Raw genomic sequence first — 57,671 nt, forward strand, 5'->3', positions numbered from 1 at the left:
TGCGCGACGAACATCGCCTGCACGTGATGGAGCTCCACGTGCAGGCTGCGGCGGAACGCAATCGTCTGGTCGACGAGTTGCGCATAGAACGGGAACGTGCCGCCGGCGAGCGGGAACACCTGATGCGGCAGACAGATCAGCTGCGTCAGGATCACGCGGCCGCAGTACAGGAGTTGAGGCAACGCGCGACTGTGCTGGAGAGCAGTCTTGTCGTCCAACGGAAAAAAACCGAGGAGTCAGAAGTCCGTGGGGATGGCCTGGCCGCCCAAGTGCGTGAACTCGAGAGCGGTGTTCTGACGCGAGACCGGAGCATCGCCGATCTCCGGACAGAAATCGCGACGCAGCACAGCAGGTTGCTGGAGCTGACAGGCACGAGCGGCGGGCAGGCTGCCCGCATCGAAATCCTCGAGCAGCATCTCCAACGGGAGACTGCAAGGTCGACAAGTGCTGAAGCCCGCATCCAGGAGCTTCTGGTGCAACGCATCGCTACGCCGACCAATGTCCCGACCGCGTCTGACAAGCAGGCGTAATGCGTTACTGCAGGCGGGGCGGTGGTCCGGTCAGGGATTGGTTGTGGATTAACAGATCCTCGAAATCGACTGCCGGTACAGGCCTGGAGAACAAATAGCCCTGCATTTCGTCGCATTTGCAGGCCTTCAGGTAATCGCGCTGCACAACGGTTTCGATGCCTTCTGCCACCACCTTGAGTTTCATGCGGTGGGCCAGTTCGACGATGGAGACTGCGATCAGCCCTGACTCCGGGTCCGCCGTGATGTCCCGAACGAAGGATTGATCGATCTTCAAGGCGTCAATGGGAAAACGGCTCAGATAACCGAAGCTCGAATAGCCGGTGCCGAAGTCATCCAGCGATAGATTGACACCCAGTCCCTTCAGTCCATGCAGGACCTCGATGGTGTGCAGCGGATCGTCCATCAACATGCTTTCCGTCAGCTCGAGCTCAAGACTCCCCGCCGGGACGCCGTGGCGGGCCAGTGCATCGCTGACGACGTCCAGCAGCTTGCCGGAATGGAACTGGCGGGCCGACACGTTAACGGCCACCCTGCCCCAGGCGCCGAAGCGCGCCTGCCAAGCATGCAATTGCCGGCAGGCATCATCGATTACCCAGGTACCGATGGCAACGATGAGCCCCGTCGCCTCGGCCATCGGAATGAAGCTGCCCGGCCCATCCACCCGATCGCCCCGCGGCCAGCGGATCAGCGCTTCGGCGCCGGTGATGCGGCCATTCTGAAGATCCAGCTTGGGTTGGTAATACAGCGCGAATTCCTTGCGCCCGATCGCTCTGCGCAATGCCGCATCCAGTTCCAGCCGGGCAATGGCGTCCGCATTCATAGCGGCGGTGTAGAAACAGAAACGATTGCGTCCCTGAGCCTTGGCCTGATGCAGCGCGGTGTCGGCGTCCCGAAGCAGCTCGTTGGCGGTTTGTCCATTGTCGGGGAAGATGCTGATCCCAATGCTGGCGGTGATGTACAGTTCCGTTTCCTCCCCGAACCGGAACGGTGCCTCCAGCGCTGACAGAATGAACTGCGCCGCCTCCGCTGCGGTATCCGGGCTCGTCACCGACTCGAGGATCAGCAGGAACTCATCGCCTCCCAGGCGGCCGAGCGTGTCTTCACTGCGCACTCTGCCGCGCAAGCGTCGGGAAGTCTCCAGCAACAGCAGATCACCGGCCCGATGGCCAAGGCTGTCATTGATGATCTGAAAATGGTCCAGATTGATGAACAGCAGCGCCACCCGGTTGCTGCCCCGCCGCGCATGATCCAGGGCATGCTCCAGGCGGGACTGCAGCAGCAGGCGATTGGGCAGTTCGGTGAGCGGGTCATAGTGTGCCAGGTGCGCGAGCTGTTCCTCGCTGCGACGAACCTGGCTGATGTCGGTCAGCAGCCCCACGTAATTGGCAGTCTGCTGATGTTCATCAAGGACCCGCGATATGGTCATCCAGCACGGATACAGCTCGCCGTTCTTGCGTCGGTTCCACAGCTCCCCTTGCCATTGCCCGCTCTGGATCAGGCTAGTCCACATGGCCTGGAAGAACTCCGGACCGTGGCGGCCCGAGCGGAGCATGTTGGGATTACGGCCGAGCACGTCAGCTTCGCTATAACCGGTGATGTCCACGAAAGCGCGATTCACGGCAAGCAGGACTCCGCCCGCATCGGTGATCATCACGCCTTCCCGTGCGCTTTCGAATACGCTCGCGGCCTGGCGTAGTCGCGCCTCCCGTTCGAGCAGGGCCGCCTCTGCCGTCTTGCGTACGGTGATGTCTTCGACAACGGCTATGAAGTACTCGGGGGCACGTAACGCGTCGCGGACCAACGTCACGGTCAGATGGGTCCAGATCTCGCTGCCGTCCTTGCGGATGTAGCGCTTGTCGAGATCGTAACTGTCGATCTCGCCAGCAAGTACGCGTCGAACCAGAGCTTCGTCCATGCCCAAGTCGTCTGGATGGGTGATGCGCTGGAAGTTCAGTCGCAGCAATTCGTCCCTCGGATAGGCGACGATGTCGCAGAGCTTCCCATTGACCCGCAGCCATTGGCCATCCGGCGCCACGTGTGCGATGCCGACAGCTGCTTGTTCGAAGGTCGCCCTGAAGCGTTCCTCCAGATTCTGCAGCCGTGAGCCCACCCGCTGCCGTTCGCGCAGCAGGCCGGCCACGCGGGCCTGGACTTCGTTTGTCGAGAAAGGCTTATGAATGTAGTCCTGGACCCCGTGCTGCAACAGTTTGCTGCGCAGTGCGTCATCTGCCTTGGCGGTCAACATCACGATGGGCGTGTCGTCGAGCTGCGGGTAGCGTCTGATCTCTTCAACCAGTTGGTCGCCGCTCATGCGCGGCATCATCACGTCGGACAGGATAAGGGCGGGAAGCAGATCCAGCGCCATGTCCAGCCCGATCTGGCCGTCGAAGGCACTCGCAGTCTTGTAATGCTCCTTCAGCGAACCGACGATGAAAGCGTGCATGTCAGGATTGTCCTCGACGACGAGGATCAAAGGTGCCGTCGACGGTGCAGCGGTCATGCCAGGAGGGGGCGACCTCTGCACGGCATCCTCGACGTAGGCTGCCATCAGCTCGGACGTGTCCGTATCGTCCCCTGCGGTCGACAGCCCACCTGGCGCGATCATGGGAAGGAGCACGGAGAACAAGGCTCCGCCCTGGGACGCCGGGGAGACCGCAATGCTGCCCTTGTGCAACAGCACGAACTCCTTCGAGATCGCAAGGCCGAGACCGGAGCCGCCATGGCGACGCCCCGAACCATCGTCGAGCTGACGAAAGCGCTCGAAAACCTGCTGCCGCATCGGCTCCGGCACGCCCGGGCCGCTGTCGGCCACCTGGATCAAGGCCCGATCTTCCTGCACTTGCAGGCTGACCATGATCACACCACCGTCGGGGACAAACTTGAATGCATTCGACAGCAGGTTCAGCAGCACCCGTTCGCACTTTTCCGCATCGGCCTCAACTCCGAGTGTCGGCGGCGTATCGACCCGATACTCAATGCAGCGATCAGCCGCTACCGTATCGAAATGGGATGCCACCACACGTACCAGGCGCACAAGGTCGAAGCGTACGTAACGAAGCCCCATGCGGCCGGCATCGAGCCGCGCAATATCGAGCAGATTGTCTACCTGACGATGCAGCAGACGGGCATTGCGCAACACGACACTGAGCTTGTGCCGCTCGTCTTCATTCAGATGTGGGGAGTCGAGAAGGCCGGTCAACGGCCCGAGAATGAGCGTCAGCGGCGTACGTAGTTCGTGGCTGACATTGGAAAAGAATTGCGTCTTCAACTCGTCGAGCTCCAGCGTCTTCTGGTAAAGCTGGTCGAGTTCTTCGTTCGCGCTCTTCAACTGCGCACTGGCTTCGGCTACCTCGCGGGAACGGGCGAAAACCTCGGTCTCCATGCGCAGGGCCCGCTGGCGCAGGCTGTCATTGAGTCGTCCATCTTCAATGCCCTGCTGCTTGAGGCGCACGAATTCGGTTACGTCCTCAACCCGATGGATGATGTAGGCGAGCAGCCCGTCCTCGCCTGTCACCGGCGTGTTAAGCGGACTCCAGTAGCGTGACTCGAAACCGCCGCCCTCCTCTGCCGGACGTCGGATATCGTACTTCTGAACGGGCATGGCATCCGGCTGGCCGGTCTGCAAGACCCGTTTCAGTGAGGCCCTCAGATTACGAACGCCTTCAGCTGCGGGATCGCCGGGGTTGTCCGGAAAGACGTCGAAGATGTGCCTGCCCACAATGTCGTCCCGGCGCGTCATCGTTGCCCGCGAATAGGCTTCATTGACGGCAATGATCCGCAAGTGCTGGTCGAGAACCAGATAGAGACCCGGTGCGGCGTGAAACAAGCGCCGGTAATCAGGCTCGGGTTTCGCGACGTTTTCGCTAGCGTCCATGGCATACCCCTGCTCGCGTCGCATCTAGGCAAAGCGGTCGCACAGACATGTGGCCGCCGATCAGGCTCTAGCAGGCTACACTGTGGGTACTGACAAGCAGAGTGAAATACTCAACGCAATAGGGATTGGGTATTTCACACTTCCAGCGTGAAATACCCATTTTGGGTTATTGGGGTGCAACAGACGGCTTGCGGGCAATCAGGCCTATCAACGCAGAACGCCCCTTGTGGCCGCTCCCTTCCGTAATGTCCTCCTCGTATTCGACGAGTTCCTCGATTTCCCAACCGACGAAGGCTTCCCGCAGGATCTCTTCCGAGTAGAGGTTTTCTACAGCAGAGGGCCCGCCCGTTCCGTACTCGAGCTGCTTCGGCGTATAGCCCTGCAGCAGGATCCGCCCGCCGGGCCGGGTTAGTTGCTTCAAGACCTCAAACTGCCGCTCACGCCATTCAGGGCCAACGAACTGGATGAAAATCCCGATGACCCAGTCAAAATGCGCCTTCAACTCGGCCGGTGGCCAACCCGGCGCCAGCATGTCGGCCTGCAGGAAACGTACATCCACCTTCTTGCCGATCGCCAGACGCCGGGCCTTTTCCACGGCCACCGCAGAGATCTCGATGGCAGTCACCTCCAGCCCCTGCTCAGCCAGCCACACCGAGTTCCGCCCCTCCCCGTCCGCCACCGACAGCGCCCGGCTGCCGTCCTGCAGGCGCCCTGCCCGACGGGCCAGAAAGCGGTTGGGTTCGGTGCCGAACAGGTAGTCGTCACCGGCATCCTGGTAACGCTTGCTCCAAATGCTCTCTTGATTCATCGGACTGTCCTCCAAGGAAATGAGTGACTCGATCTTCCAGGGCATCGATCTGCCCATCCGAAGGGAGTGCGTGGCACCGCATAAAGTTCACGCGACACAGATTCTCGCCAAATTTGGCCTAACTTTACGAACATCTCTCTATTTCTGCTGTCGACTGAGCTTCTGGAAGCATGTAGCTTGTGTCCTTCCGCAACACCCCGCATTCCCTGGAGTAATACAGTGAAGAACAGCTTGATCCGGTCCTTGCTGGCCCTTGCCTTTGCCACGCCAGTCCTGTGCTCGGCACCGGCGATAGCCCTGGAGGCATCGGCAACGCAGCGTCTCGCCCCAACTACCGAACAGGCCCAGACCGCCTATCTGAGTGCACAACTGCTCGGACGATATCACTACAAGACCCAGCCCCTCGACGACGCCCTGTCCGAAAAGATCTTCAACCGCTATCTGAAGGCCCTGGACCCCGAGCGCCTGTATTTCACCCAGACTGACATCGACTCCTTTGCCGATGCGCGGACGCTGCTGGATGACGCGATCCAGCGTGGCAATCTGACGATTCCCTTTGCGATCTTCCAGCGCTACGAGCAACGCTCCGCGGAGCGTCTCAAGAAGGCTCGGGACCTGCTCAATCAGAATTTCGACTTCAGCTTAAACGAAAGCTACCCTTACATGCGCGACAAGGCGCCGTGGCCGAAGGACGAAGCCGAAGTCCAGGACCTGTGGCGCAAGCGGGTCAAGAACGACTGGCTGCGCCTAAAGCTCGCCGGCAAGGACGACAAGTCCATCCGCGAGACCCTGATCAAGCGTTACGACAACTATCTGGCCCGCGCATCGAAGAACAAGAGCGACGACGTGTTCCAGATATTCATGAACGCCTTCGCGATGTCCATCGAACCCCATACCAATTACCTGGGGCGCAGCGCTTCGGACGACTTCGATATTTCCATGCGCCTGTCGCTGGTAGGCATCGGTGCCGTGCTGCAGGAACGCGACGACTACATCACGATCCGTGAGCTGGTGCCAGGCGGTCCGGCAGCCCGTTCCGGAAAGCTCGCCGTCGGCGACCGCATCGTCGGCGTAGCCCAGACGGAAGGCCCGGTGGCGGACGTGGTGGGATCGCGGGTCGACGAGGTCGTCAAACTGATCCGCGGCGCCAAGGACACCAAGGTGACCTTGGACATCCTGCCAGCCGAAGCCGGGCCGGATGGCAAGCACAAGCTGGTCTCCCTGCTTCGGGACAAGATCAAGCTGGAGGAACAGGCGGCCAAGAAGTCGGTGATCAAATCGGGCGACGGGGCGTCTGCCCGTCGCATCGGTGTCATTACGCTGCCGACCTTTTACGAAGACTTCGAAGGCCGCCGCAAGGGCGACAAGGACTATCGCAGCGCCAGTCGCGATGTCGCGCGCCTGATCGATGAACTCAAGAAGGACAAAGTGGACGGCCTGCTCTTCGATCTGCGCAACAACGGCGGTGGCTCCCTGCGCGAGGCGGTGGAGCTTACCGGCCTGTTCATCGACAAGGGGCCGGTTGTTCAACAACGCCGGACGGACGGCAAGATCGGTATCGAGAGTGACGAGAACCCCGGCGCGGCCTGGGATGGCCCGATGGCCGTGCTGATCAACCGGGGCTCTGCATCGGCCTCCGAGATCTTCGCCGCGGCGCTGCAGGATTACGGCCGTGCGCCGATCATCGGCGAGCCGAGCTTCGGCAAGGGCACGGTCCAGACTCTGATCAATCTCGACGAAATCGCCAAGAACAGCAAGCCCAAGTTCGGTGAGCTGAAGATGACCGTCGCCCAGTTCTTCCGCGTCAATGGTGGGACGACCCAACTCAAGGGCGTGACCCCGGACATCCGCTTCCCGTCTGCGTCCGATACGGACGCCTACGGCGAGTCGAGCTATGACAACGCCCTGCCCTGGGTGCAGATCGATGCGGCAAGCTTCAAGCCGGCCGGCAACCTGAAGGAAGTGATCCCGACGCTGCAGACCCGTTATCAGGCGCGCATTGCCGCAGACAAGGATTTCCAGAGCCTGCTGGACGATATTGCCGATGTGCGGCGGCAGCGGGAAAGCAAGTCGATTTCTCTTAACGAAGCGGAGCGTCGCAAGGAAAAGGAGACGCGGGAAAACCGTCTCAAGCAGCGCGAGAAGGGCGACTTGAAGGGCAAGCTGGCAGCCTTGCGGGATGATGGCCTGCAGGCCGGCGAACGCAGCCTCGCGGCCGACCTGGCAGCAGAAAAGGCACGCAAGGATGTGAAGGATGTGCTGTTGGACGAGGCTGCACGGATCGTTGCCGATGAGGCCGATCTACTGTCGGGCAACGCTCAGATTGCAATGCGCAACCGTGGAGGACCGTCTCCCGTCGTGACCCGCTGATCGGGGCCTGATCCGTTCTCGCACCACCTGTACGTGTGGTGCTTTTTTTTGCCCCCCGGAAGCGCAAAGTGGCGGCTCCCATGGGAGTCGCCACTTGGGTACTGCCTTGCGTGCCCGGGCACGCGACGGACGGCTTACTTGTTGACCGCGTCCTTGAGCTTGGAGCCGGCGGAGAACTTCGGCTGCTTGGAAGCAGCAATCTGGATCTCTGCGCCGGTCTGGGGGTTGCGGCCCACGCGGGCGGCGCGCTCGCCAACGGCGAAGGTGCCGAAACCGACGAGGGTCACGCTTTCACCCTTGGCCAGGGTTTCGGTGATGATTTCGGTGAGGCTGTCCACCGCGCGGCCAGCGTCAGCCTTGGTGAGACCACTCTTGCCAGCCAGTGCATCGATCAGTTCAGTCTTGTTCATAGCTCGTCTTTTGTAGTGAAAGAAATGGGTGGATACAGGAGCTGCGACAGGTGACGCATTGCGCCCGCAGCGCTCTACACACCCGCGGGCGGTAGCTTACCCTGCTCTTTTCCGCCTGTGGCACGAATCTCAAGGTTTTACGCGCTTTTCAACAGATTTTGAGTCTTCCGGGCGGCATCTCAGGCGTCCGCAAGCTCTTTCAGGCGTTCAAGAGCTTCATCGATACGGTCCACGGCGAAGACCTGCATCCCCGCAATATCCTGTTTGGGGGCATTCGCCTTTGGTACCAGCGCCATCGTGAAACCGAGTTTGGCCGACTCCTTCAGGCGCTCCTGGCCCCGCGGAGCAGGCCGGATTTCGCCGGCCAAGCCCACTTCGCCAAACACCACCAGCTGTCGCGGCAGGGGCCGGTTGGTCAGCGAGGAAACAATTGCCAGCAGCACTGCAAGGTCGGCCGCCGGCTCGGTGATCTTCACCCCACCGACCGCATTCACGAACACGTCCTGGTCGAAGCACACCACGCCGGCGTGACGATGGAGCACGGCCAGCAGCATGGCCAGCCGGTTCTGCTCCAGACCAACGGACAGACGCCGGGGACTTGGGCTATGGGCGCTGTCCACCAGCGCCTGAATCTCCACCAGCAGGGGCCGCGTTCCCTCCTGTGTCACCAGCACGCAGGAGCCCGGCACCTGCTGGCCATGCTGGGACAGGAAGATCGCCGATGGGTTGGAAACACCGCGCAGCCCCTTTTCGGTCATCGCGAAAACACCCAGCTCATTCACCGCGCCGAAGCGGTTCTTGAAGGCCCGCACCAAGCGGAAGCTGGAGTGGGTGTCGCCTTCGAAATACAGCACGGTATCGACGATGTGCTCGAGTACCCTCGGCCCCGCCAGCGTGCCGTCCTTGGTCACATGGCCGACCATGATCAGTGTGCTGCCCCCTTGCTTGGCAAAACGGGTCAGCTGGGCGGCGCATTCGCGTACCTGGGCGACGGAGCCTGGAGCGGAGCCCAGGGTTTCCGAGTAGATGGTCTGGATGGAATCGATGACCGCCACATCGGGCTTGACGTCGCGCAGGCTGCCCAGAATGCGTTCGAGATTGATTTCCGGCAGCAACTGCAAACCGCGGGCGTCGAGCTGCAACCGTGCCGCGCGCAGCGCCACCTGCTCGGCGGATTCCTCACCGCTTACGTACAGCGCGCGCAGATGCTCGGAAAGCAAGGCCAGGGCCTGCAGCAGCAGCGTGGACTTGCCGATTCCGGGGTCTCCACCGATCAGCACGACGCCGCCGGGTACCAGGCCACCGCCCAGCACGCGGTCGAACTCCTCAATCCCGGTCGGCACCCGTGCAGATTCCCGCGGTTGAATGTCGGCCAGGGTTTGAAGGCGCCCGGAGTCGCCGGCCAGTGCAGAAAAGCGCCGCGCAACGGGTGCTTCCGGTTCAACGACCGATTCGACCAGGGTATTCCATGCGCTGCAATGCGGGCACTGGCCCTGCCAGCGCGGCGATTTGCCACCACATTCGGTGCACACATGCACCGTCTTGACCTTGGCCATCAACGACTCAAGCCCTTGACCTGCACCGGCACACGCGGCGCCAATGCGCAGAACAATTCGTAACTGATGGTTCCGGCCGCCGTAGCAACCTCGTCAGCAGCCAACCCGTCGCCCCACAGGGTGACCGGCGTGCCCACGCCAGCCTCCTCCAGATGGGTCAGATCACAGGCCAGCATGTCCATCGATACCCGGCCGAGCACGCGGGTCCGCCGCCCGCCGACCAGAATCGGCGTTCCGGTCGGTGCATGGCGCGGATAGCCGTCGGCATAACCGCAGGCGACGGTGCCGATACGCATCGGCCCGTCGGCCGTGAATGTTCCGCCATAGCCGACCTTGTCCCCGGCACGGATGCTCTGCGTCCCGATGATTTCGCTGCTCAGCGTCATTACCGGGCGCAGGCCAATGGCCTCGGCGGTCTGCTGTGCCGGCATTGGCGAGCCGCCATACAGGATGATGCCCGGGCGGGTAATCTGCCCTGCGGCCTCGGGAAACCTCAGGAGCGCAGCAGAATTGGCCAGGCTCACCGGCATGCCCAGGCCGCCAGTCAGGCTGCGGAACACGCTGAGCTGGCCCGCGATGCCCACCTCGTCGTCGGCGCGGGCGAAGTGGGTCATGGGGGTGATGAAACGGACGCACGGCAAGGACTGCAGCCTGGCCAGCGCGGCGCCGAAATTGTCGGCGGTGAACCCGAGCCGGTTCATGCCCGAATTGATCTTGAGCAGCACGTCGAGGGGCGCCTGCGGACGCGCCCGTTCCAGCATCTTGAGTTGAGCCTCACCGTGAATCGCCGGAGTCAGCCCAAGCTCCAGCACCTCCGCCAGGTCGGCCGGTTCGAAGAAACCCTCCAGCAGCGCAATCGGCTGCTGCAGCCCCGCCTCCCGCAGCCTGCGCGCCTCTGCGATGTCCAGCAACGCGAAGCCATCAGCAATATCGCCGAACGCTGCGATGGCGTTCTCCAGACCGTGACCGTAGGCATTGGCCTTGACGACGGCGAAGGCCTTCGCGTTACCGGATCGATTTTTTGCGAACAGATAGTTATGGCGCAGAGCCTCGAGGTTGATCGAGGCACGTATGGGACGGGGCATGATGTTTTTTCAGTTTCGGGAAGACGCGAGGCGGCCGATCTCCTCAGTGACGAAATCGGCGAAGGTGTTGACAAGACGGGAACGGAATTTGTCTTTCAGAAGAATCACTTCCAGCGGTGTGTGCAGGCGGGGCTCGAGTGGAATGCCGACCAGACGCCCGGCCTTGACCGCACTCTGGATGGCCGCCTTCGAGGCGATGGCGACGCCGAAGCCCTGGGCAACCAGATGCTTGACCGATGACAGGCTGCCAAGTTCTGCCGTCACGTTGAGATCCTCGTACGGAATCCCTGCCGCTGCGAAAAACTGGTCCACCAGATCGCGGATCGCATTGCCTGGCTCCCGGTGAATCAGGGGATGGGGGGCGATCTGCTCAGCGCGCACGCTGAGTTCACGCGCCAGCATGTGATCGGGGGCGACGATCAGTTGCAGCTCGTCCTGTCCGGCGCCGCGCCGGTCGAGGGTCGGTTGCTCCGTGATGATCTCGATGAGGCCTACGTCGAGGTTGCGATCCATCACGCGAGATTCGATCAGCTGGGAGTTGCCCACCGAAACCCGCGGAATGACTCGCGGGTAGAGCCGCTTGAAGCCTTCCAGCAGATAGGGCAGCCAGTAGCCGGCGATGGTGGTGCTGGTGCCGAGGTGCAGTATCCCCGACAGCTCGTCGGTCAGTTCGGAGACGCGCGATTCCAGTTCCTCGGTGAGGCCGAGGATCCGTTCGGCGTAGGCCATTACCAGTTCTCCAGCCGCGGTCAGGACGACCCGACCGTGTCCGCGGTCGAACAAGCGCGTATTGAACTGCTCTTCCAACTGCTTGATCTGGAAGGTGACAGCCGGTTGTGTCATGAACAGCGCTTCTGCAGCGCGCGTGAAGGATCCGTGGCGGGCAACCGCGTGGAACACCTGAAGTCGACGATCAGCCATGACTCATAAATCCGATTTATGTACACCCTATTGGATCACAACATTGATTTAGTCGCCAGAAGAGGTCACGACCTTCGTGGTATAAAGCGCGGTCCTCAAAAAATTCACCGCGCTCCCGTCTCCCAGCGATGCCTTTCGGTTTCTACATGATCATGGCGGCGCAGTTCTTCTCTGCGCTGGCCGACAACGCCTTGTTGATCGCCTCAATCTACGTACTTCGGGAGATGCAAGCCCCGCAGGAGTATGAGCCGCTCCTCAAACTCTTTTTCACGTTGTCCTATGTGCTGCTGGCCGCCTTCGTCGGCGCCTTTGCCGACTCCATGCCCAAGTGGAGGGTGATGCTGATCAGCAACACCATCAAGATACTCGGGTGTGCATCCATGTTCTTTGGGATGCATCCACTGGCGGCCTACGCCCTCGTCGGCCTGGGGGCGGCAGCATACTCCCCGGCCAAATATGGAATTCTCACCGAATACCTGCCCCACCGCTTGCTGGTGGTGGCCAATGGCTGGATCGAAGGGCTCACGGTCGGGGCGATCATTCTGGGGACGCTGGTGGGTGGCATGCTGATCAAGCCGACCATTGCCCAGACTTTGCTGGGCTTTGATCTTCCCTTCATCGACACCGGTGTCGACACGGTCCCGGAAATGGCCTTGTGCATCGTCGGCCTGCTCTACCTGACGGCCGCACTGTTCAACCTCAAGGTGCCGGACACCGGAGTGGATCACAAGGCCCTGCGCAAGAACCCGATCTATCTGCTGCATGATTTCAACCACTGCCTGAAGCTGTTGTGGCGCGACAAGCTGGGCCAGATCTCCCTCGCGACGACGACGCTTTTCTGGGGGGCTGGTGCCACGCTGCAGTTCATCGTGATCAAGTGGGCCGAGCAGGCCCTGCACCTCGACTTGTCCCGGGCCTCGATGCTGCAGGGTGTCGTGGCCGTGGGGGTGGCGATCGGTGCAGTGATGGCCGCCAGGATGATCACCATGAAGGCGTCGGTACGCGTGATTCCCCTGGGCATCATCATGGGGATCATCGTCAACGTGATGATCTTCGTGACCGACATGAACCTGGCCATGGCCTTGATGGTGCTGATCGGCGCACTGTCCGGTTTCTTCGTGGTCCCGATGAATGCCTTGTTGCAGCACCGTGGCCACATCCTGATGGGAGCCGGCCACTCCATCGCCGTGCAGAACTTCAATGAGAACCTGTCCATCCTGATCATGACCGGGCTGTATGCCTTCCTGATCCGCTCCGGTTTCTCGATCAACATCGTCGTCGTAGCGTTCGGCCTGTTCGTGGCAGGCACCATGTACCTGGTGAAGCTCCGCCACGAGGCCAATCAGCGTGAGTTTGACTCCGTCGCCAGCCTGGAAGACATCCACCACTGAAATGGAGATGGGACGGCGCTACTGAGTCGTCCCGTTCGCGCCTTGCTTGCGCATCACTCAGTATCGCCGAGCAGCCGGTGTGCCTCGGCGTGCCGATACATGTCGAGCGCCGTGTTCAAGCCTGTTTTCTGCCGAATGGCGGTCTGGTAATTCGCCACCGTCTTGACACTCAGAAAGAGCCGGGCGGCAATCTCTTCCACCGTACGTCCGGCAGCCAGAAGCCTGAAAATCTCGAATTCCCGCGGGGACAGGACCTGATGCATGGCGCGGTCGCCATCCGACGATAACGCGTCGGCAATTTCCGGTGACAGGGCTTGCTCGCCATGAGCCACCCGCCGTACCGCGTCGATCAGGGCATCCGGCTCGCTGCTCTTGGTGAGATAGCCATCTGCGCCGGCGCGCAGGGCCTGCCCGACCATCGACGCGCTGTCGTGCATGGAGAAGATCAGAACCTTCAGCCCGGGCTGGCGCGCCTTGACCCGTGCCAGTGTTTCCAGGCCGCCCCGCCCCGGCATCGACAGATCCAGCACCAGTACGTCGGCCGAGTGCGCAGCGAACCACTGGCAGACGGAATCCGCATCGCCGAAATCGGCCACGACCTCCATGTCGGCCTCCAGCTCCAGCAGGCGCCGGTAGCCTGTCCGTACGACGGAATGATCGTCCGCAAGTGCAACGCGCAGCCGCGCGCTCATGCTTGGATGTGCCCGACGAGACGGGCGATGTTGGCAAAGACTTCCTGGGGCATTCGATGAAAGATGGGCCGGGTTCGCGAAGCTGCGTGAGTCGGGCGAATCCTGCCAGCTTTTGGGGCGTTCGTGGAAGGGGTGAATCCCGCCCTTCCCTGTTCCCACCCCTTACGAGATACATCTGGGGCCGTTGCGCGGCAGATCGGGCCCTATCGGACCCGTCTGCCGCGCAACGGCCCCGGGCTTACAGGCTGTAACGGATGCCGACCCACAGGGTACGGGGGGCGCCAGGAGCCAGGAAGGTGGAGTTTACGAGGGGATATTCCCCGCCCACGGCTGGAAAGGGCCGTGCGACGAAGCCACCGCTGCTCGAGAAAGCCGTGGAGCCGAGTTGGGCGGCCGTGGTGTATTCCCGATCGAACAAATTGTTGATCTGTCCGAAGAGCTGGATCTGGCGGTTCAGCTTGTAGTTGGCGGTCAGGTTGGCCACCGTGTAGCCGCTGGACTTGCCGCTGCCCAGGTAATAGACGCCATCGGCCTGGTGGCGATTGTTCTCATTGCCCCGCGCATAGGAGCCCGCCACGCCGATCAGATCCACACCCAGCGAGAGTGCGTCGCCGAACTGGTAGTCGGCCGAGGCCTTGATCATATGCTTCGGAATCAGCGGAATGCGGTCGCCCGATTTGATGTCCACCGTACCCTCGAGACCCGCACCGGCGCTGTTGGTGCTGTTTCCAGCGGCGCCTACGGTTTCTGCTGTCCGGTAGGTCGCGTCCAGATAGGTGTAGTTGAGGGCCACGCTGAGCGGCCCGATCCGGGTGCTGCCGCCCGCCTCTACGCCTTGCCGGCGGGTCTGGCCGAAGTTCTTGAAGTAACCGTAGCCGGCCTGCTGATCGGCGACGAACAGGATGTCGTCGTGGTTGTCCGACCGGAAAACACCCAGGTTCCAGCGGCTGGTAGCTCCGATCTGGCCACGCATGCCGAGATCCCAGGTCTTGGTCACGACCTGCTTGAGGGGCGGATCGCCAGCCATCGCATTGGGCAGCTTGCAGGGATTTTCCGGGTTGGCGCAGCCCAGCTCGATGGCAGTAGGGGTTCGGCTGCCCTCGCTGTAGCCGGCATAGGCGTTCCACGCGCGGGACGGCGTGAAGCTCAGCCCTAGCGCGGGATTGAAGCGGTCGAAGACGTGGTTGCCATCAAGGGAGTCTGCACCGCCGCCGGGATTGAGATTGTCCCGGTTCTTCACCACCGTCCGGTTGTAGCGGCCGGACAGCGTTGCGTGCCAGTAGTCGTTGATGGACACCGTATCGGTGGCGAACAGGCTCCACGTGCGGGTGTGGCCATTCAGGCTGACGCGGGAATCGAAGGCATCCTCGGAGTTCTGCGTGCCGTCGGCAAAGGCATTGACCGGCGTGATGCTGCGGTCGGCATTCACGTAGCCGAACTGGGCGCCCTGTTGAAAGCTCACATTGCTCTGATCGTAGCCCGCGCCTGCGATAAACAGGTTGCGCCGCCCGAACAGATTGGAGGAGAAGGAGGCCTGGCCGGAGAAGCCGAGGTTTTCCTGATCGCTGCGGGTTCGATTGATCAGCCCCGTGCACTTCTCGTTGGGTTCTTCGTTGGTCAGCGCATTGGCGATACAGCGCCAGTGCGGAAAAGGCGTATTCGCAGCGTTGGCACCGCTGGTGGGGAAGCCGGAGTAACCGGCCGCCGTCAGCGTGGCGCGTTCAGCGGCGCTGGGTTGATAGATGGACTGATCCAGCGCACCTTCGTTGATGTCCCCGTTGTAGGTGGACGTGTTTATCTTGCGGTAATACACGTTGCCCGACAGCAGCGTAGTGTCATCCAGGCTGTGCTTGCCGGTGAGATTGAGGAACAGGGAGCGGTTCTTGGTGATGTCCGGCTGCGTGTAAACGCTGTTGTAGTCCTGTTCGAGGAAACGGGTTTCCTGCAGGCCGTTGCCGGTAAGACGGTTGTCGGCATATGACACGGTCAGGTCGAGGTCGCTGGTTGCGTTCTGCCAGCCGAACTTTCCGAAGACCTGCCGCACGTCGGACGGTGAATTGGTGCGCCAGCCATTCTCGTGGAACTGGTTGGCGGTGACGAACCACTCCAGTCCGTTTTCGTTGGATCCCCCGTGTTCGAACTCGATCGAGCGACGGCCGTAGGAACCGCCGGTCAGTTGCACAGAGGTCCCGGGATGGGAGCGCCCTTCCTTGGTCTGGATGGCCAGTGCTCCGCCGAGGGTATTGAGCCCGAACAGGGGGTTGGAGCCGGGCATCATGTTCATCGAGGCGATCGCAGCCTTGGGGATCAGATCCCAGCTGACCACGTCACCGAAGGGCTGGTTGATGCGCACTCCATCCAGATAGACCGACAGGCCTTGCGGGGTTCCGAGCAGCGGTGAGGCGGTATAGCCCCGGTAATTGATGTCGATCTGGAAGGGGTTACCCTGCACCTCATTGACATGCACGCCACTGAGCTGGCGGTTCATGAACTGGGCCACATCGAGGGCGCGCCGCTTTTCGATGTCCTTGTCGGTGGCGGTTTGCACCGGCGCCGCAATCTTCTCCAGAGGTAGCTCCAGGCCAGGCAACGGCGTTTGGCCAACCACTACGACAGTCGGTGCGACAGCATCGTCGGCGTGCGCACCTGCTGCGAATGTCGCCATGACCGCGAGCGCAAGCGGATGAAGGCGCGGCCGGCGAATGGCGAGGGTGAATGGGGCGGGCTGGCGACGGACGGATTGCATGATGAAACGTGTCTCCTTTTTATGATTGTCTGCAGGTTACGCAACGGCAGGCGCCGGCACCATGGGAGAAATTCCCGACATCGATGAAGGCGCGCCGAAGGCTGCATACGCAAGTCGTTGACGCTCGAAAAACACATCCATATAATGCAAATCGTTCGCATTTGCATTTTCGACTGCTTGATCGTGCGTGGTTTGCAGCGCCCCGATTGCACCAATGCGCCACATCTCAGCCAGCCAGCCACCTGCCTTTGGGCATGTCGCAAGCCAGCCAGGAAGCAAGCCCGACTGGAGATTGACATGAATGCAGCCATGCCCTTGGCGGCTCACCCGAAACATGCCTTGCCCGCCCCCGTCCTGATGCTCTCGCGTCAGGACAATCCCCTGCCCGTGCGTCGCAACATGGTTGGCACGGGCGTTGCGATCGTTCTGCATCTGGCACTCCTGGGCCTTTTCGCGTACCAGTTCGAGAGCGCGGCCCCGCCGGTTACGCCGCCTCAGCCGTACATGACGGTCAGCCTCGTGTCCCCCGATACGCCGAAGCCTACACCGCCCCAGCCGCGCCCGACGCCGCAACCGGCTGTCAGCAAACAACAGCCCGTCGCCAGGCAACGCCCTGCTCAGCCCCGCGCGGAGGCCAGCCAGCAGACTCTCACCTCCGCTGCAACCGCCGCCAATGCGGTCGAAGCCACAGCGCCAGCAGCCCAATCCGCACCTCCTGCACCTCCCGTTCAGGCTCAAGCCAAGGAAGCGCCGGCGGCGATCGTTCCGCCCCGCTTCGATGCGGCCTATCTCTCCAATCCCGCTCCGGAATACCCGCGCCTCTCCCGCCGCATGGGCGAAGAGGGACGGGTGCTCCTGAAGGTGCAGGTCGGCGCCGACGGGCGTCCCACCGATGTCAGCATTTTCAAGAGCAGCGGCTTTCCGCGCCTGGACGAAAGCGCCCGCGACACCGTGCTGCGTAGCTGGCGCTTCGTGCCGGCCCGCCAGGCCGATCAAGCTGTTGCCGGCACCGTCAAGGTGCCCATCGATTTCACACTCAACCCCGCGTCCTAGGAAGGAATCCCCATGAACGAATCCACTTTCAGTTTCGGCCAGATCTGGGCCCAGGGTGACAGTGTCTCCCACGGCGTGGCCATCATCCTGGTGCTGATGTCCCTGGCGTCCTGGTCGGTCATCCTCGTCAAGGCCTGGAGCCTCGTGCGGCTGCGCCGCATGAGCACCGCCGCCAAGCAGTTCTGGCACGCCACCAGCATGGACGCCGGGATGGCCGCGTTGGCCCCGAATTCTGCCGAAAACCCCTTCCACGACCTGGCCAGCCGTAGCACCGAAGCCGTTGCCCATCATGTCACCCACCAGAACGAACTGCACGGCGTGCTCAATCTGAACGACTGGCTGACCAGCACCATGCGCCAGTCCATCGACGATTCCACCGGTCGCATGCAGGGCGGACTGTCGATCCTGGCCTCGGTCGGCGCGACGGCCCCGTTCATCGGCCTGTTCGGTACCGTGTGGGGTATCTATCATGCGCTGATGGGTATCGGTGCCGCGGGTCAGGCCACCCTCGACAAGGTGGCCGGACCGGTGGGCGAATCCCTGGTGATGACGGCCGGTGGTCTGGCAGTCGCGATTCCCGCCGTGCTGGGCTACAACGCCCTGGTACGCGGCAACAAGGAAATTCTGGCCCGCCTCAAGCACTTCGCCCATGATCTGCATGCCTTTCTGGTGACTGGTGGCAAGGTGCGCAAGAACCCGGCCAGCATCCATCCCCTGCCGACCCGGAAGGAAGCGCAATGAGCTTCAGCAGCCAGTTCGATGACGAAGGCGAGGTGATGTCGGAAATCAACATGACGCCCCTGGTGGACGTGATGCTGGTCCTGCTGATCATCTTCATCATCACCGTGCCGGTGATCAATCATGCGGTCAAACTCGACCTGCCCAAGGCCAGCAGCCAGCAGGAAGACGTGAGGCCGGACAAGATCAATCTGTCCATCAAGGCGGATGGCAGCCTGTCATGGAATGGCGAGAGCGTCGCTGCAGACGATCTGCAAAGCCGTCTGGAAAGCGCTGCCACCCGCCAACCCCAGCCAGAACTCCATCTCCAGGTGGACAAGCGAGCCGAGTACGATCATGTCGCCCAGTTGCTGTCTTCGGCCAGTCGGCTGGGCCTGGGCAAGATCGCCTTCGTGACGGAACCCGGCGCGCGTTGAAGAAACTGAAAGGTGTAGCAATCCTAAAAACGGGGGCGAGAAGATCGCTCCCGTTTATAAGAGCATCGCGGTATCAAACCCAGGAGCGTTACAGCGAGTAGATTGCGTACAGCAAGACCTCGCTCGCCGATCACCATCTTTGTAACGTTCCCCAAAAAACAAGAACGCGCAACTCATGGGTTGCGCGTTCCTGGCAAGGCCTGATGCCTTGTACGCGGCCCCGCCCCCTTGGCAGCTAGTCATGGAGGCCGACGCATCGACAACGCTGGAAACGTGGCGTTCTTCTGCCCATGCCAGAAAGTAACGGAAGTGGTTTATTTCCGTTCGATTTCATTCCACCAATAGAGGAAAACCATGGCGCCTTGCCGACCACGCTACCAGCAGGGTGGCCAGCAGCAGCACTAGCAGCGCAGGAGAAAAGGCCTCCACACCGAGGCGATCCAGCAGCACGCCACCCACGATGCCGCCGCCGGCGATTGCCGCGTTCCAGGCCGTGACCAGCATGGATTGCGCGACATCTGCAGCGTTGCCGGCGGTCCTGGCGAGGGCGGTCTGGAACAAGGTCGCGGCGCCACCAAAAGCCAGTCCCCAGCCCCCTACCGCTGCATAGACGGTGATCGCCTCGGCACCTGCCATGCCCAACGCCAAGGCCGCAAGTCCGAACAAGCCCGTGCTCGCAAGGGTCAGCGCGCGCAGATGCCGGTCGATCAGCACACCGATGATCCAGATGCCCAGCACCGACGTGACACCGAAAACCAGCAGCACCCGATCCGTGTGCTCCACCATGCCGGCCCTCGCCAGAAACGGCGCAATGTAGGTGTAGAGGATGTTGTGCGCGAGGACGAAAGCCAGCACCACGAACAACACCGGGCGAATTCCCGGCAGGGTGAAGACCTGCCGCAACGACAGGCGTTGGTCCGCAGCCTGCCCCGCGAAGTCCGGCACTTTCAGGTAGATCCAGACCATCAGGACCAGCGCCAGCAGGCTCATGGCGCCGAAGCACATACGCCACCCCATCGCGGTGCCGAGGAAGGTGCCGGCCGGCACCCCCAGGGACAGGGCCAGCGGCGTGCCCGCCATGGCGATGGCGATGGCGCGGCCCTTCTGGTGCTCAGGCACCATCCGCGCCGCGTAGCCTGCCAGTAGCGCCCACAGCAATCCCGCCGAGACGCCTGCCAGAAAGCGCGCCAGCATCGTCAGCGCGAAGTCGGCGGACAGGGTCGTCACCGTGTTGGCGATGGCGAAGCCGGCCATGGCGGCCAGCAGTAATGGCCGGCGACGCATCCCCTGTGTGGCGGCCGTCAACGGAATGGCGGCGACCAGGGAGCCGATGGCGTAGAGGGTGACGGTCTGGCCGACCCATGCCTCGGAGACGGCCAGGCCTTGCGCCATCTGGGGCAGCAGGCCGGCCGGCAGCGCTTCGGTCAGGATGGTGATGAAGGCCGCCATGGCGAGTGCCAGCAGCGATCCGAAAGGCATGCGCGCGTGCTCCGCCGCGCTCATCGCCCGGCCTCCAGGGCGCCGTAGACCGCATCGCGCAGATCGGTGACGAAGCGTCCCGACATGCCTTCGTACAAGGTGTTGGTGAAGGCGACGACGCTGAGTCCCCGCGCCCGATCCACGAACCAGGCATGGCCGTAGGCACCACCCCACCGCCAGGTGCCTTCCGACTCGGGGGAAGCGGCCAGGGCCGGGTCGCGCAAGACCGAGAATCCCAGTCCGAAGCCAAAGCCCGGCGCATTGGGTAGTTCCTGTCCGCCGGTCTGATCGCGCGCCATCTCGGCGATCAGTGGGTCGGGCAGGAGCGCATCGCCACCCTGGCGCAAGGCTTCCAGCAGGCGCAGGAAGTCCTCGGCGGTTCCCGCCATGCCCGCACCGCCGGAAGGGAAGGCCTGGGGGTCGAAGATGCGCGCAGGGCTGTAGGAGATGCCGATGGCCCCTTCGAAGGGTGAAACGGTTTCGCCTTCCGCCAGGGGGTGTGGGGGGGCGTCATTCACATAGGCGGTCGCCACGCGTTGCGCGTCCAGCGCCACAAAGCCGGTATCGGCCATGCCCAGCGGAGCGGTCACAAGCTGGCGGACGGCGGCCTCCAGGGGCTCGCCGTGCACCTGTTCGATCACGGCGCCCAGCACGTCAGTGGCCAGCGAGTAGCCCCAGGCCGTGCCCGGCGCGTACAGCAGCGGCACGCCGGCGATGCGGCGCAGGTTCTCTGCCAGGCTGATAGCGGACGCGTCCATGCCGTCGGAGACGCCGGCCCGCGCATAAGGACCGTCCGCATCCGCTTCGAAGAAGCGGTAGCCCAGCCCCGCCGTGTGGCTGAGCAGTTGCCGCACGGTGATCTGCGCCGGCCGTCCATCGGCCAATTGCGGCCGGAAACCGGGTAGCCAGCGATCGATGCCATCGTCCAGGCCGAGCCGGCCTTGTGCCACCAGCACCAGCGCCGCCGTCGAGACGATGGGCTTGCTGACCGATGCCAGGCGGAAGATTGCGTCGACGGTCATTTTTCGCTGGCGCTCGCGGTCGGCCCAGCCGGCCGCCTGGCGGTCGATCAATACGCCGTCGCGGGCCACCAGGACCACGGCGCCGACCAGACGCTGTTCGTCCAGTGCCCGCTGAATCGCCGCCTGGATGCGGGCGGACAGATCGGTGGGCGGCAGGCCTGAAGGCAGCGGGAATACGGGCGTCGTCACGGGGGAATTCCTTTCGTCAATGAACATGCCCGTCACGATAGAAAATCGGCGATTAGAGAAAAATCCGGGTACAGTTCCGTTTTGAGCGGAACTATTTGTCCGCAATGGAGATGCAGTGGATAGCGTGAACGGCTTCATGGTGTTTGTGCAGGTCGCCGAGACGCGCAGCTTCGTCGCGGCCGGTCGCTTGCTGGGCGTATCGGCATCCGCCGTCGGCAAGAGCGTCTCGCGGCTGGAAGAAAAGCTCGGCGTGCGCCTGTTCCACCGCAGCACGCGCAGCGTCTCGCTGACGGCCGAAGGCACGTTGTTCCTGGAGCGCAGCCGCCGCATCCTGGCCGAGATCGAGGCGGCGGAACTGGAGTTGTCGCAGGCGACGTCGGCACCGCGCGGCCGGCTGCGGGTCAGCCTTCCCCTGGTCAGTTCGCTGGTGCTGCCGGTGCTCGGCGAGTTCATGCGCGACTACCCGGCCATCGAGCTGGACCTGGACTTCACCGACCGGCTGGTTGATGTAATCGACGAAGGTTTTGACGCCGTCGTCCGGACCGGCGACCCGGCAGACTCGCGCCTGTCAGCGCGCCGGCTGGGGGCTTTCCGCTCGTTGGTGGTCGCCTCGCCCGACTACCTGGCGCGGCGGGGCACGCCGAAGGTGCCTGCCGACTTGCTGCAACACGCCTGCCTGCACTACCGCTTTCCCAACAGCGGCAAGCTGGAACCCTGGGCGCTGCGACAGGCGCCCGGCGAGCCGGAGCTGCCGTTGCCCACCTCGATGATCTGCAACAACATCGAGACGCGGGTGTGCTTTGCACTGCAGGGATTGGGGATCACCTATCTGCCGGACTTCGCGATCAGGGAGCAGCTGGCGGATGGACGCTTGCGTGCCGTTCTGACGGAGCACGTGGAGCGCACCGGGGTCTTCCACGTGCTCTGGCCAGCCAGCAAACATCCCTCGCCCAAGGTCCGCGCCTTCGTCGATTTCCTGTGCGCCCGGGTGTTCCCGTCCTCGGAAACCAAGCAGCCAACCCGAAGCAGACGGTGAGCTTTCGGGTTGCACTGCTGTCGCAGTTCACTTGATGATGTAGCGGGTGAACTCAGTCCGCCTGGCTCGCTGGTAAAGGAAAACCGCTTTCCAGCAGCGACACCAACCCATCCACGGTGGTTTCCGCCTGCCTGATTGAATCGGCCAGCCGCCGATCGGCGAACTCGTCGTACTCAATGGACGTGCCGTGGACGTCGGTTACGCCGATGTAGGCGAATGCCGTGCGAACCGATGCCTCCACATGGTTGCGGTCGGCCATGCGTCCACCCGGCTGGTATCCATAGTCACCTCGCGAGGAGAGGATGACCAGGCGCTTGCCGGCATTCGCCAGCAGCGGCCAGTAAGGCTCGCCGTCCCGGTTCCGATCGAACCCGAAGGTACGCCCCACGCGCACGATATTGTCGATGTAGGCCTTGAATTGTGCCGGCGGCCCGAAGTTATACATCGGGACACCCGCGACGATGAGGTCGGCCTGTAGCAGCTCGTCGATCAGCGTATCGCTGATACGCAGTTCCTCGTGCATCCAGGGCTCACGCACTTGTTCGGACGTGAACGCGGCATGTATCCACTGGCCGGTAACAGGCGGCGGTGGTTCCTGGCCGACGTCGCGGTAGATCACTTTCGTCTCGGGATGAAGTGCCGTCCATTGCCGGACAAAACGCGCCGTAAGCCGGCGCGTGTGCGACCCATGGGGCGTCGTGTCGGAACCGCCGGGACGGGCGCTGGCGTCGATGTGCAAAAGCGTGGTCATGTCTGAAGGCTCCATACAGATGAATAAAAATTAGTGGTACGGAGTTTCAATGGAACGCTAATCGGAGACAAACGATTATTTTTGAATCAATGGATGATATGAGATCATCCATTGATGGTGATGCGACTCCCCTCCCTCAGTGCTTTGCGTGCCTTCGAAGCGGCGGCACGTCTGCGTAGTTTCAAGAAGGCCGCAGAAGAACTGGCCGTCACGGGAACGGCGATCAGCCACCGCATTCGCGTGCTGGAGGAATACCTCGAACGCCCCTTGTTCTTGCGTAAGGTACGCGCAGTCGAGCTGACCCCGAACGGGCAGGTCTTGCTCGCGGCGGTCAGTAGTGGCTTCCAGACCATCGCCGCGGCGATCGAACAGGTACGCCAACCTCGCCGTGCATCGGTGACGCTATCGGCGACGCCTGCCTTCGCCACCAAATGGCTGGTACCTAAGCTGGCTGCATTCCAGGCTGCACATCCCGGTATCGATCTGCACGTCCATGCCTCCAACGAGCCCGTTGATCTGAATGCCGGCACGGCGGACCTGGCGATCCGATACGGGCATGGCCGTTACCAGGGCGTCACGACCACCTTGCTGCTGGAGGATCGCTTCGCACCTGTAGCCAGTCCTGCCTGCTTGGCGATGATGGACAAGGATGCGTCGCAATGGCCTCTGATCCACTTCGACTGGCATCGCCCACCAGCCGTCGATCTGACCTGGAGTGCATGGGCGCACCAGACGGAACGCAAGCCATCCGACCTATCCGGCGGCATTCGCTACTCCGAGGAAAGCCACGCTATCCAGGCGGCAGTCGCGGGTCAGGGTGTCGCGCTCCTGAGCTTGCTGCTGGTCGAAGATGAACTGCGCCTGGGGCTCCTGAAGATCGTCGCAGAGCCCGTGCTCAAAGGCATGTCGTATCACCTCGTTAAATCCACTCAGCGCCCTGTTTCAGACGCGGTTTCGATGGTGGAGGACTGGCTGATTCGAGTCGCGACTACGAGCTCCATCGGCATCGGTGCAGAGGTAAACGCCACGCCAGCCGGCCATCAGGTAGCGGCGATTTACCCTGTCGCCTAATGGGGCCAGCAACAACAAGGCTGGCGCGCAACCCATTTGAGTGGTTGTAACCACTCTACCAACCGCATGTGACGATTCCGTGCTGCTTCCACGCACCACCGAAGTGCAAAAAGTGAGATAGAGAGCCAAGCGACGGGAAGCCGGGTCAAGTTTCAGAAAGCACCGGCATATGATGAACGAACCTAAGACGAACCTAAGCTTTTGATAAAACTTCCGTATTTAGTCTCTGTGAAGTCCGGCGAAATACCGGGATGAAGTCATGGTGAAATAAAAAAACCTCCGCCCGCTCTTCGCGGGTTGGAGGTTCTTTTCATGCACCGCAGCTGAGTGCGATGCGGATGGAGCATTACGGCTTAGTGGTCCGCGGTGAGCTGGGCGATGAACGCTGCTTCCTTCTCGGCCGGGAACGCATGTGCAGCCATGATGCGCTGAACAGCCGTCGGGGCGCTGCTGTTGCCATCCACCGAGAACTCAATACCGATCGTGCGGCCATTGGCGGCCAGGGTCATGAAGGCGCTACGCCAGCGTTGGGACTCGGCCAGACGCTCGCGAACTTCGTTTTCGTTGCGGATCACGACGCCCGCGGCCTTGAGGGAATCCAGAAACTCTGCGTAGGACTCGTTGCAATAACTGCCCATCGACTTCTCCTGTTAAATCCGGTGATCGCTCACCTGTACTCGCTTAACGCAAACGTCAGCAAGCCGGATGACAGGATTTCAAAAAAATTTTCGGGCCTTTACCACTCAGGGGATTGCCCTGAATCAGAGACTGATCGGACTGGCCACATCGCATCGCCCCGAGGCGATCCAGAGACCGCGATCGAGTTGCCAGCAGCGCCTCTCACCATGCTCTGAGCGACGCTGCGCCCACCCGGCCTGCAGGCGCAGATCGGGTGGGCTGATGCAGCAAGCGCTGCCTTATACCGATGCCGATCAGGCAAACAGCTCGGCGTCGATCCCGGCTGTCGCTGCATCGCCAGCCGTCACGGTTTCTGCATAGGCGGAGGCCTGGGGCAGCAGCTGGTCCGCGTAGAAGCGGGCGGTGGCGAGTTTGTTGCGGTAAAAGATCCGGTCGCCGTCGCCGCGGGTCAGATGGCCGGCGGCGGCCAGCGCAGTCTTGCCCATCATCCAGCCGCCGCTGACGGTGACGGCCAGGTGCAGGTAGGGCACGGCAGCGGCCAGCGCACCACCGAGACCGTTCTTGACGTTGCCGGCCAGCCATTCGGTCGCAATCGTCCACGCCTTCAGCGCGTTGCCGAGTTTGTGGCCGATGGCCTGCAGTTCCGGCTGACCACTTGCACCCAGCGTCTTGGCGGTGGCGTGGATCTCGCCGAACACAAGCTTGACCGTAGCGCCCTGGTCGCGCATCAGCTTGCGGAACAGCAGGTCGTTGGCCTGGATGCCGGTGGTGCCCTCGTAGATCGTGGTGATGCGGGAGTCGCGCCAATGCTGGGCAGCGCCGGTTTCCTCGATGAAACCCATGCCGCCATGGATCTGCATGCCGAGGGAAGTCACCTCGATTCCCATTTCGGTGCCGCCGCCCTTGACGATGGGAATCATCAGCTCGGCCAGGTAGAGCTTCTGCTTGCGTACCTCGGCGTCCGGGTGCTTGTGGGCCATGTCGAGCAGGCCGGCGGTGTAATAGGTCAGCGCGCGGCAGGCTTCGACGCGGGACTTCATCAGCATCAACATTCGGCGGACGTCCGGATGTCTGTCGATGCTCACCAGCGCCTCGCCGGTCAGTGCATCGCGGCCCTGCTTGCGATCGCGGGCATAGGCCAGTGCCTGCTGGTAGGCGCGCTCGCCGAGGGCGATGCCCTGCAGACCGACGCCGAGCCGGGCCTGGTTCATCATGATGAACATGTACTCCAGGCCCCGGTTGGCCTCGCCGAGCAGGTAGCCGACGGCACCTTCCTTGTCGCCAAAGGCCATCACGCAGGTTGGGCTGGCGTGGATGCCAAGCTTGTGCTCGATCGACACGCAATGGGCGTCGTTGCGGGCGCCCAGCGAGCCATCGGCATTCACGAGGAACTTCGGCACCAGGAACATCGAGATGCCTTTCACGCCTGCCGGCGCGTCCGGTAGCCGGGCGAGGACGAGATGCACGATGTTGTCGGTCATGTCGTGGTCGCCGTAGGTGATGAAGATCTTCTGGCCGAAGACCCGGTACGTGCCGTCGGCCTGCGGCTCGGCGCGGGAGCGGATCAGCGCCAGATCGGAACCGGCCTGAGGCTCGGTGAGATTCATCGTGCCTGTCCATTCGCCAGACACCATCTTCTCCAGATAGGTGGACTTCAGTTCATCGCTGGCGCAGGTCAGCAGGGCTTCAACGGCACCGGTGGTCAGCAGCGGGCCGAGGGAGAAGGCCATGTTCGCCGAGCAGATCATCTCCTTGACGGCGATGCCGAGCAGGTCGGGCAGGCCCTGACCACCAAACTCGGCGGGCAGCGTAATGCCATTCCAGCCAGCGTCGCGGTACTGCTGGTAGGCCGCCTTCCAGCCTGTCGGCGTCGTCACCCCCTCGGCACCGAGCGTGCAGCCTTGCCTGTCGCCGACGTGGTTCAGCGGTGCCAGCACCTCGCCGGCGAACTTCGCAGCTTCGTCGAGAATGGCGTCGGCCAGGTCCGGCGTCGCCTCCTCGCAACCGGGCAGACGGGCGATCTCGTTGAAAGCAGCCAGTTCGTCCATGACGAAGCGCATGTCCTTGATCGGGGCGCGGTAATCGGTCATTTCATTCTCCTTGGTCAATCGTTCGTTTTAATTTGAAGGCGTAATCGGTTCAGCCCTGCGCCGCCATGCGGCGGCCGGGAACAAGATGTGTAGTCGGTAGTGCGTGCGGAGTCCCGACCGCCCCAACCCGATCTGGCGTCGGCTCAGCGATGCGGGACGGAGGTCAGAAGGCTTTGGCCAGGAGGTCGGCCTTTGCCGCCAGGTATTCGCGCTTCATCCGGGCAATGACGTTGGCAGCCGGCAATACGTCGTCGATGGTGCCAACGCCCTGCCCTGCCCCCCAGATGTCGCGCCAGGCCTTGGCATCGCTGTCTTTGCCGAAGCTCATGGCGCTCTTGTCGCGAACCGGCAGATCTTCCGGGTTGAGTCCGGCGGCGAGGATGCTCTTCTTGAGATAGTTGCCGTGCACACCGGTGAAGTAAGGTGTGTAGACCACGTCCTGGGCCGTGGATTCGAGCAGCGCCTGCTTGTAGGCGTCGGCGGCGTTGGCCTCCTCCGTCGCGATGAAGCGCGAGCCGATGTAGGCGAAATCGGCCCCCAGCGCCTGCGCGGCCAGGATGCTGGAGCCGTTGGTGATGGCGCCGGACAGCGCAATCGGACCGTCGTAGAACTTGCGGATCTCACCGACCAGCGCGAAGGGACTCAGGGTGCCGGCGTGACCGCCCGCGCCGGCGCAGACCAGGATCAAGCCGTCGACGCCGGCCTCCAGCGCCTTCTCCGCATGGCGCACGCTGATCACGTCATGAAAGACCAAGCCGCCGTACGCATGCACCTGCGGCACGATGCGGGTCGGTGCCGACAGGCTGGTGATGACCAGCGGCACCTCGTGCTTCACACACAGGGCCATGTCGTGCTCCAGCCGCGTGTTCGACGGGTGGATGATCTGGTTAACCGCGAAGGGTGCAGCCGCCGGGCTGTCCGCCAGCGTGGCGTTGATGCGCGTCAGCCAGTCGTCGAGCAGAGCCTGCGGGCGCGCGTTCAGCGCTGGAAAGGAGCCGATGACGCCGCTGCGGCACTGGGCGATGACCAGATCAGGATTGGAGACGATGAACATCGGCGCGCAGATCACCGGCAGCGCGAGGTTCTTGTTCAACGAAGCGGGAATCGACATTCAGGCAGCCTCCTTCAGCGCACGCCGCAGAATCTTGCCAACGTTGGTGCGCGGCAGGTCGTCGCGGAATTCCACGTGTTTGGGTACTTTGTAGCCGGTCAGCACCGTACGGCAGTGCTCGATCAGCGCTTTCTCGGTCAATGCCGGGTCCTTGCGGACAACGAAGATCTTCACCGCCTCGCCGGAATGCTCGTCGGCAACGCCGATTGCCGCCACATCGCCGACGCCCGGGTGCATCGCCACCGCCTCCTCGACCTCGTTGGGATACACGTTGAAGCCGGACACCAGGATCATGTCCTTCTTCCGGTCCACCAGGAAGACGAAGCCCTGCTTGTCCACGTAGCCCATGTCCCCGGTGCGCAGGAAACCGTCCGGATGAAAGGCGTTGGCGGTTTCCTCAGGGCGCTGCCAGTAGCCCTTCATCACCTGCGGACCGCGGATGCAGATCTCGCCGACCTGGGTGATCGGTACTTCGGTCCCGGCGTCGTCGCGGATCGAAATCTCGGTGGACGAGATCGGCAGGCCGATCGCCCCGTTGAAGCCGTCCATGTCGAGGGGGTTGATGGTTGCCGCCGGCGAAGTCTCGGTCAGCCCGTAGGCCTGCAGCAGCGGCGTGCCGGTGATCTGGCGCCAGCGCTCCGCCACTGGCGCCTGCACGGCCATGCCGCCGCCGAGGGTGACACGCATGGTCGAGAAATCCAGCTTGGCGAAATCCGGGTTGTTGAGCAGCGCATTGAACAGCGTATTGACGCCGGTAAACACGCTCACCGGGTATTTCGACCATTCCTTCACGAAACCCGGGATGTCGCGGGGATTGGCGATCAGCAGGTTCGTTGCGCCGATCATCAGGAAGGTCAGGCAGTTCGCCGTCAGCGCGAAGACGTGGTACAGCGGCAAGGCCGTGACGATGATCTCCTGCCCTTCGCGCACCGCAGGGCGGATCCAGTTGTAGGCCTGGGTGACGTTCGAGGTGATGTTGGCGTGGGTCAGCATCGCGCCTTTGGAAACGCCGGTCGTGCCGCCGGTGTATTGCAGGAAGGCCAGATCCTGCTGGCCGAGCGGCACCGGCTTGAAGCGCTGGCGCTGGCGCTGGCCGATGGCGAGGGCGGAGCTGAAGCCGATCGCCGTCGGGATGGTCCACGCCGGCACCATCTTCCTCACGCGGCGGACGACCAGATTGACCAGCGCCCCCTTCACTGCACCCAGCATCTCGCCCATCGGCGTGACGATGACGTGGCGCAGCGCGGTCGTCCTGGGCAGCACCTGCTCCAGCGTATGGGCGAAGTTCTCGACGATGACGATGGCCGCTGCGCCGGAGTCCTTGAGCTGATGCTCCAGTTCCCGCGGGGTGTATAGCGGATTGCAATTGACCACCACGCAGCCGGCCCGCAAGGTGCCGAACAGGGCCACCGGGTATTGCAGCAGGTTCGGCATCATCAGCGCGACGCGGTCGCCCTTTTGCAGCCCCCGCGACTGCAGCCAACCAGCAAAGGCAAGGGACGCCTCGTCGAGCTGGCGATAAGTCATCTCCTTGCCCATGCTGATGTAGGCAACCTTGTCCGCGTAGGTCTTGCATGCGTTCTCGAGCAGCGCGACCAGCGATGGGATGTGTTCGATGTCGATGTCCGCCGGGATGCCCACCGGGTAGCTTTGTAGCCAGATTCTGTCCATGTCTGTCTCCTCGGCTGGCCGGTCAGTTGCCGAGCAGCGCTTTCTTGAGCCCGGCATCCGCGGGCTTGTCGCCAAGCCAGACCTTCAGCAAAGCCTTGGCGAACGCGCCGCCGGCGACCTTGCCGCGGGGCTCGCCGTTGACGCTCAGCGCCACGCCATCGCCGCTGAAATCGAGGGCCACGCTGTCGCCCTCGTGCACCTTGCCGAGGCCGCGCATCAGGCTGCCGAACTGTTCGGACTGGGGCTTCACGGCTTCCAGCTCGGCGGGCGTGTTGTTGTGGGCCAGCCCTTCCTCCAGCGCCGAGTGCAGCGTGTCGGCGCTGATGTCGCGCAGCAGGCGCAGATTCATTCGCCGCGGTGTGGTGGCGTCGATCAGCGCAGCGGCCGTGCCGGTTTTCTGCGGTGCGTACAGCGCGCCGACATAGAGCTTGATGAACAGCTTGCTGCGCAGGCCGGCGCCGTTCAGCACCAGCTCGCTGTTGCCGACGCGGGCCCGCTCGTCGATCTTGATGCCGGCGACTTCCGCGGCGTGTAGCCCGGGCGAGGCCAGCAGGGCCGCCAGCAAGGCGGCCCCGGCGAAACGATGAAATTGACTCATTGCTCTCCTCCAGCGGATTTCTTCCGGTAGAAATTTTTCTCGGCGATATAAACCGTGCGCTCCACCACCGTATGCACAATGCCGTGTGCGTCCTTCAGCTCGACCTGGAAAGTCCGCTCCAGCTCCGGCTGTTGTGCCAGCGCGGCGCGGATGTCGGCCAGCTCTTCGGGGCTCAGCACGAAGTCGGCGTACAGCGTCGTGTAGCCCGGCTTGCGGTAGCGGATGCTCGCCGCCTTGTCCCATACGATGTAGCTCTCGCCCAGCGCCGCCATCAGCATCATCGGGTGTGCCCCGTCGGTGATCGCGAACAGCGAGCCGCCGTACAGCGAACCGACGATGTTGCGGGTCTTCCACGACAACGGCAGCGCAATGCGGATGTGGCGCAGGTCTCGCCCCACATGCACGACCCGTCCGCCCGTGCCGCGGAAGGCCGGGTGCAGGTTGAAGCCCAGGCGCACCATGCGGGCACGCCACGCGGGCGGGAGTTTGGCGAGCCAGGCGGGCTTCATGATCGGTTCTACTTTTATGGGTTATGGGTCGTAAATGGAGGTGGGAAAGCCCCGCGCCCCCAGATGCAGGCGCGCGGGACGCATCGTCACACACGCTCGAAGATGCCGGCGGCGCCCATGCCGGTGCCGATGCACATCGTCACCATGCCGTAGCGGCCGCCGGTGCGCTGCAGGCCGTGCACCACGGTGGCGGTGCGGATCGCACCAGTCGCGCCGAGGGGATGGCCGAGGGCGATGGCGCCACCGAGCGGATTGACCTTGTCCGGATCGAGGCCGAGTTCCTGCATCACCGCCAGCGACTGGGCGGCGAAGGCCTCGTTGAGCTCGATCCAGTCCAGCTCGTCCTGGCGGATGCCGGCCTGGGCCAGCGCCTTCGGAATCGCCGCCACCGGACCGATACCCATGATGTCCGGCGCCACGCCGGCCACCGCGTAACCGGCGAAGCGCGCCAGCGGCGTCAGATTGTGTTCCCGCAGGATCTTCTCCGACACCAGCATCACCGCCCCGGCACCGTCCGACATCTGCGACGAGTTGCCGGCGGTGACCGAGCCGCGCACGTTGAACACCGGCTTCAATTTGCCGAGCTTCTCCAACGAGGCATCCTGGCGCGGCCCTTCGTCCACCTCGACGGTGCGCTGACGGGCGCGAACCTGTCCGCTCGCCAGATCGGGGACGTGCTCGGTGAAGCTGTAAGGCGTCGTCTCGGCGTTGAAATGGCCGGCCAGGATCGCCGCGCAAGCCTTCTGGTTGGAGGCTAGCGCGAACTGGTCCTGGGCCTCGCGGCCGATCTTCCATTGCTGGGCGACCTTTTCGGCGGTGAGGCCCATGCCGTAGGCGATGCCCAGATTCTCCTCGTGGGCGAAGATCGCCGGGTTCATCGACATCTTGTTGCCCATCATCTGCGGCATCACGCTCATCGATTCGGTACCGGCGGCGATCATCACGTCGGCCAGGCCAAGGCGGATCTGGTTAGCGGCATCGGCTACCGCCTGCACGCCGGACGAGCAGAAGCGGTTGATCGTCAGCCCCGGCACGCTGGTTGGCAGCCCGGCCAGCAGGAGGCCGATGCGGGCCACGTTCATGCCCTGCTCCGCCTCCGGCATCGCGCAGCCGACGATGACGTCGCCGATCAGGGCCGGATCGATACCCGGCACCTGGGCCACGACGGATTTGAGAACCGCCGCCAGCATGTCGTCCGGGCGGACATTGCGGAATGCGCCGTTGCGCTTGGCCACCGGCAGACGGGTCGCGGCGACGATGTAGGCGTCTTGAATCTGTTTGCTCATGTCTTTGTCTCCTTGGCCCGATCAGTTGCGCAGCGGCTTGCCGGTTTCCAGCATGTGCTGGATGCGGGCCTGCGTGAGGGGATCTTTCAGCAGCTCGACGAACAGGCGGCGCTCGACGGTGAGCAGCCATTCCTCATCCACCAGACTGCCGGTTTCCACCTCGCCCCCACACAGCGCAGTGGCTGCGGCCTTGGCGACCTTGTAGTCGTGGGCGGAGATCATCCCGCCCTCCTTCATGTTCACCAGCAGCATCTCGAAGGTGGCGATGCCGTTCTTGCCGGCGACCGGAATGCCGCGGGCCAATTGAGGGGGCGCATAGCCGGCATCGGCCAGCGCGCGGACTTCGCGGATGGCGACCCACAGCAGCTCGTGGGCGTTGAACAGGATGGTGTCCGACGACCGGGCGAAACCGTAGTCGATGGCTTCCTGCGCGCTCTTGGCGACCTTGGCCATCGCGATGGTCTGGAACACCGGTTGCAGGAAGTTGAACACCTCCGTCGGCGTCGCCGACTGGGCGGCCAACCCGGCCGCGCGCACCGCGAATTCCTTGCAGCCGCCACCGGCCGGGATCAGGCCGACACCGGCTTCCACCAGGCCCACGTAGCTTTCCAGCGCCAGCACGCGCTTGCCCGCATGCATGACGAACTCGCAGCCGCCGCCGAGCGCCATGCCCTGCACCGCGGCAACGACCGGAACCTGCGCGTACTTCAGCGCCTGCGAGGTGCGCTGGAACTTCTCGACGGTTGCCTCCAGTACGTCGAAGCGGCCGGCGCCGATGGCTTCCGCCACTTGTTGCAGATTGGCCCCGACAGCGAACGGCGCCTCGTGCCACACGACGAGACCGTCGAGCGTGGTTTCCGCCTGGCGCACCGCGGCGATGACACCGTCCAACACTTCGTTGCCGATGGTGTGCATCTTCGACTTGATCGACACGATGCCGATGCCGGCATCGACCGCGGGCAGGCGCCACAAACGGACGCCGTCGTTCTCGTAGAGGGTCTCGCCGGACTGTTCCGGCAGCGCCGCGTTTTCGCCGAGCACCCGCTCGGGGAAGAGCTGGCGCCCGTAAACCGGCAAATCGGAACGCGGCACGTAGGCATTGCGGCGGGCCGACCAAGAACCCTCCGGCGTATGCACGCCGCTACGACCGGCTTCCAGCGCCCAGGCCGGCAGCGGCACAGCGCTCATCGCCTTGCCGGCCGCAATGTCGGCGGCCACCGCGTCGGCAGTGGCGGACCAGCCGGCGGCCTGCCAGGTTTCGAACGGGCCTTGCGCCCAGCCGAAGCCCCAGCGCATGGCCAGGTCGAGGTCGCGGGCGTTATCGGCCACGTTCTCGAGTTGCACCGCAGCGTAATGGAAGATGTCGCGGAAGATCGCCCACAGGAATTGCGCGTGGGGATGTTGCGAGGCCCGCAGCGCGGCGAATTTCTCTGCCGGATTCCGGAGCTTGAGGATCGCGGCGACCTCCTCGGCGATTTCACCGGAGGACGGTCGGTAGCCCTGCTCGGCCAGATTGAGCACCTGGATCTCCCTGCCCTGCTTGCGGAAGATGCCGCAGCGGGTCTTCTGCCCGAGGGCGCCCTGCTCGATCAGTCGCGTCAGCCAGGCCGGCGTCGTGAAGTGCGCATGCCACGGATCGTCGGGCAGCGTGTCCTGCATCGTCTTGATAACGTGAGCCAGGGTGTCCAGGCCGACCACATCGGCGGTGCGGTAAGTGGCGCTCTTCGGCCGGCCGATCTTCGGGCCGGTCAGCGCATCGACCTCGTCGAAGCCGAGGCCGAAGGCCTGGGTATGGTGCATCACCGCCAGGATGGAAAAGACGCCGATGCGGTTGGCGACGAAGTTCGGCGTGTCCAGCGCGCGGATGACGCCTTTGCCGAGGCGGGACGTGAGCCAGGTTTCCAGCGCGTCGAGCAGCGCCGTATCGGTGCGCTGCGTGGCGATGAGCTCCACCAGATGCATGTAGCGCGGCGGGTTGAAGAAGTGCACACCGCAGAAACGGGGGCGTAGCGCCTCCGGCAGGCCCTGCTCCAGCGCGTTCATCGACAGGCCGGAGGTGTTTGACGCGATCACCGCGTCCGGCGCCAGGAAGGGGCTGATCTTCGCGTAGAGATCGTGCTTCCAGTCCATGCGCTCGGCAATCGCCTCGATGATCAGGTCACAGTCGGCGAGCAACGGCAGATGTTCCTCGTAGTTGGCGGCGTCGATGAAGCGCAGCGTGTCCTTGCTCGCCAGCGGCGCCGGGTCGAGCTTCTTGAGGCCGTCGAGGGCTTTCCTTACGACCGCATTCTTGTCGCCGTCCTTGGAAGGCAGGTCAAACAGCACGACGGGCACACCGGCATTGGCGAGGTGGGCGGCAATCTGCGCGCCCATCACCCCGGCGCCGAGGACCGCGGCCTTTCTTACGATCAACTTGTTCAAGGGCTGTCTCCTTCAGTGATCAGAATTATGCATTAAGAGTATTCGTAAATTCGTGGCGACGCATCAGAAGGCGTAGTTCAGCTGGACGGACAGCAGATCAACGCTGTTTTCGAACTTGCCCCGCACGGTCTGCAGGGTCACCGTCTCGGCCGTGTTCGTGACCGCCCGCGCCGTGTGGGTGTCCTTGAGGAACAGGTGGGCGTAGCCGAAATCCAGGCTGGTATTGGGCGTGACGGCCCACTTGGCGCCAAAGGCCAGCCAGATGCGGTCCGCGTCGGGCACGGTCATCGTGCGGCTGGCATCGTCGGGAATCGGGTTCTTGTCGTAGGCGGTGCCGGCGCGCAGTTTCCAGTCCTGGTTGTACTGCCAGGTCGCACCGACGCCCACGCGCCAGGTGTTCTTGAAGTTGTAACGGAGTGGTGCCGTGGCCGCGGCACTGCTGGCGGCTACCCTGGGCTCCAGTGCCTGCAGGCTGCTCCAGCCGGTCCAGGAGTAATCGCCGAGCAGCGTCCAACGCTCGTCGAGCTTGTGTTGAAGCGCCACGGACAAGGTGTCCGGTGTTTCGATGGAAGCGGTGATCGACCGATCGATCAGGCCTGGCACGGTCTGCGTGCCGTCGAGGTCGACCTTGACCTTGGAACGGTAGCTCACGCCCAGCCGGGTGGCCGGGTCAAGCTGGTACATCAGACCTAAGTTGTAGCCCCAGGCCCGGCCGTCGCCCTTGAGGCGCCCGACCGGCGCGCCGACGTAAGGCGTGGCCTGCGTGAATTCGATCTTGCTGACGACGTAGTCGACGCCGACACCGAGAGACAGTCGCTCATTGACCCGGTAGGCGACGGAGGGATTGACGTTGATGTGGCGGATACGGGTTTTCTGGCCGGAGAAGCGTCCGACGAAGGTGCTGTCGTATTCCGTCTCGTCGGCGAAGGTCGGCCCGATCCCGAGGCCGAGCCGCCAATCCGGCGACAAGGCATGGACGTAATAGACCGCTGGGATGGCGTGCACTCCGCCGCCGTCGCCGCCACCGTCTCCGACCGCGTGGAAGGCGCCGGTCGGTGCGCCAGTACGCGGGTTGATGACCGGCATCGGTGTCGTCCCTTCATCCGCGAAGCGAGTACTCCGGCTGATCAGCGTACCAACGGCACTGAAGCTGTGGGTGGCAGACAGAAAGGTCATTCCGGCCGGATTGAAGTAGATCGTACTTGCATCCTCGGCAACTGCCGCCTGGCCGGCATAGGCCGTCCCAAGCCCTGAACCGTTCTGCTCCATGAGCTGGAAACCTGCAGCCGTTGCCGAGCCCGAAAAGGCCAGCGCAGACAGAACCAGCGGGATGGCGGACGGTTCCATTCTGTTTCGCATAAAGTTGTCTCCTCTTGTAGTTTTGCGATGATTTGATGTTTGTTAAACAAACGATCGTTTTAATAGTTGATCAAAAAAAATGGCAGCTCGGCTCCAGGTGTGTCGGGGACGTTCAGTCGGTCTTCGGATGACCTTCGCCCCTGACAGCTTCGATCGGTTCAAGCTGTGATCGACAAGACTGAATACGCATGCCTTACCTGATGTGTTGCCCGCGGGAATGCTGTTCAAACGTTCGTTTTATAATAAAGAGAAGACTTTGGCCCGGCAAGCGTTTTTTTGAAGCATCTGCGCTCGCCTCGACATAGGGCATGCTGGGGCCTTGATGGGATCCGGCGTGGCGGCAGGATCAGGGGGAAGGCAGCCCGTCAATGAGGCGGGCCGGTCACGCCTGATCAGCGGGCCGGTCCGGTGTCATGCCCCTTGGCATGGGCTTCAGTCGTCACTACTCCCGAACTGCGGCAAGGGGGCACGCAAACCACCGAGCAGGAAGGACATCAGGCGAGGCAACAGCCGGTCGAGGCGGTCCATTTCCGTCTCGTCTTCGATCTGCCAGTCCGTCACGATCCGTAGCGCATCGATGCCGGCAATCGCATAAGAAGTGGCGCCGAGCATGAAGTGGAAACGCCAGACGATCTCCGATTTGGGAACATCCGGCAAAGCCTTGAACAGCGCGGTCTTGTACCGTTCGATAACGGCCCGGTATTCCTGGGCGAGAAAGCTGTGAATGAACTCGGAGGGCTCGGTCAGGGTTCGTCCGAGCAGGCGCAGAAATGTCATGCCGCCGCGGGCATCGTTGTCCGCCAGGCGCAGTAGCGTGCCAAAAAAGCCGTCCACGATCTGCGAAGGCTTGAGCGGCTTGCCGGCGGCCTCTCTTTCCAACCTGTCGAGGATGCGCATGCGCTCCTCGTTCAACCAGTCGAGGCGGCGGCGAAAAACCTCCTGCATCAGGGACTCCTTGGACCCGAAGTGGTAATTCACCGCGGCCAGATTGACCCCAGCATCACCGGTAATCTGACGCATCGAGGTGCCTTCATAGCCGTTCGCCATGAAAAGACGCTCGGCAGCGTCAAGAATTCGTTCGCGGGTATCCACACTCTGGCTTTCGCCAGCTTTTGCCTCAGCCACTTCAAGACTCCATGCTCGTACAGTCGGTGCAGGATAATTGAAGCGGCCCGGAATTCGCGAAAACCGGGGGCAAACTTATGTCAGGTCCCGCGCAACGGGTCCAGGAGCATTCAGGCAGGCGGGAGCGAGAATTCGAAGACATTGCCCTGGGGTGAGCTTCGGGCACTGATCGTTCCACCATGGGCCTGGATGATGGAACGGGTGATCGCCAGCCCCAGGCCGGCGCCGTCCCCGGCATTGTGGCGGGACGCATCGACGCGGTAGAAACGGTCGAACAAACGGGGCAGGTGCTCGGCCGGAATCGGCTCGCCACTGTTCTCCACGGCCAGGCGGGTCTTGCCGTCCGGTGCGATGTCGATCTTGACGTCGACACGCCCACCCGCAGGCGTATGGCGCAAGGCATTGGACAACAGGTTGCCGAGCGCCCGGCGCAGCATCAGGCGGTCGCCACCCGCCCTGCCCCGCCCTTGCAGACGCAGCACAACGCGCTGTTCATCGGCAACCGCCCCATAGAACTCGAACAGTGCGGCCACTTCGTCGGCCAGCTCGAAGCGCTCATGGGCCGGCACGATCAGCCCGTTGTCCGCCTTGGCCAGAAACAGCATGTCGCCGATCATCCGCGACAGGCGCTCGAACTCCTCCGCATTGGACTCCAGCACCTCGCGATATTCGTCGGCGGTGCGCGTCCGGCTCAAGGCCACCTGGGTCTGAGTCATCAGGTTGCTGACCGGGGTACGCAGCTCGTGGGCCAGGTCGGACGAGAAATCCGACAGGCGACGGAAAGACTCTTCCAGCCGGCCCAGCATGTCGTTGAGGGAACGGGCCAGTTCCGCCAGCTCGACCGGTACGGCTTCCGCCGGCAGACGCCGGTCCAGGCTGCGGGCGCTGACCTGGGCGGCCAGATCGCCCATTTCCCGCAGCGGCACCAGCCCCCGGCGGGCAACGATCCACCCTAGCAGACCGGTCGCGATGCTGCCGCCGAACATCACCAGCCACAGGCTGTGCAGGAAGGCCTCCATGAAATGGCGGTGGTGAGAGATGTCCGTGGCGACGGCGACGACCGCCGGCGGCGCCCCGCGCATGCCACTGGGCAGCGTGCCGACGATGCCGCGGAACGGGACGCCGTCCGGCGTCTCCCACACATAGGGCTGACCGGCATCGGGCTTGCCGACCCGCTCGAGCAATACCTGCGGAAAGGGGCTGTCGCGCGTTGCGAACAAGGTACGCCCATCGGTGCCGGTCACGGCAACGGCCAGGCCGTGGTGACCGATCAGGGCGTCATCCATCTGCTGCACCAGATTGTCCACATCTTCGGCGTTGTGCACCCGTTCCAGCGCATGGCGGATGAGCTCCAGCTTGCCTTCCAGCAGGGTCATGTCCTGCTCCTGGAAATGCTGTTCCACCGAGGCTCTGACGATCAGTCCCAGTACCAGCAGGACCGCGGTGGACGCCAGCGCAAACAGCAGGGTCAGACGGAAAGTAAGGGAGTGGCGACGGATCATGGGCAGCCCTGCTCTTCGAGCACGTAGCCCATGCCGCGCACCGTGCGGATCAGCTTGGGCTCGAAATCGTCATCGATCTTGGCGCGCAGGCGGCGCACCGCCACCTCGATCACATTGGTATCACTGTCGAAATTCATGTCCCAGACCTGGGACGCAATCAGGGAGCGTGGCAGCACCTCGCCCCGGCGACGCAGCAGCAACTCGAGCAGCGCGAACTCCTTGGCGGTCAGGTCGATCCGCTTGCCCGCGCGGGACACCCGGCGCCGCAGCAGATCCAGTTCGAGGTCGGCCGCTTGCAGCACGTCGGCCTCCTTGCTCCTGGCCCCACGTCGCAGCAGGGTACGTACCCGGGCGAGCAGTTCGGAAAAGGCAAACGGTTTGACCAGGTAATCGTCGGCCCCCAGTTCGAGTCCCTTGACCCGGTCATCGACGCTGTCCCGCGCGGTCAGGAACAGTACCGGAATCTCCTTGCCTGCCCTGCGCAGCGTCTGCAGCACGTGCCATCCGTCCAGGCCGGGCAACATCACGTCCAGCACGATCAGGTCATAGGTTTCGGTCAAGCCAGCGTGCACGCCGTCCATTCCATCCCGCACGAGATCGACGGAAAAACCCGCCTCGGCAAGCCCCTGTCTGAGATAGTTCCCGGTCTTCGTTTCGTCTTCGACGATCAGTATCTTCATCCGTCCAGTGGCCTCGGCAGGCCTTCGTCAGTGCCTTGAACACAACGCGCGTAGGTTACAGAGATTTGGCCGGACGCGCGGCCGGCACCCACATTCCGGCTCGACCCAAGCCCGAGAAAATCCGGTTGACCTTCCCATGATGGGAAGCTTTAGCGTGTGCCAGTCACTTGTTCAGGAGGCACGCCATGCGTTTCCCACCCCCCAACCCGACGGTCGCCTTGGCCCCCCAAAACGATACGCTGGAACACCGGATCTTCGACATCAAAGGCATGCGCTGCGGCAGTTGCGCGGCACGCCTGGAGGCGGTACTCGAGAAATTGGACGGCGTACGCGGCGCCCGCGTCAATCTGGCCACCGAGCGTGCCCATGTCACGCTGCCCCGTATCCTGCCAGCCTCGATGGTGGTGGAGGCGGTGCGGAAAGCCGGCTACGAGGCCAGTCCCGTGCCATCGAACGCCTCGCCGCCAACCGCCTCATCCCGTGAGTTGCCCGATGGTCGGCCGGTCGTGCTGGCGGCCATCCTGTCGGTGCCATTGGTTGCGCCCATGCTGTTTACCGTCGCCGGAGTGCATTGGATGTTGCCAGGGTGGCTGCAGTTGCTGCTTGCCACGCCAGTGCAGTTCTGGCTCGGACTTCAGTTCTACCGCTCCGCCTGGAAGGCCCTGCGTGCTGCCACGGGCAACATGGACCTGCTGGTTGCCATCGGAACCTCTGCCGCCTTCGGCCTGAGCCTGTTCCAGCTGCTGGATCCGGCCGGGGCTCTGCACGCGCATCTTTACTTTGAAACCTCAGCCACGGTGATCACCCTGGTGCTGTTCGGCAAATGGCTGGAGGCACGGGCCAAGCATCAGGCCATGTCGGCCATTCGTGCGCTGCAGGCGCTGCGCCCCAAGCTGGCCCGGATACGGACGCACGGCGCAGACCGGGACATACCCATCGACTCCGTTGTGCCCGATGACCTCGTGGTGCTGCGTGCCGGCGAACGGGTGCCGGTGGATGGCGTCATCGTCGAAGGGCTCAGCGATGTGGACGAGTCCATGCTCACCGGCGAGAGTCTTCCCGTTCCCAGGCAGCCGGGCGACCGGGTGAGCAGTGGTGCGATCAATGGCGCGGGCGCCCTCCTCGTCCGTGCCACGGCAATCGGCGCCGATACGCTGCTGGCGCAGATCATCCGCCTGGTCGAAGACGCCCAGGCGGCCAAGGCCCCCATCCAGCGTCTCGCCGACCGGGCCAGCACAGTATTCGTGCCCATCGTGCTGCTGATTGCGGCGGGCACCCTGGCAGGCTGGTGGCTCCTGACCGGTGATGCCGAAGGCGCGCTGATCAATGCCGTGACGGTGCTGGTAGTGGCATGCCCCTGTGCCCTTGGTCTTGCCACGCCTGCGGCGATCATGGCGGGAACCGGCGCGGCCGCGCGTCACGGCATCCTGGTGAAGGACGTCACGGCCATCGAGACCGCACGCCAGATCAGCGCGGTCGTCTTCGACAAGACGGGCACCCTGACTGAAGGACGCCCCCAGCTGCTGGAAACACGCTTGGCAAGCGGCAATACGGTGGCCTTGATGGCCCTGGCCGTTACCTTGCAGGAAGGCTCCGACCATCCGCTGGCACGGGCCCTGCGCGACGCGGCCGGTGCCGCCGGGAAGGCCGGGCTGACCGCAAGTGCCATCCATACCCTGCCAGGACGGGGAGTCACCGGCGAGATCGATGGTGAGCGCTACATCATGGGCAATCTCCGCCTGCTGGAAGAGCACGGCGTACATCCGGGACCGCTGGCCGAGGATGCGGCGCGACTGGAGCAGGACGGGCATTCCCTGGCCTGGCTGGCCCGGGTGCGGGACGGGCAGCCACTCGGGCTCTTTGCCTTCGGCGACCGGCTCAGGCCTACGGCGGCAGCGGCGGTGCGCCGATTGCGGAGTCTGGGTATCCAGACCGCGCTGATCACCGGTGACAATGCGGGCTCAGCCCGCCGGGTTGCCGCGGAGACCGGGGTCGACAGCCATTCGGCCCAGGTCCTGCCTGCCGGCAAGGCCCGGGCAGTGGAAGCCCTCAAACGCGAAGGGCACCGGGTGGCCATGGTCGGTGACGGCATCAACGACGCCCCGGCGCTGGCCGCAGCCGATATCGGCATCGCCATGGGCGGTGGTGCCGACGCAGCGATCCACGCCGCCGGGATCACCTTGATGCGCGGCGACCCGGCGCTGGTCGCTGCCAGCATCGACATCTCGCGGCGCACCTACGCCAAAATGCGGCAGAACCTTTTCTGGGCCAGCATCTACAACGTGGTGTGCCTCCCGCTGGCGGCACTGGGACTGCTCAATCCCGTGGCGGCTGGCGCCGCGATGGCCCTGTCGAGTGTCAGCGTCGTCGCCAATGCGCTGTTGCTGCGGCGTTGGCGGCCAAACGAACCTACCGGGGATTCCTGAAATGAACATTGGAGCAGTCGCTGCCGCCAGTGGCGTGTCGGCCAAGATGATTCGCCACTACGAGAAGATCGGGCTGCTCGGTGCCAGCGCCCGCAGCACCGCCGGCTACCGCCAGTACGGTGAGCGGGACGTGCAAACCCTGCACTTCGTCCGCCACGCGCGAGATCTTGGCTTTCCACTGGAGCAGATCGGGCAGTTGCTGTCCCTCTGGCAGGACACCGGACGTTCCAGTGCCGAGGTCAAATGCCTCGCCGAGGCCCATCTGCAGGACCTCGACGCACGCATCCACAAGCTCAGTGCGATGCGTGACACGCTCGCCACACTGGCCCGGAACTGCTGTGGTGACGAGCGCCCCGACTGCCCGATCCTCGACGGACTGGCTGCCTCCGCCCAGCTTGACGACGGCCCCAAGCGGGAGCCGTCCCGCTAGAATGCTCGCCGTCCCAACTCAAAAGCCGCCTGCAATCCCGCAGGGCGGCTTGCCTGATGGATTTAGTCCTCGTTCTACTGCTCATTCTTCTCAACGGCGTCTTCGCCATGTCCGAGATCGCCGTGGTCTCGTCCCGCAAGGCCCGGTTGCAGAACCTTGCCGATGACGGCAGCCTGGGGGCCAAGGCAGCCCTCACCCTGCACCAGGAACCGTCCAGCTTTCTCTCCACCATTCAGGTCGGCATCACCCTGGTCGGCATTCTCAATGGCGCGATCGGTGAAGCCGCCGTGGCCGACCCGCTGGCCGAGATGCTCGCCGGTCTTCCCCTTCTCGCCCCTTACGCCAAGGGGGTTGCGCTGACCATCACCGTGATCGGTCTGACCTACTTCTCGGTCGTCGTCGGCGAACTGGTGCCCAAGCGCCTGGCCTTGCTGGCGCCGGAGGGCATCGCGTCACTGATCGCCCGCCCAATGATGATCCTTGCCCGCATCACCCACCCGCTGGTGGTGATCCTGTCCGGATCCTGCTCGGCCATCCTGCGCCTCGTCGGCGCCCGCCGCAGGGAGGAGCCGCCGGTCACCGATGACGAAATCAAGGTCCTGATGGGACAAGGCGCGGAGGCGGGTGTCTTCCACGAGAGTGAACAGGAGATTGTCTCCAACGTGCTGCGACTCGACGAACAGCGCATTTCGTCGATCATGACACCCCGTCGGGACATGTCGATCATCGACCTGGAGGAAGACGAGGGGACGATCCGCCAGCGCATCGTCGATACCGAGTTCTCACGCCTCGTGGTGTGTCGCGATGGCCTGGAACATGTGGTCGGCGTGCTGCAGACCGGGGATCTGCTGAAGAAGGCCCTGCCCGGCCATGGTATTTCGGTGGCGGATGTGGAGTCTGTACTGCACCCGCCGCTGTTCGTGCCCGAATCGGTCACCACGACCCAGTTGCTCGAGAGCTTCCGTCGGGCCAAACTGCAGTTTGCACTGATCATCGATGAATACGGCGACGTTCAGGGGCTGGTCACGCTCACCGACGTGCTGGCCGCAATCGTCGGCGAGCTGTCGGTGCCGGATGCGCTGGAGGACAGGGACATGCTGCAGCGGGAGGACGGCTCCTGGCTGGTGGATGGCGACGTGGGCATCGAGCGTCTGAAGTCGGAACTCGATATTAGCGACGACCTGCCGGGCGAGGAGGAGCATTCCTTCCACACCCTGGGCGGGTTCCTGATGTATGCGCTGGGCCGGGTTCCGGCACCGACCGATCATTTCGAAGCGGGCGGCTGGCGTTTTGAAGTCATGGACATGGACCGTAATCGGGTGGACAAGGTGCTGTTGTCCCCCGCCGAGAGTCGGACCGTCAAACCGGAGCGCACCCCGGTCCAGTAATTGGCCGGAAGGCTGCGCGGCCAGAACCCGGTTGTTTTGCGTCAGGTGAGCCGATGCGACAAACCGCAAGCCTACAAGCTTCACTGTTCGGACCCCAGGATTCGGTCGACGAACGCCGGCTCTCGCGCATTGTCCGCATCCTTGCCGCGAGTATCGTGGTGCTGGGCATCGGCGTTCTCCTCGGCTGGGCCGTGGACATCCCCATAGTCCGGACACTGGGCCCAGGGCTGGCATCGATGAAGGCCAACACCGCGGCCGGCTTCGTGCTGGCCGGGCTTGCATTGTTCTGCAGCACCGACCGCCGCCCAGCCTTGCAACGGTGCGCCCGCAGCCTCGGTCTGGCAGCGGGGCTCCTCGGACTGGCCCAGTCCATACAGGAAATGTTCAATCTCGATCTGGGGCTGGACAACCTGATCGTCGATTTCCATCGTGCCGTCGGAGAAGCAACCGGGCGCATGGCCGCCGCTTCGGCTGCCTGCCTGACCCTGGGCGGCGTCGCCCTCACTGCCGGCCACAGCCCTTGGGGCGATCGCCTGTGCCGTTACGCCACCGCATTGATGGGTTTCCTGGGGTTGATGGCGATCTTCGGTTACCTCTTTGACGTGGAGGCGTTCTACCACCTTGCGCCGTACAGCAATATGTCCGGCCATACGGCGCTTGGTTTTACCCTGCTGGCGCTGGGCATCGTGGTCAACCGCCTGCCGCCCGGCGGCTTCGGCTGGCTCACGCGAATCGCGGTGGCCACGGCGGTGGCTGCACTGCTGGTCGTTGGCGGGATTGTCGCGGAACGTCTGCGCAGCGTTGACGAAGCGGATCGCCTGGAGAACCACACCTGGCAGGTCATGCTGGAAGTGCAGCAGATGCTGGCCAGCCTGCTCGATGCGGAGTCTGCCGAGCGCGGATATGCGGGTATCGGTGACGAACATTTCCTGAGCGCCTATCGGCATTCGGTTGCCGAACTGCGCGCCCGTCTCGTCGAAGTGCGTCGTCTGAGCGTGGACAATCCCGCCCAACAGCAGCGTCTGCAGGAGCTTGAGATCCCGCTCAAGGCAAAGCTGGCAGGTATGGACCTCACCATCGCCCTGCGCCAGAAAGTGGGCGCGGATGCCGCGCAGGCTTCCCTGCGGGATTTCTGGCGCGAAGGCCACATGAACGACATCCGGCAAGGGGTCGCGGATATTCTGGCCGAAGAGGCGCGCCTGCTGCAGTTGCGCCAGAGGGCCAAGGAGCAGGCTGCCGAACATGCCCTGCAAACCCTGATGCGGGGGGGCATCTTCGGCATTCTCACCCTGCTTGGCATCTTCTTCCTGCTATGGCGGGAGAATGCCCGCCGGCAGGCCAGCGAAGCCGCACTACGTGAACACCGCAAGCATCTGGAAGAGCTGGTCGTCGAGCGGGACAACGCATTGACGCTGGCCATCGCCGGCGCCGATCTCGGCACCTGGAGCCTGGAGATCGGGACGAACATGGTGGTGGCCTCGGTGCGCTGCCTCGAGCTGTTCGGCTTCGAGCCGCGCAACAGCGTGCCGCTGGAAGACTTCGTCCGCCGTATCCATCCCGACGATCGAACGATCATGCAGGGGGCCCTGGCGGAAGCCATCTCCAACGGCAGCGTCTATCGTTGCGAATATCGGGTCGTCTGGCCGGACGCCTCGATCCACTGGCTTGCAGCTTCGGGACATGCCTCCAGGGAAGAGATCGGACGGGAGCCGATGCACATCAGCGGCGTCGTGCTCGACATCACTGAGAGACGGCAGCACGAGGAGGCCTTGCGGGAGAGCGAGGCGCGCTTTCGCAGTTTCTTCGAGAACATGGCGGTTGGTGCCGGTCAGCTTGATGCCCGCGGCCGCTACCTGGACGTCAACGAGCGTTACTGCCAGATCACCGGCTACAGCAGGAAGGCGTTGCTCGACGGCATGGGGCCGCTGGACATCACCCATCCGGACGACATCCCTGCCGACCGGGAGCGGGTGCGTCGCCTGTTGACCGATGGAGATATCTACGACGCCGAGAAACGCTTCGTCCGCAAGGACGGGGAGATCGCCTGGGTGCATATCACGGCTTCGGTGGTGCGCGACGCCGACGGCGCCGTCCGCTACGTGACCGGCGCCATTGAGGACATCACGGCCCGCAAGGCCGCCGAAGCCGCGCTGAAGGAGAGCCGGCAGCGCCTGATCAACTACAACCAGGATCTGGCGCGGGAAGTCGAGGCGCGTACCGCCGAACTGTCGGAGCGCCAGCGGGAGCTGCTGGCTGCCAAGGACGCGGCCGAACAGGCCAGCGCCGCGAAGAGCGCCTTTCTGGCCACCATGAGCCACGAGATCCGCACGCCGCTGAATGCCATCCTGGGCACCGTGCAGATCCTCGAGCGCGGCCCCCTCGACGAGGACCAGCGCCAGCTCGTGCGCACTCTCCGCACCGCTGGACGTGGTCTGCTGGGGCAGATCAACGACGTGCTCGATCTGTCGAAAATCGAGGCCGGTCATTTCGAACTCGAGCGCAGTCCCTTTGTGCTCCACAACGTAATCAGCAATCTGGTGGACGTGCTCTCCCCGGTGGCTGCCGCCAAGGGCATCGCACTGGAGTGGGCGCCGCTGCCCGAAATTGCCTCCACGCTGATCGGCGATGCCCAGCGCCTGAGCCAGGTGCTATACAACCTAACCGGCAATGCGCTCAAGTTCACGTCGAAGGGGCATGTGGCCGTCTCCGTGCAGGCGCTGGTCGAAGAGGCCGGTTCGATCACACTGCGATTCTCGATCCGCGACACCGGCATAGGCCTCGCACCGGAACAACTGGAGCGGGTTTTCGACGCCTTCGTGCAGGCCGACGAATCGACCCAGCGCCGTTACGGCGGTACCGGCCTCGGGCTGGCGATCTGCCGGCGGCTGGTGACCCTGATGGGCGGCGAGATCGGCGTGGAGAGCCGCCTGGGCGAAGGGAGCGAATTCTGGTTTACGGTACCGTTCGAGGTGGATAACTCGACGACCCAAGACCTGCCCTCCGACCTTGCCGCCTGCGAGGGGCCGCGACTGGCCGGCCTGCGTGTGCTGGTGGTGGACGATAGCCCCGTCAATCTGGACATTGCCCGCCGGCTGCTGGAGCTGGAAGGTGCCCGTTGCGAGATCGTGGACAGCGGCCACACTGCCATCGAAAAGCTCACTGCCGCGCCATGTGACTTCGATCTGGTCCTGATGGACGTACAGATGCCGGAGCTGAACGGCATCGATGCAACGCGCGCGATTCGGGGCGAAGCCACCCTGGCCAATCTTCCCATCGTCGCGCTGACAGCCGGGGCCCTGCCGAGCCAGCGGGAACGCGCCATGCAAGCCGGAATGAACGATTTTCTCGCCAAGCCCTTCGAGATCGACACCCTGGTTGCCACAGCCCGGCGTTGGGCGGGTCAGGCTATCCGTGCGGGCACGGCCCCTGCATCCCGATCGCCCGTGGAGGATGCTGCCGTGTTTCCGCAAATTGACGGCGTCGACACCGCAGCCGCCAGCCGGCGCCTGCTCGGCGACCGCGCATTGTTCCTGTCCGCCCTTGCGCGGCTGCGTGACGAGTTCGCCAATGTCGTCGATGAGGTCCGCACCGCGCTTGCCAGGCAGGATCTCGAAACAGCCCGGCAGCGCATGCACAAGCTCAGGGGAGGCGCCGGCAACCTGTCGGCCGTGGAAGTGGCAGAACTCGCTGCGCGCCTCGAAGCCACCTACGAGGGCGGTAATGTGGGCGCGGGCGACACGGATCTGGGGACGCTCGAAACTGCCGTGAAGCGCCTGTTCGCTTCTGCCGCCCCCTGGCTGACACAACCGCCCGTGACGGCAGCCTGCACTGACGTGCAATCGATTACCAACGAGAGCTTGTTCCACCTGATCGCGGCCCTGCAGGCCAACGATTTTGCCGCGCTCGGCGAGTTCGAGGCACAGCAGGCTGCGCTGGAGGCACGTTTCGGCGCCACAGCGATCGAGCCCATCGTCGTCGCGGTGGAGAACCTGCGCTTCACGCCCGCCCTCGATCTGCTTCAGTCCCTTGCGGAGAGACATTGAATCGTATCCCGCGCGCTTCTCCCATTGACGACGGGACCTCCACCGGAGCCAGGAGCGCCCGCAGCCTACTCGGCCTTCTTGACCGCCGTCGCGTCGTCCGGGGCATCCAGCCCCCAGTCGCCATGGCAATACCAGTCGTCGCCGAGCATTTCGGCCGGGTGCAGGGTTCTGCCCGAACCATTGCCACAGGCCAGGGAGTCGGCCGGACAGTACTTGTCGCAGCCCCAGCAGATGCGTTCCGGATGGGCCGGATGCAAGGGAAATTTCTTAGCCATCTCTGCTTCTCGCAAATATTGTTGAGCAGTTTACTCGGCTATTTTTCCCCGGCTTTGATCTCGGGCAAGAAGTCCGGCTCTCGACGCTCCCGAGCCGTTCAGAGGCTGACGCTCTCCCCTTGCTGCGGAAGCTGCACATCCCGCCACCCCAGTTGCTCGGCAATGGCTTCCTTGAAGTGGACGGCTGCGGTCGCTTCGCCATGAACCACGAAGGTGTGGCGCGGGGGCGCATGGAAGCCCTTCAGCCAGCCGATGAGCCCGGCCTGGTCTGCGTGGGCCGACAGGCCGCCAACCGTATAGATGCGCGCCCGCACCGGAACCGGCTCACCGAAGATGTGCACCAGTCGTGCGCCATCCACCAATCGCCGGCCGAGGGTTCCGGCGGCCTGGAAGCCAGCGATCAGCACGCCGCACTCGCTGCGCGGGAGGTTCTCGCGCAGGTGGTACTTGATGCGCCCCGCCTCGCACATGCCGCTGGCGGAGATGATCACCGCTCCGCTGCGGATTTCGTTGAGCGCCCGCGAGGCCTCCACATCCGCCACGAATTCGACCTTCATCTTGTTCGGGTGCTCCCGTAGCCAGGCGGTCAGTTCGTGGGTCTCAGCGTCGAGCAGTGCCGGATGGGCCAGCGTGATGCGGGTGGCCTCATTGGCCATCGGCGAATCCACGTAGACCTTCAGCGGTGCCAGCCTTTCCCGGCGCACCAGATCGGCGAGGAGATAGATGATCTCCTGGGTGCGCCCCACCGCGAAGGACGGGATGATCAGGTTGCCATGACAGGCCTGGGTTCTGCCGAAGGCCGCGACGATTTCGTCCTCCGTTTCCGGCAGAGGCCGGTGCAGGCGGTCGCCGTAGGTCGATTCGATGAGTAGCACGTCAGCCGTCGGCACTACGGGCTCCGGGTCGTTCAGCACCGGGCGGTCGCGCATGCCGAGATCGCCTGAGAACACGAGCTTGCGGGGCCTGCCCTCGCCGCTGATCGTCACTTCCAGCCAGGCCGAACCGAGGATGTGGCCTGCATCATGGAAGCACACCCGGACGGACTCTGCCGGCTTTATATGCTGACCATAGTCTGCCGGCCGCAGCAACGGCAGCGTCGCCTGGGCCTGGGCCACGGTATAGAGCGGAGGATGCACGCCGCGCCCGCTCTTGCCGATGCGCCGCTGGTGGCGGAGCTGCCACTCGGATTCCTTTTCCTGAATGTGGGCACTGTCGAGCAGCAACACCTCAAGCAGGTCGATCGTCGCCGGTGTGGTGTAGATCGGACCGCGGAATCCCAGCACGGCCAAGCGCGGCAACAGCCCGGAATGATCGATGTGGGCATGGGTCAGCAGCACGAAGTCGATCTTGCGGACATCGAAACCGAAATCCAGCGCCCGCTGGTTCTTCAGTCGAGCCTCGCCCCCGCCCTGAAACATGCCGCAGTCGACGAGGAAACGCACGTCCCCGGTTTCCACCAAGGTGCACGATCCGGTGACTTCACCGGCCGCGCCAAAGAAGCTGATACGCATTTTGAACGCCTCCCGTTGCATCCAGCTTGAACTTCCGTTCGCCGGAAAGCAAGGCAGCACGGGCATTTCAGCTGATCGATACGCCGATCAGCGCGCCGCTGCCATAGGTGACGCAGGCCGCAGCAGCGCCGATGGCAATCTGCCGCAGTACCGAATAGACAACGCCCCGCCCGCTGAACAGGGAGGTCGCCAGTCCTATGGCCCCCAGACCCAGCGCGCTGAGCGCCAGACTCCAGGCAGCACCCGCCAGACCGCCACTGAAGAAAAAAGGCAACACGGGAAAAATGGCGCCGGCGGCAAATAGCACAAAGGACACCGCCGCGGCACTCCACGGATTGCCGCCCATCTCCGCCGGATCGATGCCGAGCTCTTCCCGCGTCAGTGTATCGAGGGCCGTGTCGCGATCTCGCATCATGTCCCGGGCCACCCGCTGGGCATCCTCCCGGGCCAGTCCCTTGGCCTGGAAGATCAGCGCCAGCTCCTTGCGCTCGGCTTCCGGGTTTTCCTCCAGCTCCTGGCGTTCCTGGGCTACACGGCTGGTCGCAAACTCCCGGGCATTCGTCACCGACAACCATTCCCCCAGCGCCATCGACACCGCACCCGCAATGAGGCCGGCCAGACCGGTCAGCAGGATGGTGTTCGACGACGCTCCCGCGCCGGCCACTCCCATCACCAGGCACAAGCTGGACACCAGGCCGTCGTTGGCGCCGAGCACTGCCGCCCGCAATTCGTTGCCCGAGCCACGGCCATGCCAACGCTCGGCCCGTGCGATATCGGCACCGACATGCCCGCCCGGCCGATTGACGGCCTCTATGATTGCCGCGTGGGAACGCTCTTCCCCGGACAAGGCTTCCGCATCGGGCTGGCCGGCATATTTGTCCCGATCGGCAAACTCCGCCGTGGCCAGCACCGGCAAGACGAAGCGCAGTCCGAAACGCCGGGCCAGCCACACCAGCATCCGCGTGCGCAGCCCCGGCACGTGGGCGCCGACACCAACGCCGGCTTCATCGAGTTTGCCGCGCCAATGGGCCGCGTGGCTCAGCTCGGCCTGGGAGAGTTGCAGGAAAAGATCCTGGCGTACCGGGTCCGTCTCGGCCCGGGCCAGACCGGCGTACAAAGCCGCGCCGTCCTGCTCGTCACGCCAGTTCCTGATGTACCGTTCGACATCCTTGTCCATGGACGGCGCCCTCCAGCGGACGGACTACTGGCAATCGTCGGAAACCGGGTGGCCCCGGGCTGCGTTCTCGCCGCCAGAAATGTCCTCGAGATATTCCCGAGTATGCTCCAATGCCTTGCGATGCAGGCAGTTGGCCGGATCGTCGAGCAACGCGTTGACACGCTCCAGCCAATACTTGCAATCGGGATCGTGGGCATGCAGCGCCTGATTGATGACCTCGATCGGATATGAACTCATGGTATTCCGGTTTCAAGCCCGAGGTGGGCAGTCTACCACTGTCGTATCGGAGCACGATTTGGGATGGATCAAAGGCGGGCCTTGCCAGCACCATCCTCAAACAGCTCATCGATTACCCCGGCAGCCGCCGCTCGTCAAAAGTCGAGGCGCTTCTTCGGGGAATGCAGCCAGCCGCTGGCACACCGGGCATCGCCAAAAACCAGTTCGGCCAGCAAGTGCAAACGGAGCATCCGGTACAAGGCGTCAAACTCGGAGCTCGTCAGCGAGCCTTCGGACTTACGCCGAATCCAGATCCGGCGCGGCACGACCCGATACACATCGGCCGGCGCCAGGAGTCGCTCGCCCACCAGCGTCTGCAGCACCATACCGCTCAGCACCTTGCGATCCGTCAGGGCGAGACTCATTTTATCGGCGGCCGTGGACATGCCAAGCACCCCCCACCCAGGCGACTGGTCAGGCGGCCCTGCAACGAGACCTCAATGTGCGCCAGAATGGAAGAGATGGCACGCCGGATGGCACCGAGTTTCAATGACTGAATCACTGCCAAAAAAACAAAGCCCCGGCGGCGCCGGGGCTTTTGCTGATTCACCAAGTGCAGCCGACAACAGAGGCGTCAGCAGTCTGGATCATTCCCACTCGATCGTTGCAGGCGGCTTGCCGCTGATGTCGTACACCACCCGATTGATGCCGCGGACTTCGTTGATGATGCGGTTGCTGACCTTGCCAAGCAGGCTGTGGGGCAGTTCGGCCCAGTGGGCGGTCATGAAGTCCTGGGTCTGCACGGCGCGCAGCGCGACGACGTATTCGTAGGTACGGCCGTCGCCCATCACGCCGACGCTCTTGACCGGCAGGAAGACGGCGAAGGCCTGGCTGGTCTTGTCGTACCAGTCGGCGGCGCGCAGTTCGTCGATGAAGATCGCGTCGGCGCGGCGCAGCAGGTCGGCGTAGTCCTTCTTCACTTCGCCGAGGATGCGCACGCCCAGGCCGGGGCCGGGGAACGGGTGGCGGTAGACCATCTCGTGCGGAAGGCCGAGGGCGATGCCCAGCTCGCGGACTTCATCCTTGAACAGCTCGCGCAGCGGTTCGAGCAGCTTGAGGTTGAGGGTTTCGGGCAGGCCGCCGACGTTGTGGTGGCTCTTGATGGCGTGGGCCTTGCCGGTCTTGGCGCCGGCGGATTCGATCACGTCCGGGTAGATGGTGCCCTGGGCCAGCCACTTGGCGCTGGGCAGCTTGGCGGCTTCGGCCTGGAAGACTTCGACGAACTCGCGGCCGATGATCTTGCGCTTGGCTTCGGGGTCGGAGACGCCCTTCAGGTGGCCCATGAACTGCTCGGTGGCATCCACGTGGATGACCTTGACGCCCAGGTTGCGGGCGAACATCTGCATGACCATCTCGCCCTCGTTGAGGCGCAGCAGACCGTTGTCCACGAACACACAGGTGAGTTGGTCGCCGATGGCCTTGTGCAGCAGGGCCGCGACCACGGAGGAGTCGACACCGCCGGACAGGCCGAGGATCACCTCGTCGCTGCCGACCTGGGCGCGGACCTTCTCGATGGCTTCGTTCACATAGTCCGGCATGTTCCAGTCGTGCTCGCAGCCGCAGATCTCATGCACGAAGCGGGCAATCATGTCCTTGCCCTTGATGGTGTGCGTGACTTCCGGGTGGAACTGCACGGCGTAGAACTTGCGCGCCTCATCGGCCATGGCGGCGATGGGCGTGGATTCGTTGGAGGCGATGACCTTGAAGCCGGTCGGCAACTCGGTGACCTTGTCGCCATGGCTCATCCACACGTCCAGCAGGCCGTGGCCTTCGTCGTTGGTCCGGTCCTGGATGCCGCGGAACAGCTCGGAATGGCCGCGGGCACGGATCTCGGCATAGCCGAATTCGCGCTTGCCGGAGCTTTCGACCTTGCCGCCGAGCTGGCTGGCCATGGTCTGCATGCCGTAGCAGATGCCGAACACCGGCACACCGATCTCGAAGACGGCCTGAGGCGCCTTCCATTCCGTGGCCTCGTAGACCGAGTTCGGACCGCCGGACAGGATGATCCCCTGGGGCGCGAAGTTACGGATGAAGTCGTCCGACACGTCGTACGGGTGGATTTCGCAGTACACCTGCTGCTCGCGCACGCGGCGGGCGATGAGCTGGGTGACCTGGGAGCCGAAATCGAGGATCAGGATTTTCTTGTGCACAGCGGTTCCGTTGGATGAAAACGAGTAATCGCGAATTATAGCGTCTGAGGCGCCAGGACGCCCTGCTTGAAGACTTCCGTGTGTGCAAACGAGTCCATCCGCAAGCAAGCCACGCATGCGCTGCCAGTGGGAGCCTTCCCAGAACACGCGCCCGCAGCCCTCGCAACGGGTGAATCGTTCGTGCTTCAGGCGAACCGATTCGGGCAGTTGCGCCAGCACATCGGCTTTCGGCACCGGATGCAGCGGCGCATTGCATTCCAGGCAACGGGAAAACGGCCGGCAAGTCGGTGCCAGCGACAACCGGGCGGCCAGCTCACGAAACTGCGCATCTGGTTTCAGAGCATGGACATAGCAGCCGCGAACGATCGCCTTGCGCATCAGCAAGGCCCGATCGCGGGTCAGCACGATGCGCTGCTCACGCTCGGCGATCGCGGCGATTTCCGGGTCCGCGTAATCGTTGCGGAAGAGCGTGTCGAAACCTGCCATGCGCAGGCGGTGGGCCAACCCGCCGAGGAAATGAAAGCGGACGCGCACGGTGGATCAGTCGTCCCGCAGATCTCGGGTCAGCGGCACGAACGCCACGGTCAGCACGTTGCTGCTGGAGATGCCGCCATCCGCATGCTTTTCGATCAGCTTCAGGGTCTGGAAGGCATGGTTGAGACCCACCGGAATGACCAGCCGCGCGCCTGGTTTCAATTGCTCGACCAAGGGCGGCGGCACGGCCGGCGCCGCGGCGGTGACGATAATTCCGTCGTAGGGCGCGTGCTCCGGCCATCCTTCGCAGCCATCGCCATGGCGGACCTCCACGTTGGCGTAGCCAAGCCCGGCCAGGCGGGGCGCCGCCTCATGAGCCAGTGCCGCGATGATCTCCACGCTGAACACCTGCCGGACCAGCTGCGCCAGCACGGCAGCCTGATAGCCCGAGCCGGTCCCGACCTCCAGGATCGTCTGCCCAGCACGCGGCGCGAGCAGCTGGGTCATCAACGCGACGATGAAGGGCTGCGAGATCGTCTGGCTGTGGCCGATGCCCACCGGTCCGTTGCGAAAAGCCAGGTAACGCACTTCCTCCGGAACGAAGGCTTCCCGTGGCACCGTCGCCATGGCGGCCAGAACGCACGGGGCCAGCGCATCCAGCCCCGTCTCCCAACGGGTGGCCGCCAGTTCGTCTGCGATGTCCGCCAGCATCCGCACCCGGCCACCCTTGCCGTAGTCATCCGGAAACCTGGACATCCGCCGCGCCTCCTGCCCGTACGTGGAAAAGATGCAATGCCGCCGTGGATCAGCACCGCCTGCCCCGGTAGACTGTCGGGTTACGCCAAAAGTTACGCCGAACGGCGCAACCGGCATGATTTTCCGTCGCCTGCAGGCCGGGCGCGTTTTACGAAGAGCTGGGTAACAGATTGACTACAAAAGAACAAACGGGCAACCAGAAGTCACTCGACGAGCTGCTGCACGGCCATACGCCGATGATGCAGCAATACATCCGCATCAAGTACGAGCACCCCAACACCCTCCTCTTCTACCGGATGGGCGATTTCTACGAGCTCTTTTTTGAAGACGCCGAGAAAGCCGCGCGCCTGATGGACATCACGCTGACCACCCGCGGCAGCTCCGCCGGCCAGCCGATCAAGATGGCCGGAGTGCCCCATCACGCGGTCGAGCAGTACCTGGCGCGGCTCGTGAAGATGGGCGAGTCGGTGGTCATCGCCGAGCAGGTCGGCGACCCTGGCGCCACCAAGGGGCCGATGGAGCGCGCGGTGTCGCGCATCGTCACGCCGGGCACGCTCACCGACGCGGCCCTCCTCGACGACAAGGCCGACGCGCCGCTGCTGGCCGTCAACCTGCACCGGGGCGTGCTGGGCCTGGCCTGGCTCAACCTCGCCAACGGGGATTTCCGCGTGCTCGAATGCGATGCACCGCAGCTGGCGGCCCAGTTCGAGCGCCTGCGCCCGGCCGAGGTGCTGATCCCCGACGGCCTGCGCCTGCCGCTGCTGGAGCACCTGGCCCCCAGCCTGCGCCGCCTGGCCGACTGGCAGTTCGACGCGGAAACCGCGCGCCGCCTGCTCACCACCCATTTCGGCACCCGCGACCTGGCCGGCTTCGGCGCCGACGAAATGCCGGTGGCCCTGGCCGCCGCCGCCGCGCTGTTCGATTACGCCCGGGCCACCCAACGCCAGGCCCTGGCCCACATCACCGCCCTCACCGCCGAGCGCGACAGCGCCTACCTGCGCCTGGATGCCGCCACGCGGCGCAACCTGGAACTCACCGAAACCCTGCGCGGCGAGGCGGCACCAACGCTGTTGTCGCTGCTCGACACCTGCGCGACCAGCATGGGCTCGCGCTGGCTGCGCCACGCGCTGCACCACCCGCTGCGCGACCGCGCCGCAGCGGCTCACCGCCACGTGGCCGTCGGCGAGCTGGGCGAAGGTCCGGTGGAACCGGTGCGTCGCATCCTGCGCGGCGTGTCGGACGTGGAGCGGATCACCGCCCGCGTCGCGCTGCGCAGCGCCCGCCCGCGAGATCTGTCGGCGCTGCGCGACAGCCTCGGCCGGCTGGCCGAACTTCGTGCGGCCCTCGGCACGCCGCAGGCGCCGCTGCTCGGGCACATGCTCGACGAGCTGGCCACGCCGGACGATGCCCTCGACCTGCTCAGCCGCGCCATCGCCCCGGAACCCTCCACTGTGCTGCGCGACGGCGGCGTGATCGCTAGCGGATTCGATGCCGACCTGGACGAGCTGCGCGGTATCCAGACCAACTGCGGCGCCTTCCTGCTGGAACTCGAAGCCCGCGAACGCGAGCGCACCGGCATCGCCAACCTGAAGGTCGAGTTCAACCGGGTGCATGGTTTCTACATCGAGATCTCCGCGGCCAACGCCGCCAAGGGCGAGCTGCCGGAAGACTACCGCCGCCGCCAGACGCTGAAGAACGCCGAGCGCTTCATCACCCCGGAGCTGAAGGCTTTCGAGGACAAGGCCTTGTCGGCGCAGGAGCGCGCCCTCGCCCGCGAAAAGCTGTTGTACGAAGGCGTCCTGGATCAGCTCGCCAGCGACATCCCGCGCTTCCAGCGCATCGCCCGCGCCTGCGCGCTGCTCGATGGCCTGTCGGCCTTCGCCGAAGCGGCGGCGCGCTATAACTACGCGATGCCGGAGTTCAGCGAGCAGCCGGGCATCGAGATCGTCGGCGGCCGCCATCCGGTGGTCGAACGGCAGGTGGAGAACTTCATCGCCAACGACACCCGCCTCGACCCGACCCGCCGCATGCTGCTGATCACCGGCCCCAACATGGGCGGTAAATCGACCACGATGCGCCAGGTCGCATTGATCGTGCTGCTCGCCCACGTGGGCTGCTTCGTGCCGGCCAGCGCGGCGCGAATCGGACCGGTCGATGCGATCTTCACGCGCATCGGCGCCTCGGACGACCTGGCCTCCGGCCGCTCCACCTTCATGGTCGAGATGACCGAGGCCGCCGCCATCCTGCACGGTGCCACCGACCAGAGCCTGGTGCTGATGGACGAGATCGGCCGCGGCACCTCCACCTTCGACGGCGTCGCACTGGCGGTGGCCATCGCCCGCCACCTGCTCGACAAGAACCGTTGCTGGACGCTGTTCGCCACGCACTATTTCGAGCTGACCCGCCTAGCCCAGGATTACCCGGAATGCGCCAACGTGCACCTGGATGCCGTCGAACACAACCACGGCATCGTCTTCCTGCACGCGCTGGAGGAAGGACCGGCCAGCCAGAGCTACGGGATCGAAGTGGCCGCGTTGGCCGGCATTCCGTCGGCTGTGGTGCGCGACGCCAAGCGCCGCCTGCGGGCGCTGGAGAACCGCGAGATCAGCGCCGGCCCACAAGCCGACCTGTTCGCCAGCCTGCCGCCGGAAGAACCCGAAACCACCGGCCACCCGGTGCTGGGTGCATTGGCGAACATCGACCCGGACGCCCTGTCGCCACGGGAAGCCCTGGAAGCCCTCTATGAACTCAAACGCCTGACCGCATGAAGACCTTCGCCCGCCTCGCCCTCGCCTGCTCCGGCGCGCTCCTCGCGCTGTCGGCGTCCGCCACCGAGCCGTTCAGCTTCGGCCTGTTCGGCGATACGCCCTACAACCGCTTCGAGCGCCTCAACCTGCCCGGCCTGATCGCTGAGATGAACGCCGAGCCGCTCAAGTTCGTGCTGCACGACGGGGACATCAAGAACGGCGGTGAGCGCTGCGACGATGCCTTGTTCGAGGACCGGCTCCAGCTGTTCCAGACCAGCTTTCATCCGCTGATATTCGCCTTTGGCGACAACGAATGGACCGACTGCCACCGCAGCAACAACGGCGGTTACGACCCGCTGGAGCGGCTCGCCACGCTGCGCCGGCTGTTCTTTGCCGAACCGACCCGGACCTTGGGACAAAATCCGATGAAGGTGGAGTCCCAGGCTGGCGTGCCCGAACATACCGCCTACCGCGAGAACCTGCGCTGGCAGATCGGCCCGGTGCTGTTCCTGTCACTCAACATTCCCGGCAGCGACAACAACTACGGCAACGGCAGCCGGCCCAGTGATGAGTTCGTGCAACGCAGCGCCGCGCTGAAAGCCTGGATTGCCGACGGCTTTGCACTGGCCCGCAGCCGGGGCCTGGAAGGCGTGATGCTGGCCATGCAGGCCAACCCGGATATCGAGGACTTCAGCCAGGGCAAGCCCAACAAGGGCTACCGGGCGCTGCTGGAACAGCTCCTCGCCGAGACGAAGGGCTTTGCCGGCGAAGTCGTACTGGTGCATGGCGACACCCATTTCCACCGCATCGACAAACCCCTGCGCGACCCGGCCAGCGGCGAAGTGGTAAAGAACTTCACCCGCCTGGAAACCTTCGGTTCGCCCTTCAT

45 protein-coding genes and 1 pseudogene (2 of these 46 cut by a window edge) are annotated in these 57,671 nt (G+C 64.0%); 14 read left to right on the top strand and 32 right to left on the bottom strand.

The features are described from left to right. A protein-coding gene (locus tag B4920_RS06145; RefSeq protein WP_079433743.1) for a DNA-binding protein crosses the window boundary here: on the top strand, positions 1–530 show its 3' portion. Its footprint begins 493 nt before the window's first position; the window shows 530 of its 1,023 coding nt (coding positions 494–1,023); its start codon lies off the left edge, out of view; it ends in the stop codon at positions 528–530. 4 nt (positions 531–534) lie between these two features. Here the strand turns inward: B4920_RS06145 and B4920_RS06150 are convergent, their stop codons facing one another. Together B4920_RS06150 and B4920_RS06155 are read right to left on the bottom strand one after the other, a co-directional pair. Beyond that, the gene (locus B4920_RS06150; RefSeq protein ID WP_161493248.1) at positions 535–4,404 is read right to left on the bottom strand and encodes an EAL domain-containing protein; all 3,870 of its coding nucleotides are present in this window, start codon (positions 4,402–4,404) and stop codon (positions 535–537) included. Positions 4,405–4,570: 166 nt separating this feature from the next. Beyond that, positions 4,571–5,212 (bottom strand): cyclopropane-fatty-acyl-phospholipid synthase family protein, encoded by a 642-nt coding sequence (locus tag B4920_RS06155; RefSeq protein WP_079433935.1) that lies wholly within the window; start codon positions 5,210–5,212, stop codon positions 4,571–4,573. 219 nt (positions 5,213–5,431) lie between these two features. Between B4920_RS06155 and B4920_RS06160 the strand changes: the two genes are divergently transcribed. Further along, positions 5,432–7,582: a carboxy terminal-processing peptidase gene (locus tag B4920_RS06160; RefSeq protein WP_254050850.1), complete on the top strand. Its 2,151-nt coding sequence runs from the start codon at positions 5,432–5,434 to the stop codon at positions 7,580–7,582. A gap of 134 nt (positions 7,583–7,716) precedes the next feature. Here B4920_RS06160 and B4920_RS06165 read toward each other — a convergent pair whose 3' ends face one another. The 4 genes from B4920_RS06165 to B4920_RS06180 all read right to left on the bottom strand — a co-directional run bounded on the left by B4920_RS06165 (position 7,717) and on the right by B4920_RS06180 (position 11,554). Continuing rightward, positions 7,717–7,992: an HU family DNA-binding protein gene (locus B4920_RS06165; RefSeq protein WP_079433745.1), complete on the bottom strand. Its 276-nt coding sequence runs from the start codon at positions 7,990–7,992 to the stop codon at positions 7,717–7,719. 179 nt (positions 7,993–8,171) lie between these two features. Then, entirely contained in the window at positions 8,172–9,548 is a 1,377-nt protein-coding gene (gene radA, locus B4920_RS06170; protein WP_079433746.1) for a DNA repair protein RadA, read from the bottom strand. Then, the gene (gene alr / locus B4920_RS06175; protein ID WP_079433747.1) at positions 9,548–10,633 is read right to left on the bottom strand and encodes an alanine racemase; all 1,086 of its coding nucleotides are present in this window, start codon (positions 10,631–10,633) and stop codon (positions 9,548–9,550) included. Before alr ends, radA begins: the two co-directional genes overlap by 1 nt. Positions 10,634–10,642: 9 nt before the next feature. After that, the gene (locus B4920_RS06180) at positions 10,643–11,554 is read right to left on the bottom strand and encodes a LysR family transcriptional regulator (protein WP_079433748.1); all 912 of its coding nucleotides are present in this window, start codon (positions 11,552–11,554) and stop codon (positions 10,643–10,645) included. A gap of 128 nt (positions 11,555–11,682) precedes the next feature. On the opposite strand from B4920_RS06180, the gene lplT reads away from it, so the two are divergent. After that, entirely contained in the window at positions 11,683–12,945 is a 1,263-nt protein-coding gene (gene lplT, locus B4920_RS06185; RefSeq protein WP_079433749.1) for a lysophospholipid transporter LplT, read from the top strand. Positions 12,946–12,998: 53 nt separating this feature from the next. Here the strand turns inward: lplT and B4920_RS06190 are convergent, their stop codons facing one another. The 3 genes from B4920_RS06190 to B4920_RS29455 form a co-directional block, all read right to left on the bottom strand. Further along, positions 12,999–13,637: a response regulator transcription factor gene (locus B4920_RS06190; RefSeq protein ID WP_079433750.1), complete on the bottom strand. Its 639-nt coding sequence runs from the start codon at positions 13,635–13,637 to the stop codon at positions 12,999–13,001. Positions 13,638–13,875: 238 nt separating this feature from the next. Then, positions 13,876–16,383 carry a TonB-dependent receptor gene (locus tag B4920_RS06195; protein WP_079433751.1) on the bottom strand — a complete coding sequence of 836 codons (2,508 nt, stop codon included), beginning with the start codon at positions 16,381–16,383 and terminating at the stop codon, positions 13,876–13,878. Between the two features lie 36 nt (positions 16,384–16,419). Next, complete coding sequence (locus tag B4920_RS29455; protein WP_161493249.1) at positions 16,420–16,815, bottom strand: hypothetical protein; 396 nt, start codon at positions 16,813–16,815, stop codon at positions 16,420–16,422. Between the two features lie 72 nt (positions 16,816–16,887). Between B4920_RS29455 and B4920_RS29460 the strand changes: the two genes are divergently transcribed. From B4920_RS29460 to B4920_RS06210, 3 genes are read left to right on the top strand one after another with little or no spacing between them, the layout of a single operon-like run. Then, positions 16,888–17,436: an energy transducer TonB gene (locus B4920_RS29460; protein WP_161493250.1), complete on the top strand. Its 549-nt coding sequence runs from the start codon at positions 16,888–16,890 to the stop codon at positions 17,434–17,436. Positions 17,437–17,448: 12 nt separating this feature from the next. Beyond that, positions 17,449–18,177: a MotA/TolQ/ExbB proton channel family protein gene (locus B4920_RS06205; protein ID WP_079433753.1), complete on the top strand. Its 729-nt coding sequence runs from the start codon at positions 17,449–17,451 to the stop codon at positions 18,175–18,177. Further along, complete coding sequence (locus B4920_RS06210; RefSeq protein WP_079433754.1) at positions 18,174–18,590, top strand: biopolymer transporter ExbD; 417 nt, start codon at positions 18,174–18,176, stop codon at positions 18,588–18,590. Before B4920_RS06205 ends, B4920_RS06210 begins: the two co-directional genes overlap by 4 nt. A 330-nt stretch (positions 18,591–18,920) precedes the next feature. Here B4920_RS06210 and B4920_RS06215 read toward each other — a convergent pair whose 3' ends face one another. After that, positions 18,921–20,069, bottom strand: coding sequence for an MFS transporter (locus tag B4920_RS06215; protein WP_216819768.1), 1,149 nt, complete (start codon positions 20,067–20,069; stop codon positions 18,921–18,923). 20 nt (positions 20,070–20,089) lie between these two features. Next, a complete protein-coding gene (locus B4920_RS06220; RefSeq protein WP_079433756.1) occupies positions 20,090–21,280 on the bottom strand; it encodes a serine hydrolase in 1,191 nt (396 codons plus the stop codon). Between the two features lie 115 nt (positions 21,281–21,395). On the opposite strand from B4920_RS06220, the gene B4920_RS06225 reads away from it, so the two are divergent. Continuing rightward, positions 21,396–22,316 carry a LysR family transcriptional regulator gene (locus tag B4920_RS06225; RefSeq protein ID WP_079433757.1) on the top strand — a complete coding sequence of 307 codons (921 nt, stop codon included), beginning with the start codon at positions 21,396–21,398 and terminating at the stop codon, positions 22,314–22,316. 52 nt (positions 22,317–22,368) lie between these two features. On the opposite strand, the gene B4920_RS06230 is transcribed toward B4920_RS06225, so the two are convergent. Then, positions 22,369–23,067, bottom strand: a complete 699-nt coding sequence (locus B4920_RS06230; protein ID WP_079433758.1) for an FMN-dependent NADH-azoreductase — start codon at positions 23,065–23,067, stop codon at positions 22,369–22,371. A 114-nt stretch (positions 23,068–23,181) separates the two neighbouring features. On the opposite strand from B4920_RS06230, the gene B4920_RS06235 reads away from it, so the two are divergent. Further along, the gene (locus tag B4920_RS06235) at positions 23,182–24,138 is read left to right on the top strand and encodes a LysR substrate-binding domain-containing protein (RefSeq protein WP_079433759.1); all 957 of its coding nucleotides are present in this window, start codon (positions 23,182–23,184) and stop codon (positions 24,136–24,138) included. A 353-nt stretch (positions 24,139–24,491) separates the two neighbouring features. Here the strand turns inward: B4920_RS06235 and B4920_RS06240 are convergent, their stop codons facing one another. The 12 genes from B4920_RS06240 to B4920_RS06295 all read right to left on the bottom strand — a co-directional run bounded on the left by B4920_RS06240 (position 24,492) and on the right by B4920_RS06295 (position 39,129). Then, positions 24,492–24,776 carry a hypothetical protein gene (locus B4920_RS06240; protein WP_079433760.1) on the bottom strand — a complete coding sequence of 95 codons (285 nt, stop codon included), beginning with the start codon at positions 24,774–24,776 and terminating at the stop codon, positions 24,492–24,494. A 294-nt stretch (positions 24,777–25,070) separates the two neighbouring features. Next, the gene (locus tag B4920_RS06245) at positions 25,071–26,867 is read right to left on the bottom strand and encodes an acyl-CoA dehydrogenase (RefSeq protein WP_079433761.1); all 1,797 of its coding nucleotides are present in this window, start codon (positions 26,865–26,867) and stop codon (positions 25,071–25,073) included. A gap of 163 nt (positions 26,868–27,030) precedes the next feature. Continuing rightward, positions 27,031–27,978 carry a nitronate monooxygenase family protein gene (locus B4920_RS06250; protein ID WP_079433762.1) on the bottom strand — a complete coding sequence of 316 codons (948 nt, stop codon included), beginning with the start codon at positions 27,976–27,978 and terminating at the stop codon, positions 27,031–27,033. Beyond that, positions 27,979–29,649, bottom strand: a complete 1,671-nt coding sequence (locus tag B4920_RS06255; RefSeq protein WP_079433763.1) for a long-chain-fatty-acid--CoA ligase — start codon at positions 29,647–29,649, stop codon at positions 27,979–27,981. Between the two features lie 22 nt (positions 29,650–29,671). Continuing rightward, positions 29,672–30,247 (bottom strand): chalcone isomerase family protein, encoded by a 576-nt coding sequence (locus tag B4920_RS06260; RefSeq protein ID WP_079433764.1) that lies wholly within the window; start codon positions 30,245–30,247, stop codon positions 29,672–29,674. After that, a complete protein-coding gene (locus B4920_RS06265; protein ID WP_079433765.1) occupies positions 30,244–30,756 on the bottom strand; it encodes a DUF4442 domain-containing protein in 513 nt (170 codons plus the stop codon). Before B4920_RS06265 ends, B4920_RS06260 begins: the two co-directional genes overlap by 4 nt. 86 nt (positions 30,757–30,842) lie before the next feature. Continuing rightward, positions 30,843–32,042, bottom strand: coding sequence for an acetyl-CoA C-acyltransferase (locus B4920_RS06270; protein WP_079433766.1), 1,200 nt, complete (start codon positions 32,040–32,042; stop codon positions 30,843–30,845). Positions 32,043–32,063: 21 nt separating this feature from the next. Continuing rightward, a complete protein-coding gene (locus tag B4920_RS06275) occupies positions 32,064–34,463 on the bottom strand; it encodes a 3-hydroxyacyl-CoA dehydrogenase/enoyl-CoA hydratase family protein (RefSeq protein ID WP_079433767.1) in 2,400 nt (799 codons plus the stop codon). 63 nt (positions 34,464–34,526) lie between these two features. Then, positions 34,527–35,822, bottom strand: a complete 1,296-nt coding sequence (locus B4920_RS06280) for an OmpP1/FadL family transporter (protein ID WP_079433768.1) — start codon at positions 35,820–35,822, stop codon at positions 34,527–34,529. A 432-nt stretch (positions 35,823–36,254) separates the two neighbouring features. Then, positions 36,255–36,947, bottom strand: a complete 693-nt coding sequence (locus B4920_RS06285; protein WP_079433769.1) for a TetR/AcrR family transcriptional regulator — start codon at positions 36,945–36,947, stop codon at positions 36,255–36,257. A 110-nt stretch (positions 36,948–37,057) separates the two neighbouring features. After that, positions 37,058–38,449, bottom strand: coding sequence for a heavy metal sensor histidine kinase (locus B4920_RS06290; protein ID WP_079433770.1), 1,392 nt, complete (start codon positions 38,447–38,449; stop codon positions 37,058–37,060). Continuing rightward, positions 38,446–39,129, bottom strand: coding sequence for a heavy metal response regulator transcription factor (locus B4920_RS06295; RefSeq protein WP_079433771.1), 684 nt, complete (start codon positions 39,127–39,129; stop codon positions 38,446–38,448). Before B4920_RS06295 ends, B4920_RS06290 begins: the two co-directional genes overlap by 4 nt. 185 nt (positions 39,130–39,314) lie before the next feature. Here B4920_RS06295 and B4920_RS06300 point away from each other — a divergent pair, with 185 nt between their 5' ends. Genes B4920_RS06300 through B4920_RS06315 form a run of 4 tightly spaced genes read left to right on the top strand, consistent with a single transcriptional unit; the run spans position 39,315 to position 47,416 of the window. Beyond that, positions 39,315–41,555: a cation-translocating P-type ATPase gene (locus B4920_RS06300; protein WP_173862646.1), complete on the top strand. Its 2,241-nt coding sequence runs from the start codon at positions 39,315–39,317 to the stop codon at positions 41,553–41,555. 1 nt (position 41,556) lies between these two features. Continuing rightward, positions 41,557–41,985 (top strand): Cu(I)-responsive transcriptional regulator, encoded by a 429-nt coding sequence (cueR, locus tag B4920_RS06305; protein ID WP_079433772.1) that lies wholly within the window; start codon positions 41,557–41,559, stop codon positions 41,983–41,985. A 56-nt stretch (positions 41,986–42,041) separates the two neighbouring features. Then, positions 42,042–43,373, top strand: a complete 1,332-nt coding sequence (locus B4920_RS06310) for a hemolysin family protein (protein ID WP_079433773.1) — start codon at positions 42,042–42,044, stop codon at positions 43,371–43,373. Between the two features lie 53 nt (positions 43,374–43,426). Beyond that, on the top strand, positions 43,427–47,416 hold the full coding sequence (locus tag B4920_RS06315) for a PAS domain S-box protein (RefSeq protein WP_079433774.1): 3,990 nt from the start codon (positions 43,427–43,429) through the stop codon (positions 47,414–47,416). A 65-nt stretch (positions 47,417–47,481) separates the two neighbouring features. Here the strand turns inward: B4920_RS06315 and B4920_RS06320 are convergent, their stop codons facing one another. The 8 genes and pseudogenes from B4920_RS06320 to B4920_RS06350 form a co-directional block, all read right to left on the bottom strand. Next, the gene (locus B4920_RS06320) at positions 47,482–47,691 is read right to left on the bottom strand and encodes a DUF3079 domain-containing protein (RefSeq protein ID WP_079433775.1); all 210 of its coding nucleotides are present in this window, start codon (positions 47,689–47,691) and stop codon (positions 47,482–47,484) included. Positions 47,692–47,789: 98 nt separating this feature from the next. Next, positions 47,790–49,202 carry an MBL fold metallo-hydrolase RNA specificity domain-containing protein gene (locus B4920_RS06325; RefSeq protein ID WP_079433938.1) on the bottom strand — a complete coding sequence of 471 codons (1,413 nt, stop codon included), beginning with the start codon at positions 49,200–49,202 and terminating at the stop codon, positions 47,790–47,792. A gap of 67 nt (positions 49,203–49,269) precedes the next feature. Beyond that, the gene (locus B4920_RS06330) at positions 49,270–50,379 is read right to left on the bottom strand and encodes a VIT1/CCC1 transporter family protein (protein WP_079433776.1); all 1,110 of its coding nucleotides are present in this window, start codon (positions 50,377–50,379) and stop codon (positions 49,270–49,272) included. A gap of 24 nt (positions 50,380–50,403) precedes the next feature. After that, a complete protein-coding gene (locus tag B4920_RS06335; protein ID WP_079433777.1) occupies positions 50,404–50,616 on the bottom strand; it encodes a hypothetical protein in 213 nt (70 codons plus the stop codon). A 134-nt stretch (positions 50,617–50,750) separates the two neighbouring features. Continuing rightward, positions 50,751–51,020 (bottom strand): hypothetical protein, encoded by a 270-nt coding sequence (locus tag B4920_RS06340; protein ID WP_079433778.1) that lies wholly within the window; start codon positions 51,018–51,020, stop codon positions 50,751–50,753. Positions 51,021–51,242: 222 nt separating this feature from the next. Further along, on the bottom strand, positions 51,243–52,805 hold the full coding sequence (gene guaA / locus B4920_RS06345; protein ID WP_254050862.1) for a glutamine-hydrolyzing GMP synthase: 1,563 nt from the start codon (positions 52,803–52,805) through the stop codon (positions 51,243–51,245). Between the two features lie 117 nt (positions 52,806–52,922). Beyond that, a pseudogene (locus tag B4920_RS29870) lies at positions 52,923–53,339 on the bottom strand (Mut7-C RNAse domain-containing protein); the annotation flags it as partial. A 6-nt stretch (positions 53,340–53,345) separates the two neighbouring features. Further along, positions 53,346–54,035 carry a protein-L-isoaspartate(D-aspartate) O-methyltransferase gene (locus tag B4920_RS06350; protein ID WP_079433779.1) on the bottom strand — a complete coding sequence of 230 codons (690 nt, stop codon included), beginning with the start codon at positions 54,033–54,035 and terminating at the stop codon, positions 53,346–53,348. A gap of 236 nt (positions 54,036–54,271) precedes the next feature. On the opposite strand from B4920_RS06350, the gene mutS reads away from it, so the two are divergent. Both mutS and B4920_RS06360 read left to right on the top strand, forming a co-directional pair. Next, positions 54,272–56,803 (top strand): DNA mismatch repair protein MutS, encoded by a 2,532-nt coding sequence (gene mutS, locus B4920_RS06355; RefSeq protein WP_079433780.1) that lies wholly within the window; start codon positions 54,272–54,274, stop codon positions 56,801–56,803. Continuing rightward, positions 56,800–57,671, top strand: partial view of a hypothetical protein gene (locus tag B4920_RS06360; protein ID WP_079433781.1) — the 5' portion only. Its footprint extends 97 nt past the window's final position; only the first 872 of its 969 coding nucleotides appear in the window; its start codon is at positions 56,800–56,802; its stop codon lies beyond the right edge, outside the window. Before mutS ends, B4920_RS06360 begins: the two co-directional genes overlap by 4 nt.

Origin of the sequence: Zoogloea sp. LCSB751 (genome assembly GCF_002028455.1) — a bacterium.
GTDB lineage: Bacteria > Pseudomonadota > Gammaproteobacteria > Burkholderiales > Rhodocyclaceae > Zoogloea.

Excerpts from the sequence above, each read along its gene's own strand:
- B4920_RS06150 (WP_161493248.1), bottom strand. The coding sequence starts at position 4,404 with ATGGACGCTAGCGAAAACGTCGCGAAACCCGAGCCTGATTACCGGCGC.
- B4920_RS06155 (WP_079433935.1), bottom strand. The coding sequence starts at position 5,212 with ATGAATCAAGAGAGCATTTGGAGCAAGCGTTACCAGGATGCCGGTGAC.
- B4920_RS06165 (WP_079433745.1), bottom strand. The coding sequence starts at position 7,992 with ATGAACAAGACTGAACTGATCGATGCACTGGCTGGCAAGAGTGGTCTC.
- radA (WP_079433746.1), bottom strand. The coding sequence starts at position 9,548 with ATGGCCAAGGTCAAGACGGTGCATGTGTGCACCGAATGTGGTGGCAAA.
- alr (WP_079433747.1), bottom strand. The coding sequence starts at position 10,633 with ATGCCCCGTCCCATACGTGCCTCGATCAACCTCGAGGCTCTGCGCCAT.
- B4920_RS06180 (WP_079433748.1), bottom strand. The coding sequence starts at position 11,554 with ATGGCTGATCGTCGACTTCAGGTGTTCCACGCGGTTGCCCGCCACGGA.
- lplT (WP_079433749.1), top strand. The coding sequence starts at position 11,683 with ATGCCTTTCGGTTTCTACATGATCATGGCGGCGCAGTTCTTCTCTGCG.
- B4920_RS06190 (WP_079433750.1), bottom strand. The coding sequence starts at position 13,637 with ATGAGCGCGCGGCTGCGCGTTGCACTTGCGGACGATCATTCCGTCGTA.
- B4920_RS06195 (WP_079433751.1), bottom strand. The coding sequence starts at position 16,383 with ATGCAATCCGTCCGTCGCCAGCCCGCCCCATTCACCCTCGCCATTCGC.
- B4920_RS29455 (WP_161493249.1), bottom strand. The coding sequence starts at position 16,815 with ATGCAGAACGATCGCAACGCCCGTGCCAACCATGTTGCGACGCACGGG.
- B4920_RS29460 (WP_161493250.1), top strand. The coding sequence starts at position 16,888 with ATGACGGTCAGCCTCGTGTCCCCCGATACGCCGAAGCCTACACCGCCC.
- B4920_RS06205 (WP_079433753.1), top strand. The coding sequence starts at position 17,449 with ATGAACGAATCCACTTTCAGTTTCGGCCAGATCTGGGCCCAGGGTGAC.
- B4920_RS06210 (WP_079433754.1), top strand. The coding sequence starts at position 18,174 with ATGAGCTTCAGCAGCCAGTTCGATGACGAAGGCGAGGTGATGTCGGAA.
- B4920_RS06215 (WP_216819768.1), bottom strand. The coding sequence starts at position 20,069 with ATGCCTTTCGGATCGCTGCTGGCACTCGCCATGGCGGCCTTCATCACC.
- B4920_RS06230 (WP_079433758.1), bottom strand. The coding sequence starts at position 23,067 with ATGACCACGCTTTTGCACATCGACGCCAGCGCCCGTCCCGGCGGTTCC.
- B4920_RS06235 (WP_079433759.1), top strand. The coding sequence starts at position 23,182 with ATGGTGATGCGACTCCCCTCCCTCAGTGCTTTGCGTGCCTTCGAAGCG.
- B4920_RS06240 (WP_079433760.1), bottom strand. The coding sequence starts at position 24,776 with ATGGGCAGTTATTGCAACGAGTCCTACGCAGAGTTTCTGGATTCCCTC.
- B4920_RS06245 (WP_079433761.1), bottom strand. The coding sequence starts at position 26,867 with ATGACCGATTACCGCGCCCCGATCAAGGACATGCGCTTCGTCATGGAC.
- B4920_RS06250 (WP_079433762.1), bottom strand. The coding sequence starts at position 27,978 with ATGTCGATTCCCGCTTCGTTGAACAAGAACCTCGCGCTGCCGGTGATC.
- B4920_RS06255 (WP_079433763.1), bottom strand. The coding sequence starts at position 29,649 with ATGGACAGAATCTGGCTACAAAGCTACCCGGTGGGCATCCCGGCGGAC.
- B4920_RS06260 (WP_079433764.1), bottom strand. The coding sequence starts at position 30,247 with ATGAGTCAATTTCATCGTTTCGCCGGGGCCGCCTTGCTGGCGGCCCTG.
- B4920_RS06265 (WP_079433765.1), bottom strand. The coding sequence starts at position 30,756 with ATGAAGCCCGCCTGGCTCGCCAAACTCCCGCCCGCGTGGCGTGCCCGC.
- B4920_RS06270 (WP_079433766.1), bottom strand. The coding sequence starts at position 32,042 with ATGAGCAAACAGATTCAAGACGCCTACATCGTCGCCGCGACCCGTCTG.
- B4920_RS06280 (WP_079433768.1), bottom strand. The coding sequence starts at position 35,822 with ATGCGAAACAGAATGGAACCGTCCGCCATCCCGCTGGTTCTGTCTGCG.
- B4920_RS06290 (WP_079433770.1), bottom strand. The coding sequence starts at position 38,449 with ATGATCCGTCGCCACTCCCTTACTTTCCGTCTGACCCTGCTGTTTGCG.
- B4920_RS06295 (WP_079433771.1), bottom strand. The coding sequence starts at position 39,129 with ATGAAGATACTGATCGTCGAAGACGAAACGAAGACCGGGAACTATCTC.
- B4920_RS06300 (WP_173862646.1), top strand. The coding sequence starts at position 39,315 with ATGCGTTTCCCACCCCCCAACCCGACGGTCGCCTTGGCCCCCCAAAAC.
- cueR (WP_079433772.1), top strand. The coding sequence starts at position 41,557 with ATGAACATTGGAGCAGTCGCTGCCGCCAGTGGCGTGTCGGCCAAGATG.
- B4920_RS06310 (WP_079433773.1), top strand. The coding sequence starts at position 42,042 with ATGGATTTAGTCCTCGTTCTACTGCTCATTCTTCTCAACGGCGTCTTC.
- B4920_RS06315 (WP_079433774.1), top strand. The coding sequence starts at position 43,427 with ATGCGACAAACCGCAAGCCTACAAGCTTCACTGTTCGGACCCCAGGAT.
- B4920_RS06320 (WP_079433775.1), bottom strand. The coding sequence starts at position 47,691 with ATGGCTAAGAAATTTCCCTTGCATCCGGCCCATCCGGAACGCATCTGC.
- B4920_RS06325 (WP_079433938.1), bottom strand. The coding sequence starts at position 49,202 with ATGCGTATCAGCTTCTTTGGCGCGGCCGGTGAAGTCACCGGATCGTGC.
- B4920_RS06330 (WP_079433776.1), bottom strand. The coding sequence starts at position 50,379 with ATGGACAAGGATGTCGAACGGTACATCAGGAACTGGCGTGACGAGCAG.
- B4920_RS06335 (WP_079433777.1), bottom strand. The coding sequence starts at position 50,616 with ATGAGTTCATATCCGATCGAGGTCATCAATCAGGCGCTGCATGCCCAC.
- B4920_RS06340 (WP_079433778.1), bottom strand. The coding sequence starts at position 51,020 with ATGAGTCTCGCCCTGACGGATCGCAAGGTGCTGAGCGGTATGGTGCTG.
- B4920_RS06350 (WP_079433779.1), bottom strand. The coding sequence starts at position 54,035 with ATGTCCAGGTTTCCGGATGACTACGGCAAGGGTGGCCGGGTGCGGATG.
- mutS (WP_079433780.1), top strand. The coding sequence starts at position 54,272 with ATGATGCAGCAATACATCCGCATCAAGTACGAGCACCCCAACACCCTC.